Raw genomic sequence first — 56,225 nt, 5'->3', positions numbered from 1 at the left:
GACCGATGCTCATGGCAACCAGCAGCTGGTCTACAAGGCCAAGATCTCCACCATCGCCATGCACACCGGCCGTCCGCAGGTGAATATCCAGCGTGCTCGCAAGCCGCGTGTCTCCATGGCGCCGCGCCCCCACGGTGCGCCGGGTCGTTATGACGACAATCAGGGCGGCGGCAACAACGAGTAATCGTCTGCCCCGCACTCCCCGTTGGCGCGCTCTGCGTCAGCGGCTGACGGAACCCGCTCTCATTTTCATTCATGTCCCGTATGAGAGCCGGTTCCGGTTATCGCCCCTTGCAGGGCGATATTTTTTCCACACTACGCTGTTATGCCGACCGGTTGACCCTCTTTGACCATGCAGGTCTGCATACCCGCCGCCTCTCCGGCCTGTACCCCGATACCGGTATCTTCAAACACCAGACAGCCTGATGGCTCGACCCCCAGCTTGCTGGCGACCAGCAGGAAGGTGTCCGGATTGGGCTTGTGCAGCTCCACATCGTCTGCGGTGACCACCACGGAGAAGTAGCGATCCAGCCCGGTGTTGCGCAGCACCGCCTCGGCATTTATGCGCGGCGAGCCGGTGCCGATCCCCATCGGGATGACGCCGTGATAGCGCTCGACCAGCGCCAGCATGGCCGGGAACACCGTCGCCTTGTGCAGGTTGGCCACATAGTGGGCGGTCTTGCAGCGAGTCACCTCGAGCGGATCGAGGGGGAGCTGCTGCTCTTCGGCGACCAGTAGCGCGATCTTGCGGCTCGGCATGCCACCCAGTTGATAGAACCAGTCGGCATCGAAGCGAAAGCCAAACTCACGAGCGGTGTGCTCCCAGGCGGCGAGGTGCAGCGGCATGGAGTCGACCAGGGTGCCATCAAGGTCAAAGACCAGGCCTTGGAATCCGGAAAGGGTCATGGTGCGGGGTCTGTCTCTGAAAAAAGGGAGCCCATTCTAGCCAGTGGCTCCCCGGCTCGCCATCACCTAGCTGGTGAGAAACGCTTGCCCCCACATTTGTGCCTGAAAATAGACGGGAGTGAGCCTGGCTGGATCGAGCTGATATTTGGGGGCAAGCTGCTCCAGCAGCGCCCAGTTGCCCTGTTCATAGGTGCTGACCAACTGGAACAGGTGAAACAGCGGCCCTTCGTGCAGTTCGATGGCGCGCTGCACGCTCTTGGGCAGGTGGGCCATCAGCGGTTCCGATAGTATGGAGCCATCTAGCACCAGTCCGACCAGAAACGCCCAGCTCGCCTCTGCTTTACCGAGGGCGGTGAGGGCAATCAGCTCGCAGAAGCGCGCGCGGGCGATGGCCATGCGGGTGCAGGCCTCCGGCATGTGCTGGCTCACCCGGGCCAGACCGTTGATCAGCACGAACTTGCGGATCTCCTGCTCCCCCAGATAGGAGAGGGCGCGGGGTACCGAGGTGATGGGGGCGGCATGATCGAAGCCGGGGGCGTTGACGTAGGTGAGCAGCAGGCCGGGCAGCCAGGCATCCTGCTCCAGCAGGCGGGCTACCTGGGCGAAGGAGAACTCTTCGTGGCAGATGAGCTGGAGGATCTGCTGTACCAGCGCCATATCGGGCTGGTTGGCCCGCTGATTGACCAGCTCGGGACGGGCGAGAAAGCCGCCGGCAAAGAAGTCGACCCCGGCCTCCCGCAGCGGGAGAAAATCCGCCCAGGTTTCGATGTTCAGCGCCATCCGCTTGTGCTCGGTGGGCTGGCAGATCCCCTCTTCTCCCATCCAGTACACCAGCAGGCGGCTGGCGCCGAGCCAGCGTGGATCCCGGTTGGCGCCATGCACCGCCAGTCTGCGCCGGCTGTCGCGCCACTGCTCCAGCACCGGGAACGAGTTGGGCTGGCGTTCATTGGAGGCTTCAACCAGCGGGATCGTGTCCTGATCCAGCAGCATGGGACGCTGTTCATCGAGCTGTTCGTGGGTGAAGGGCACCAGATATTGACGCCCCTGCGCCAGCAGGCGGCAATGTTGCGCCAGTGAAGGCCATTCGGCCGGTGAGCTGAGCTGATAGTCGATGCCGTAGGCCACCAGAGCCAGGCGACGATTGAAGATGGGGTAGCGACGCAACAGCATGGGATCACCGATAGGCCAGAGTGCGCGCCCTCCCTTGTGACTTGGCGTGGTAGAGCGCCTGGTCAGCCTGTTCGGTCAGGGTCTGCCATGCTCCGTCCAGGGAGGGAACCAGATAGCTAAAGCCTATGCTAACCGTAATGAAATCAGCAACCCGCGAGGCGGGATGGGGCATTTTTAAGCGGGCAAGACCATCGTGGATCCGCCCGGCCAGCTGTTCGGCCTCACCGGGTTGGGGGGCGCAGAGCAGAATGACGAACTCTTCCCCGCCGTAACGGGCGACCAGATTGGTGCAGCGCCGCTCTGCATCCCGCAGCACATGGGCCACCTGTTGCAGGCAGAGATCCCCCTTGGCATGGCCGAAGTGGTCGTTGTAGGCCTTGAACTCGTCGACGTCGATCATCAATACCGCCAGCAGGTTCTGGGTGCGTCGTGCCCACTCCCACTCCCGCTGCATGGTGATGTCCCACTGGCGCCGGTTGGCGATGCCGGTGAGGGGATCTTCCAGCGACAGCAGGGAGAGGCGGTGATTGGCCTCCTCCAGCGCACGGTTGGTCTCGGCCAGTTGCATGGTGCGCTCGGCGACCCGGGCCTCCAGCTGGCGGTTGAGGGTTTCCAGCTGCTCCTGGGTGCGCTGGCGGATCAGCAGTTGCGACAGGATGGCGGCGTACTGTTTGAAGATCTCGCTCTGATAGGCTTTGAGCGGACGGTGCCAGAGCAGGTTGTCGGCGGCGATCCAGCCGATGGGGGTGGTGCCATCCCATAGCGATACCATGGCGTTCCAGCCACGGCCCACCTGCTGCTTCTCGTAGTAGAGGGGAGTATCTTCCATCACCAGTACGTAGTCCTTGCGCCTGAGCGCCTCTTGCACCGTGGGGTGATCCGGAATGGGGCTGATGAAGTTGTGTTCATCCATCAGCTCGCCTTCTTCGCTGGTGCCCCAAGTGCCGCGCATGGTCTTGCCATCGGGTTCGATCAGGAAGATGGCAACCCGATCGAACTGCAGCTCCTTGCGGGCCAGCAGCACGGCATCCCGCAGCAGATCGTTCTCGCTGCGACTGCGGGAGAGGGTAACGCTGACCATGTGCAGCGCCTGCAACATGGTGAGGAAGGAGCCCTGCAGTGCCTGACTCTGTACCAGATCGGTCTGGGTATGGAGCCGCTGGTCCCGCTCCTGATTGACCTGGCTGGAGAGCAGGTGATTGCTGAGCTCGGCAGTCAGATAGTGGATAAGGAGCTGGATGCCCTGACGCTGGTGGGAGGAGAGGCGATCGATGCGGCGGCGGGTCTCCAGATAGATGACCCCTTCCAGTTTCATGTGACGTTTGAGAGGGAAACAGGCGCGTAACTGTGGCTGGGCGGGCTCCACATTTTCGCCGGGATCCGGCGGTGGTGGGAGCTGCTCGATCACCAGTTGTCCCTTCTCCATCGCCTTGTCGATCAGGTGGTGGGGCAGGGTCAGTTGACCGAGATGGGCGAGATCAAGCGTGGTCAGCCCGTGATCGAGCTGAAAGCTGTAGAGCTGCGGTTCGGGGGCTTTTAGCCAGAGGTAGAGGCGTTCGGCATCGGTCTTTTCACGGATGGTGGCGAGGCTCACTTCGCATAACTGAGCGAAGTTGGTGAAGTGTTCCGGGTCCCATTCCTGCATACCAATATCCCTTGGATTGTACCCAAGCGAGTATAGACATATTTCTCCTTGATTAATATGTCAGAAAGGAGAGGCAGCGCACATAACGGTTGCTTTCAGCCATTCTGGTGGAGACATTCACTGTGTTCTCTGCCAATCGTGGCTAGAACTGTGTGCCATAACGGTATATATGGCAGCTTGTAAGGCGGGGTGTTGGGTAAAAAAGAGCCCGCACGATGGCGGGCTCTCGGGCAGATCAGATGATTCTGCGCGGCTTATTCTGCCTTGGGGGCAGCCTCAGCGGGCGTTTCACTGCTATCGGTTGGCGCACTCTCGGCCGCCGGGGCTTCCGGTGCCGGACCCGGTACCAGATCTACCGCCGGTTTGGCGATGAGAGAGCGGGTCTCTTCTACCGCTTCGGTCAGCTTCACCTCGATGATCTGGCCGAGCTCGTAGACCACCTCGGTCTTGTCCAGATAGACGCGGCCGTTGTCCCAGTTGCACTCCAGCCGATCCTTGTTGTCGAGAATATGGCGGGCAGGCAGGAAGACCACAGCGCCGTTCTCCTGCAGACGGAGCTTGAGGCCGGCACGCATCACGTCGATGATCTCGGCGTTGAACACCTGATCGGTGCCAGCGGCGGCTTTCAGGTAACGGACATAGAGCCAGTCGCCGATGTCGCGCTCCACCATGCGGTGCAGACGGCGGCAGGCGGTCAGATGCTCGGTGAGCTCGGTGCTCGGGCGCTCACCCGGGGTCTTGCCGGCGATAACCGCTTTGAGCAGACGATGGTTGACCATATCGCCGTATTTACGGATCGGGGAGGTCCAGGTGGCGTAGGCATCCAGACCCAGACCGTAATGGGCGCCCGGTTCGGAGGACATCAGCGCATAGCTCTGGAAGCGGCGGATCTTGCCGTCCAGCCAGCGGGTGTCGAGGTTGTCGATCCAGCGGCGCAGGGCGCAGAAGCCGGAGAGGCTGGCGATCTCATCGCGCTCGAACGGGGCTTCGGCACTCTTCAGCAGGTCGATGGCGCCGTCGAGGGACTCTTCGTCAAAGCCGGTGTGAACGTTGAAGATGCCGTAACCGACGCTCTTGCCCAGCACGCGACCGGCGCAGATGTTGGCAGCGATCATCGACTCTTCCACCATGCGGTTGGCGATGCGGCGCGGCTCGACGTGGATGGCCAGCACTTCGCCATTCTCGCCCAGCTCGAAGTCGTAGTCGGGACGATCCGGGAATACCAGCGCATGCTCGGTGCGCCACGCGATGCGTGCTTCGGTCATCGCCTTCATCAGCGGCAGCTGGGCCAGTACGCCTGCGTCGATAGACAGCTCTTTGCCATGCTCGGCCCAGTCGGAGACGTCGTCATAGTTGAGACGGGCGTGGGAGCAGATGCGGGCGGCGAAGAACTCGGTCTCCTCCAGCAGCAGACCATCTTCGGCGATGAGCAGACGGGCGCACAGAGTGTTGCGCTCCTCACCCTCTTTCAGGGAGCAAAGCTCGTCGGAGAGGGTGCGCGGGATCATCGGCACGTTGCGGCCCGGCATGTAGACGGTAAAGGCGCGCTGGGCGGCCTCTTTGTCCAGCTCGCTCCCTTCGGCCACATAGGCGGTCGGGTCGGCGATGGCGACCAGCAGCTCCCAGCCGTTATCCAGCTTGGTGATGGCCAGCGCATCGTCCATATCCTTGGTCTTGGCACCGTCGATGGTGAAGAAGGGCACCTTGGTCAGGTCACGACGGGGCAGTTCTTCCTCTTCGATCACCTTCCACTCCGGCAAATCAGCCGGCTCGACCTGGGCCAGATTGTGGCGCGCCAGCACCACCCACCAGGGCACATTGTGATCTTCCTGGGCGGCGATCTTCTGGATGATCTCGGCAGAGAAGTTGCCGTCGACCAGCGCATGGCGCTTGAGGGTAGCCACCACCCAGTCACCTTCCTTGAACTCTTTTTCGTCCAGACCCTTCTTGACGCGGGCCTTGATGGCATCCTTGATCAGCGGATGGTCGGCAACCACGTTGAGGCGGTCACGGAACATCTTGACCCGGGCCACGAAGCGGGTGACGGACTGCTCCAGCAGGGTATCCGGCTCGGCCACTTCCTTCTCTTTTTCGGTACGGATCAGGGCGGTCACCCGGTCACCGTGCATCACCTTCTTCATGTAGGGAGGCGGCACGAAATAGCTGGTCTTCTCATCGACTTCCAGAAAGCCGAAGCCCCGGTCCGAGGCGCGGATCACACCCTCTTTCTTCGGGATGTTTTCGCGGATTTGTTGCTTGAGCTGGGCCAGCAGCGGATTGTCTTGGAACATAAGTGAGGAACCTGAAGTGAAAACCTGGGTGGAGACCTGATGAAGGATCGCCCAGCACTATACGTTTTTAGCCCTGCAAAGCCAAGGTGAATGGCCTGCTCAGCGTGGTTTCAACTGCGATCTGGCATGGTCGATAAGGCGTTGGGATAGCTGCTTGTGAACCCCTTTTTCCAGTACCCAGCGGTGCCAGTAGAGGCGTTCCGTCAGGACGTGGTCGGGACTGAGGTTGAGTAGTGACCCGCCAGCCAGCTGGCCTCTTATCTGCAATTCGGGAATGAGACAGTAGGCCAGCCCCTGTTCGGCCATGGCGACGAAGGCCTCTGACGAGTGGACCGTATGGCAGGGATAACCGCCCGGCTCCAGCCCGAAGTGCTCCCTCATAAAGCTCACATGCATGTCATCGCGCTGATCGAACGCCACCGCCGGTGCCTTGGCCAGCGCCTCACGAGTCAGGCCGCGAGGGAAGTGGCGAGCTACGAAGGTGGGGCTGGCGGTAAGCAGATAGTTCATCTCACCGAGCTCGTCGACGCAGCAACCCGCCAGCGGCTGGGGATGCAGGCTGACCGCACCAAAGGCCTGACCCTCGCGGACCTTGTCGAGGGTGCGGCTCTCGTCATCGACCAGCAGGTTGAGCTCGATGGGGTGCTGTCTCAACAAGGGGGCAATGGCGGGCAGAAACCAGGTGGCCAGGCTGTCGGCGTTCACAGCGATACTGATCCTGATTGGCCCCTGCGGTTGGTTGGGGGTCAGCTCCCCCGCCAGTTCGAGCTCGAGCTGATGTACCTGCCGATAATGGGCCAGCAGCTTCTGGCCGAGTGGCGTGGCCAGCAGCGGTTGGCTGCGAATGAGCAGCGGCTCGGCAAATTGCTGCTCCAGCTGCTTGATCCGCTGGGAGATGGCCGACTGGGTGATATGGAGCGACTTGGCCGCCCGATCGAAGTTCTGCTCCTGCAGTACCGCATCCAGTGCCCGCAGCAGTTTGTAGTCCAGCTCTTTCATCTTCTCCCCCTTCCGTTGCCCAAGGGCTGACTCTACGTTACTCGGCAGGGGACAACAATGGGCGGTGGAAGGGGCGTTGCGCTGTGATTTTTGACAGTAGTGGTCAGGCCATTGAGGGAGGATACTCTCTGGTGCCGCATGGGGTAGCCCTGCGCAGATCGTAGCGACATCTTTATCCCGGGTCTGTTTTCCCGGGATTTTTTATGAGTGAACTGCCAACACCGGTGACGGTTGCTGCAGTGGATAATGGCTGGTTTGATAATGGCCCAGCAGAGGTTGGGAGACCGCCTGCGCGAAGCGCTCATCCAGATGGAAGCGGATGCCAACGCCCCTTACCGCACCCAGATCGACCGCCTGCCGATGACCGAGCCGCTCGATGGGCAGGCCAAGTCGGCGGAAGATGCGCTCCACCGGCAGGCTGACGACGGCGACCAGCTCCCGGATCCCGTGGGCATGGGCGAAGGCATAGACCTCGCGGAAGATGACGCAAGTGAGTTCGCTGACGCCATTGCTCATGCGCGGTGCGCGCTGGGCATCGATAGCCAGACGGGTGAGTTCCCAGACATCTGGGGTGCGTGGCGCGCTTTCACCGGCAAGGGCGGTGGGGAAGATGGTGGGCAGCATATAGGCATCGGCACAGTTGAGCAGACGAATACAGCCACACAGCCCTTGTTCGTCCTCGATCAGAACCCAATGGGTGTCTGGCGTGTCGAAGCTGTCACGCTCCAGGCCCCGATGAGACTCGACATCCCAGCCTAGCCGGTCGGAAAAGACGCGATTTCGAAAGCGATAGAGTTCATTCTCCACCTCGTTTCGTGGATGTTCTCTCAATTTTCCTTTAAAAACCAACATTATGGACCCTCTATCTTGCTATTCGCCGTTATAATCACATGTCTGGCCAAGGGGGCTTTCATATGAACAGAGACCAACTGCTTGAGTACCTCGAACATTTCACTTCGGTGACGGACGGCAATCGTCTGGCCGAACTGATCGGTCGCTTTACGCTCGGGATGGGCTATGACTACTATCGCTTCGCCCTGATCCTGCCGATGTCGATGCAAAGGCCCAAGGTGGTGCTGTTCAACCAGTGCCCCGATTCCTGGGTGCAGGCCTATACCGAAAACAACATGCTGGCGTGCGATCCGGTGATCCGGCTGGCACGCAAGCAGACGCTGCCCATTTACTGGAACCGCCTCGATGAGCGGGCCAGTTTTTTGCAGGAGGGAACCATGGACGTGATGGGGTTGGCAGCCGAGTTCGGGTTGCGTAACGGCATCTCCTTCCCTCTGCACGGTGCTGCCGGGGAGAACGGTATTCTCTCCTTCATCACCTCCGAGCGGGCCTCGAGCGACCTGCTGCTGGAGTCCTCGCCGATCCTCTCCTGGATGTCCAATTACATCTTCGAGGCGGCCATTCGGGTGGTGCGTTTCAGCATGATGGATAGTGCGGGTAAAGACCCCTTGACCGAGCGCGAGACCGAGTGCCTGTTCTGGGCCAGCGAAGGGAAGACCTCTAGCGAGATCGCCTGCATCCTCGGGATCACGGAGCGCACGGTCAATTACCATCTCAATCAGGTCACCCGCAAAACCGGCTCAATGAACCGCTATCAGGCCATTGCCAAAGGGGTTAGTACGGGGCTGTTGCTGCCCAATCTGGAGCAAGTTGTGGTGACCAACTTCCCCAGATTGCTGCAGTAGGCTGAGCCCACAGGCGCAACAGATTCCCTGCCGCACTCTGAGGGTCACAATTGTCAGATCCGGTAATTGACAAGGGCTGGAACAGCGGCTGGGTATGCCGGTTTTTATTAGCAAAATGAATCAATCAGTAAATCAATGAATTTCTAAGAGGGAACTACCATCGCTATAGTGCCGCTCATTCATCATTTCGAACGGTACTCTCCATGATGCTCGCAACGACACTGCAAGGCTTCACCATCGGTCTGGCCATGATCATCCCCATCGGCGCCCAGAATGCCTTTGTGCTGAGTCGGGGCATCCATCGCAATCACCATCTGCTGACGGCCACGCTCTGCAGCCTCTGCGATCTCACCCTGATTGCTATCGGCGTATTTGGCGGAGCCAATGTGCTGGCCACCAGCCCCCTCGGCATGGCACTGCTCACCTGGGGAGGCGTGCTGTTTCTCGGCTGGTTTGGTGGCCGTTCCCTGCTCAGTGCCTGGCGTGGCAAAGGGGAGGGGCTTGCCGAGACTGCTCAGCAGATGGGGGCCAAAAGCGTGCTGGCGATGACGCTGGGTGTTACGCTGCTCAATCCTCACGTCTATCTCGATACTTTGATGCTGCTCGGCTCCCTTGGCAGTCAGGTGAGCGAGTCCCTGCGTCCGGCTTTTGCTGCGGGGGCCATGCTGGCCTCGTTGGTGTGGTTCTACTCGCTGGCGCTGGGTGCAGCGGCACTGGCGCCCTGGCTGGCCCGCAGCCGGGTGCAGCAGGGGATCGACCTGCTGGTTGGCATCATCATGCTGAGCCTGGCTGTTCAACTGGCCATAGGACGTTGAGGAAGTTAAGGCGGCAGGAATGAACGATCGGTAGCAAAAGGATGCCACTCATATGAGTGGCATCTTTGCTATTGAAAGGGTTCAGACCCTGAACTGGGAGAGCAGGCGCTGCTGCAGCAGGCTGGCCTGATGGAGCGAGGAGGCGAGTTGCAGACACTCCTGCGCCTCCTGTTCGCCGGTTCTGGCTTGCAGACTGATGCCGGAGACCTTGTCAGAGGAGTGGCTCAGGGTGTGTGACAGTTGCCCGGTAGCCACGGCCACCTGCTGCACCATGTCGGCCAGCTGGTCGATGGCGCCTTCCACCTTGAACAGGATCTGCTTGGTGTTCTCGGAGTCCTGCATGCCGGACTCCACCGTCTTGAGGTTGCGCTGCATCATCAGGTAGGCGGTCTCGGTCTGCTGCTGGATGCTGCTGATCACCTGGCTAATTTCGGCGCTCGATGTTGCGGTGCGATTGGCCAGGGTGCGCACCTCGTCCGCAACCACCGCAAAGCCACGCCCCATCTCCCCCGCGCGAGCCGCTTCGATGGCCGCATTGAGGGCCAGCAGGTTGGTCTGTTCCGAGATACCGCTGATGGTGGAAATAATCTGGCCAATCTGACCTGCCTGCTCCTTGAGGGAGTTGATGGCGATGGCACACTCGCTCACCTCTTGTACCACCCGTTGCATGCCCGCGCTGGCGGAGGCGACATACTGGCTGCTCTCGGTGGTCAGCTGGCGCACCTCGTTGGCATTGTGGGCCGCCATGCTGCAGTTGTCCGAGATACCGGTGGCGACTTGCACCATCTGTTCACTGTCGTGGTGCAGGGCCAGCGCATGTTCGGCGGTCTGGCGGCTGCTCTGGCTGATTGCCTCCACCCGGTTGACCGAGGTGTGAACGTGCTCGCTGATGTGTTGGTTGTTGTCCATGGTGGAGCTGATCATCTTCTGCAGTTTCTCGATGAAACGATCCACGCTGTTTGCCAGCGAGCCTATCTCGTCATCACGTTGCAGGTTGATGCGGGCGTTGAGGTCTCCCTCGCCGGCGGCGATATCCTGCATTCGTTTGTCCACTTGCAGCAGCGGGGTCACCAGCTTGCGGGTCAGCCAGAAGCCGCAGAGGGTGACCATGATCAGGCTCAGCAACAGGCCACCCAGCAGCAGGGTTCGGATCTGGCTGATGATGCCGTTGAGCTGGGCCACCTGATCCTCGACGGTGGCATCGCCGCTCTCCTCGATGGCAACCAGCTGTTGTCGCAGCTCATCGGCACTGACCTCATAGGCGGACTGCTGGGCCTGATAGCTGCCGAGCGCATCGACCCACTGTCCCATCAGTTGCTGATGCCGGGCCAACAGGGCGCGATACTCTGCCGACAGTGTCTTGCCGGCAAATTCGCCGGTTCCCTCGATATCGAACAGCCCGGTGCCGAGCATGCTGTCGATCGCTTCGTGGTAGAAATCGGTCGCCTCTTTCAGCTCGGCCTTGATCGCCTCTGTGACTCCTTGTCTGCGCATCTTTTCCAGCGCATAGAGCTGGCGCAAAAAGCCTATGTTGGATTCCATCCCCCCGTCGGCCGCTTCCCAGCGAGTGGAGAGGCCGCTGTTCCAGCTGATGGTCTGGTCGGGGGATTGGGTCAGCGCCTCGACCGCGCCGTCGCCGATCACCTCCAGCTGGGTCGAGAGGCGGGCCATCAGATCGGCGTTGTGATGCAGGGCCTGATCCACCTCGGTATAGGCGTGATAGAGCGCCAGCAGCTTCTCTTGTTGCTGTTGATAGTCCTGCTTGTGCTGTTCCATGGTGGCAAGGGCCGCACCATCAATGAGCTGCCCCTGGCTGACCCGGGCCAGCGCATCATCGGTCGCCGCCTTGGCAGCATCGAGTTCGGCGCGATTGAGTGGGGTTCCGTTTTGCATCTTCTGAATCTGTAGCTGTTGGTTGCCCAGCTCTATGGAGCCCTCCATGGCACCGTCGGCGGTCTGCCAGGCGGCGCCCAGCACATAGGAGAGCAGATTGGCTAGCCGCTGGCTGCCATACCAGCCAACGACCCCCATGCCCAGCGTACAGCCGAGCAATATGGCAAGACCCAGATTGGAGGTGGTAACAATTTTCATGTGATGGCCTTCCTTGGTATCGACATTGGCACCAGTTTCGGTTCCGAACGGGTTTAGTGTAGTGGTTTATCCCCCGCTCGGGGACCGGTGCGGCGCTGAAACATCCCGTGCACTGGTTGCACCCGATCAAGCATGGTGGAAAATTGGATAAAAAGCCTCTCTGACTACGCGGGTGTTGCAGCCCTATGCTGGATACTTATCCAGTTATTCTTTATGCTATGAGCCAATTTACGAATAGTTGTATTGGTGAGGAGAGAGCCGTGATTGGTCGCTTGAGAGGCATTGTCATTGAAAAGCAGCCCCCCGAGGTCCTGCTGGAAGTGGGCGGGGTTGGCTATGAGGTACAGATGCCGATGAGCTGCTTCTATGATTTGCCGGAGATCGGCAAGGAAGCGACCATCCATACTCACTTCGTGGTGCGGGAAGATGCCCAGTTGCTCTATGGTTTCAACCACAAACAGGAGCGGGCACTGTTCCGCGAGCTGATCAAAACCAACGGAGTCGGCCCCAAGCTGGCGCTGGCTATTCTTTCCGGCATGACAGCTACCCAATTCGTGCTGAGTGTCGAACGTGAAGAGATAAGCTCTTTGGTCAAACTGCCGGGAGTCGGCAAGAAGACCGCCGAGCGGCTGGTGGTGGAGATGAAGGATCGCCTCAAGGGCTGGGTCAGTCACGACCTCTTCTCCCCGGCCATGGTCACCTTGCCAGCCAGTGAGCCCGAATTGCGGGCCCCTGATGTGACCGAAGAGGCGGCCAGTGCGCTGGTGGCCCTCGGTTACAAGCCGCAGCAGGCGAGTCAGATTGTCAGCAAGATCGCCAAAGAGGGGATGTCGGTGGAAGATATCATCCGTGAATCCCTGCGTAGCCTGGTATGAGGTAGTTGATGATTGAAGCAGACCGCCTCATCTCGGCCAGTGCCGCCCGTGAGGATGACATTATTGACCGGGCTATCCGCCCCAAGAAGCTGGCTGACTACACCGGTCAGGATACCGTCTGCGAACAGATGGAGATCTTTATCGAAGCGGCCCGCCAGCGGGGTGAAGCGCTCGATCACCTGTTGATCTTCGGCCCGCCGGGTCTGGGCAAGACTACCCTCGCCAACATCGTCGCCAACGAGATGGAGGTCAATATCAAGACCACCTCCGGCCCGGTGCTGGAGAAAGCGGGGGATCTGGCGGCGCTGCTCACCAACCTCGAACCGAACGATGTGCTGTTCATCGACGAGATCCATCGCCTCAGCCCGGTGGTGGAGGAGGTGCTCTATCCGGCGATGGAGGATTACCAGCTCGACATTATGATCGGGGAGGGGCCAGCGGCTCGTTCCATCAAGCTGGATCTGCCTCCCTTCACCCTGATTGGCGCCACCACCCGGGCTGGTTCACTCACCAGCCCGCTGCGGGATCGCTTCGGTATCGTCCAGCGGCTGGAGTTCTACAACGTCAAGGACCTGACCGATATCGTCTCCCGCAGTGCCCGTTGTCTGGGGCTAGACATGACGGAAGATGGTGCCATTGAGGTCGCCCGTCGCTCTCGCGGCACGCCGCGGATTGCTAACCGTTTGTTAAGGCGGGTGCGCGACTTTGCCCAGGTGAAATCCGATGGCCGGATCGACGGCCCCATTGCTGCCCGCGCCATGGACATGCTGGATGTCGATAATGAAGGCTTCGACTTCATGGACCGCAAGTTATTGTTGGCTGTGATAGACAAGTTTATGGGGGGCCCGGTGGGTCTCGATAATCTGGCCGCCGCGATCGGGGAAGAGAAAGATACTATCGAAGATGTGCTGGAGCCTTATCTGATCCAGCAAGGGTATCTGCAACGTACACCCAGAGGACGGATTGCGACCACACGAGCCTACGCTCATTTCGGTCTTCAGCGACCAGATGAGAAGTAAAAACAGTCGTTTGAACATGAAACCGCCGTCAAAGGCGGTTTTTTATTATCCGGGCAAAAAAAAGCCCACGGCGGATGCGGTGGGCAAAGACAATTCAGGATGGATGTTCACAGACAGTGAGTGCGTCTGGACACAGACCGGAAAATAAACAGGTGAGCCGTCGCGAGCTCTCAGAGTCGGTTCAGTTGATAGAGCTGAACAAAGGAAAGCTTGTAGTAACGGATGGTTTTAGCAACAAACTTTTTCATCTTCGATTCCAATAGACAGGTTCAAATTGATCGTCGAATACGTACCGTGAACCCGGATTAACCGGCCTGTATCCAAGGGTATGCCCTCACTGCGAGGCGCATTGTAGGAGTTCGAATCGACCCCGGCAAACAAGAAAAATTGCACTCTTCAAATTAGTTTATCTAATGTATTTATTGATGAAATTGGTTCGCATGAGTATGCATTCTTTGCAATTTTAAATTGAGTTTTCGAATCAGATTGCCTGACTCGGATAACATGGAAAAAGGCGCGTCATTCACGCTTTTCAAATTAAACCGAGCGGCGGGATGTTAAATTCTTAAATTGATTTAAATCAATGTTTTACGCTTTGTCGTGTTTTGTGATCTGGCTCGCGTCAATAATCGTGAAATAGATTAAAAATGCCTTTCAAAGCCATGTATGGCGGGTCCTTTTACATTGATTTCAATCAAATAAAGGTGATATAAAAACCCGGTCATCATGGGCGAGAATAAATTTAGGCTGATTGTTTTGGAATTGTTAAACATTAGCTTTATTTGTGTTCTCGTATTGCCTTGTTGTTAATGCCAGTGGTTACTGAACGCGTTTTGTTGTGACACGTCCCAATAAGGCTCATTCGATAACCTCCAACGGAAGCTTTGTGCTTAAAACTTAAAATAGCCGTGCCAATAATCGGTGAGGAAACATCATGATTGCTGAGCATGTGGTAGACCTATCGCGGTTCCAGTTCGCTGCGACGGCCCTTTATCACTTTTTGTTTGTACCCCTGACGCTGGGAATGGCCTTTCTCCTGGCGATCATGGAATCCGTCTATGTGATGACCAACAACACCATCTACCGGGACATGACCAAATTCTGGGGTAAGTTGTTTGGTATCAACTTTGCCTTGGGGGTCACCACAGGTCTGGCCATGGAGTTCCAGTTCGGGACTAACTGGGCTTACTACTCCCATTATGTCGGCGATATCTTCGGGGCCCCGCTGGCTATCGAAGGGCTGATGGCCTTCTTCCTGGAGTCCACCTTCGTCGGTATGTTCTTCTTTGGTTGGGATCGTCTGAGCAAGCATCAGCATCTGGCTGCCACCTGGTTGATGGCGCTGGGTACCAACCTCTCCGCCCTCTGGATCCTGGTCGCCAACGGCTGGATGCAGAACCCGGTCGGTGCCGAGTTCAACTTCGAATCCATGCGAATGGAGATGATGAGCTTCGCTGACGTGGTGCTCAACCCGGTTGCTCAGGTCAAGTTCGTCCACACTGTGGCGGCTGGCTATACCTGTGGCGCCATGTTTGTGCTGGGTATCTCCTCCTACTACCTGCTGAAGAATCGTGATGTGGCGTTTGCCCGTCGCTCCTTCGCCATTGCCGCTGCGTTCGGTATGGCTTCCATCGTGTCCGTTCTGATCCTCGGTGATGAATCCGGTTACGAGACAGGTGAAGTGCAGAAGGTGAAACTGGCCGCTATCGAAGCTGAGTGGGAGATGAACCTGCTCCGGCTGCCTTTACCCTGTTCGGTATTCCGAATCAGGAAGAGATGCGCACCGACTACGCCATCAAGATCCCCTATGCGCTGGGCATTATCGCGACCCGTTCTCTGGATGGTCAGGTAACCGGTCTGAAGGATCTGAAAAGCGAGCACGAACTGCGCGTTCGTAACGGTATGACCGCTTACGACCTGCTGACCAAGCTGCAATCCGGTGACAAGTCTGACGAGACCCGCGCTCGCTTCGACGAAGTGAAACAGGATCTGGGCTACGGTCTGCTGCTCAAGCGCTACACCAGCAACGTGACCGATGCTACCGACGAGCAGATCAAGGCCGCCGTGGATGACTCCATCCCGCAGGTACTGCCGCTGTTCTTCGCCTTCCGCATCATGGTTGCCGTCGGCATGCTGATGCTGGTGCTGATTGGTATGGCCTTCTATGACAGTGCCCGTCACCAGATCGGCAAGCGCAAGTGGCTGCTCAAGGGTCTGCTGTGGGGTATCCCGCTGCCGTGGATCGCTATCGAAGCTGGCTGGTTTGTTGCTGAATATGGTCGCCAACCGTGGACCATTGCAGAGGTGTTGCCGACTTCCCTCTCTGCATCCAACTTGCCTGCAGCCGAGATCTGGTTCTCTCTGATCGGTATCTGCCTGTTCTATACCGTACTTCTGGTTATCGAGATGTACCTGATGTTCAAGTATGCCCGTCTTGGCCCCAGCAGCCTGAAGACTGGCAAGTATCACTTTGAACAGATCAAGGCATAAGGAGAGCGACCATGTTTGATTACGAAACTCTGCGTGTCATCTGGTGGGCTCTGGTCGGCGTACTGCTGATCGGTTTTGCCATCACTGACGGCTTCGACATGGGGGTAGGCGCACTGCTCCCGTTCGTCGGCAAGAAAGATGTCGAGCGCCGCGTGATGCTCAACACCATGGGACCGCACTGGGAAGGTAACCAGGTTTGGCTGGTCACTGCCGGTGGTGCCTTGTTCGCCGCCTGGCCGATGGTGTATGCCGCGACCTTCTCCGGCTTCTACATCGCAATGATCCTGACGCTGATGGCGCTGTTCCTGCGTCCGGTCGGTTTCAAGTACCGCTCCCTGCGTGCTGATGCCAAATGGCGCAGCAACTGGGACTGGGCCTTGTTCGCCGGTAGCGCCGTACCGCCCATCGTCTTTGGTGTGGCCTTTGGCAACCTGCTGCAAGGCGTTCCGTTCGAGTTTAACCAGTTCATGATGTTGACCTATCACGGCAACTTCTTCGGCCTGCTTAACCCGTTCGGCATTCTTGCTGGTCTGGTGAGCCTGTTCATGCTGCTCACCCAGGGCGCAACCTGGTTGATGATGAAGACCGACGGTGAAGTGCTGGCGCGTTCCCGCACGGCTGCCATGATCTGCTCACTGCTGACTCTGGTGCTGTTTGCTGCCGCGGGTTGGTGGGTAAGCGGTATGGAAGGGTATGTCATCGTCAAGGCTGCCGCGACTGACGCAGTATCCAACCCGATGAACAAGGAAGTTGTCCTGCAGGCTGGTGCCTGGATGAACAACTACACCCTCTATCCGTGGATGGTGGCTGCCCCTGTACTGGGTCTGGCCATGAGCCTGCTGACTGCGCTGTTTGCCCGCATGAACATCGGCTGGCTGGCGTTTACCAGCTCCTCGCTGGCGATTGCCGGGGTCATCCTCACTGCCGGTTTCTCCATGTTCCCGTTCGTGATGCCCTCAAGCCTTGAGCCGTCACTGAGCCTGACCATGTGGGATGCTACCGCCTCTTTCAACACCTTGCAGGTGATGACTGTGGCCGCAGCGATCTTCGTACCGATTGTGCTGGGTTACACCATCTGGACTTACATCAAGATGTTTGGCCGGGTAACCAACAAGCACATCGAAGATAACCAACAATCTCTCTATTAAGAGGTGCGCTGACAATGTGGTATTTCACCTGGATCCTGGGGCTGTTGCTGGCCTGTGCATTTGGCATCATCAATGCGCTGTGGCTGGAACACACCGAGAACATGGATCGTCAGATCGATGAAAACAAGTGATCGACTCGCCAGGCTGGCCGCTCCACTGGAGCGGCAGCCGTGGCAGGGGTTGATGTTACTCGCGGCGGCCTTGTTGGCCGTCGCTATTTTACAGGCCCCCAATCTGATCGCGGCCAATACCAGCGAGCATGGTCTCTGGCTTGCTCCCTGGCTAATGTGGGCCGTCTGTTGTGGCGTACTTAACGGGCTTGGCTTTCATCTGAAAAGTCTGCCCGGACGTGTGCTGTTCAACCCCTGGCTCGCCTGGCCCAGTTTGTTGTATGGCCTCTGGCTGACACATTCATATTTCCTTTCATAAAAAACTGGGGGAGGCAGGATTTCCCTGTCTCCCCCTGCTTCTTTCCTATTCAGCCCTGCGCTATGATAGCCCCCCATCTGACTGTCGAATGGATCACAGATTGTTATGGGGGAAGTCTTTGAGTTTCCGGTGCGTGTCTACTACGAAGACACCGACGCCGGGGGCATCGTCTACAACGCCAATTATCTCAAGTTTATGGAACGTGCTCGCACCGAGTTTCTTCGTGCCAAAGGGGTCGAACAGGACGTCTGGCTGCAGGAGGGATATGCCTTCGTGGTGAGCCGAACTGAGATCGATTTCCGCTCGGCGGCCCGTTTTAATGAACTATTGAATGTATTAACGCAAGTGATTGAAGTGAAACGCGCATCCCTGCGCTTTTCGCAGCAGATCCTGGCGGCTGATGGACGACTGATCACCCAGGCCATGGTACAGATAGCCTGTGTCAGTCATCCGCAAATGAAACCTGTAGCTATACCTGAAAAAATCAAGGGAGTGCTGTTAAGTGCACGCTGAAATTTCGTTTATTGGCCTGTTTTGGCAAGCCAGCCTGTTGGTAAAACTGGTCATGATGACCCTGATGAGCATGTCTATTGTCTCGTGGGCGCTGATTATCCAGCGTTCAAAGGCGATCAAGGCGGCCAATCTCGCATCGGAACAGTTTGAAGATCGCTTCTGGTCAGGGGTCGATCTCAATCGGCTCTATCAGGAGTCCTCTTCCCGCCGCGATGATATCGAAGGCATGGAAGATATCTTCTACTCCGGCTTCAAGGAGTATGCCCGCTTGCTCAAGGCCGGTGCCCGTGGTCAGGATGCGGTGATGGATGGTACCTACCGCGCCATGCGTGTCTCCCTCTCCCGCGCGGTGGATGATCTGGAATCCAACTTGCCGGTGCTGGCGACCATCGGCTCCATCAGCCCCTATATCGGTCTGTTTGGTACCGTATGGGGGATCATGAACGCCTTTATCGCCCTGGGTCAGGTGCAGCAGGCCACCCTGCAAATGGTGGCACCGGGTATCGCGGAAGCGCTGATCGCCACCGCCATGGGTCTGTTTGCCGCTATCCCGGCGGTTATCTTCTACAACCGCTTCTCCAACAAGGTCGAGCGGCTGGAGAACGCCTACGCCAACTTCATGGACGAGTTCACCACCATTCTGAACCGTCAAATTGCACAGCAGCAGGGTGATCAGTAATGCAAACCTATCAGCGGATCCGGCGCAAGAAGGTGGCCGAGATCAACGTGGTTCCCTATATCGACGTCATGCTGGTGCTGCTTATCATCTTTATGGCGGTCACGCCGGTGATCACGCAAGGGGTCAAGGTGGATCTGCCACAGGCTGAGTCCGAGCAGTTGCCGGAAGATGCCAAGCCGCCCTTCATCGTCAGCGTCAATACCGAAGGCGAGTATGTCATCAAGGCTGGCGAAGCCGATGACGAGCCGGTGCCAAGCGGCACGCCAGAGGCGATGCAGCAATACATCACCGAAAAAGCCATGGGCTATCTGGCGATCAACCAGAATGCCCCCGTGGTGGTCGCGGGTGACAAGGCCGTGCGCTACGAAGAGGTGATCCTGTTGATGGTGGCCCTCAAGAATGCGGGTGTGCCTCAGGTTGGCCTGATGACAGATCCGGTGAACTAACGGAGATGGATGTGAAGCGTGGTATTTCCGGTTATCTCATCGCGTCGTTTCTGCTGCACCTGATCATCGGCATCATCCTGTTTGTCGGGCTCGATTTCAGCAAACCGAAACGACCCGAATCGAAGGGGCAGATCGTCAATGCCGTCATGCTCGATGAGAACTTCCTCAACGAACAGGCCAAGCAGATCCAGCAGCAGAAATCTCAGCCCAAGCCTCAAAAGGTAGAGAAAGAGAAGGATAAGGAAGACACGGATCTCGCCAAGCGCGAGCTGGCTCAGAAACAGGAGCAGCTTCGCATCGCCGAGACCAAGCGCAAGCAGGCCGAAGAGGCGACTCGCAAGGCCGAGGCCGAGAAGCAGAAGAAGGTTGCCGAGCAGAAGCAGGCGGAAGAGAAGGCCCAAAAAGCCGAGGAAGCCCGCAAGCTGGAAGAACAGAAGGCCAAGAAGGCTGAAGCCGAGCGTAAAGCGGCGGAAGCCGAGAGCAAGGCGTTGGCGTTGAAGAAGAAAAAGGAACAAGAGAAGAAAGAGGCCGAAGAGAAAGCCAAGGCGGCAGAAGCCAAGGCCAAGAAAGCGGAAGCTGACAAGAAGGCCAAAGCCGAAGCCGAGAAGAAAGCCAAGGCAGAAGCAGAGAAAAAAGCCAAAGCCGAGGCCGAGAAGAAGGCCAAGGAAGAGGCTGAGAAAAAGGCAAAAGCTGACGCAGAGAAGAAAGCCAAGGCAGAGGCCGAAAAGCAGGCCAAGATCGCGGCTGAGCGCAAGCGTAAAGCAGCCGAGCAGGCCAAGCTGCAAAAAGAGATGGAAGAGATGATGCAGCAGCAGCTGTCGGCTGAGGCCAATGCCCGCAGTCAGGCTGCATCGGCAGCAGCCCAGGGCGAAGTCGACAAATATGCGGCGCTCATCAAGGCCACTGTTGAGCGGTATATGATTTTGGATCCCACCATGCGGGGCAAAACATGTACTATCGGCGTACGTCTTGCGAGCAGTGGCTTTGTCATATCGGTAGATAACGGCCAGGGTGACCCGCGGTCTGTCGTTCCGGTAAGGCGGCTGTTCTGAAAGCCAATCAACTGCCTGTGCCCAAGGATCCTGCGGCATTCGAGATGTTGAAGGAATTTAACCTGAAGTTAGAACCTAGTATCTAAGCGTGATAAAACGAGGTTGCTTGCCTCCGGTTGGCAACCTCTCGCCGAGAAAGGAATTTAACCTCTCATCTATATTGGAACCGAGTATTTAAGCCATGATCAGAAAAGTATTTTTTGCTTTGGTTGGCTGTTTGTTGCTGGGCCAGAGTGCCCAGGCGGCCCTGGACATCGTCATCACCGGCGGTATTGATAGCGCACGCCCCATCGCTGTCGCCCCCTTCAAGTGGGAAGGTAACGGGCAGTTGCCGCAGGACATCGCGGAAGTGGTCTCCAACGACCTGATGCGCAGCGGCAAGTTCAAGCCGCTGGCCCGTGGCCAGATGCCGCAAACCCCGAGCAGCAGCAGCGAGATCAACTTCGCTCCCTGGGCCTCCCAAGGGGTTGAAGCCGTGGTGGTGGGTTCCATTTCGGCAGTCGGTGACGGCACCTACAAGGTCAACTTCGAGCTGGTCGATGTGCTGAAAGGCCAGCTGGCCAAGGCACAAGGTGGCGAGAGCAACGGTTACATCCTGGATAGCCGCATGGCGACCATCCCGGGTGCCCAGATGCGCCAGTTTGCCCACCGTATCTCCGACATCGTCTATGAGCGTCTGACTGGCGAGCGCGGTGCCTTCCTGACCCGTCTGGCTTACGTCTCCGTCCAGCAGGGTACCCAGTTCCCGTACCAGCTGCGTATTTCTGACTACGACGGTTACAACGAGAAGACCCTGCTGCGCTCCCGCGAACCCTTGATGTCTCCGGCCTGGTCGCCGGATGGCAGCAAGCTGGCTTACGTGAGCTTCGAGAACCAGAAGTCCGAAATCTACGTGCAGGATATCTACACCCAGCAGCGCAGCCTGATCACCAGTTTCCGCGGTATCAACGGGGCGCCGGAGTGGTCTCCGGATGGTCGTCGTCTGGCTATCGTTCTCTCCAAAGATGGTTCACCGAACCTCTATGTGGTTGATGTCGCTAGCAAGCAGCTGACCCGCGTCACAACCAGCCGTGTGATCGACACTGAACCCTCCTGGATGCCGGATGGGCAAAATTTGTTGTTCACCTCTGAACGTGGTGGCAAACCCCAGATTTATAGCGTAAATTTGGCGACTGGTATGACTCGCCGGATGACTTGGGAAGGTGAATCCAACCAGGGTGCATCCATCACTCCTGATGGCAAAATCATGGTGATGGTGACCCGTGTTCAGGGACAGTATCGTATTGCCCGTCAGGACATGGAAAACAATGCCCTGTTGGTCCTTACCCAGAGTGCTCTGGATGAGTCGCCAAGTGTGGCTCCCAATGGCAGCATGATCATTTATGCCACCATCTATCAGGGTCGTAAGAGTCTCGCGTTGGTGTCGACTGATGGTCGCTTCAAGGCTGTGCTTCCGACCAGTAGCGGTGAAATTCGTGCACCAGCTTGGTCGCCCTTCTTGAATTGATAAAAATCCAATTGTTTTTTGTTTTGTTATAAAGGTTTAAGGAAATAGCATGCAACTCAATAAACTGCTCAAGGGTTTGGCCATCGCACTGCCACTGTTCACCCTGGCCGCTTGTAGTTCTTCTTCTGATTCCGACGCCGCTGGCGCTGAATCAGGTATGACCGACGGCATGGGCGGTGTACAAACCGGCGGCGCCAACGGCATGTTGTCCCCGGAAGAGCAGATGCGTCAGAAGTTCGAAGCACTGCAGCGTGACAACGTGATCTACTTCCCGTTCGACGGTTACGATATCCAGGGTCAGTACGCTGATCTGCTGGATGCCCACGCCAGCTACCTGCGCGAGCGCCCGAGCGTTAAAGTCCTGATCGAAGGTCACGCCGATGAGCGCGGTACTCCGGAGTACAACATCGCCCTGGGCGAGCGTCGTGCCAAGGCTGTTGCCAAGTATCTGCAAACCCTGGGTGTGCAGGCCGAGCAGCTCTCTATCGTCAGCTATGGCGAAGAGAAGCCGCTGGACATGTCCCACACCGAGGATGCCTTTGCCAAAAACCGCCGCGCGGTTCTGGTTTACTAAGGTTTAAACCGAACGAAGTTCGTTTATATGCAAGCGGCCATTTCGATGGCCGTTTTATTTGCACTAAACGCCAAGGTTTGATCCGAATGAAATCTGCATATGCGAGCGACGATGGCGCTGGCCGTTTTATCTGTACTAAACGCTAAGGTTTGATCCGAATGAAATCTGTGTACAAGCAAGCTGTCGTTGCGCTGGCCGTAATGGTTGCTCTGAATGCGCAAGCTGCGGCACCGGTCAGCGATCTGGGCGGTGACTCAAGTGGTGGGGTTGTCCTTAGCGGCAACAACGGCGCCATCGTGCCCACCGGTAGCCTGGAAGATCGGGTTGCCCTGCTGGAGCGCACCCTCAATGCCCGTCTGCGACTGCAAGCTGAATTGCAGCAACAGGTCGACTCCCTGCAAGGGGAGGTCTCCGAGCTGCGTGGTCAGCTGGAGCAGCAGACCTACCAGATGGAACAGTCGCAAGAGCGCCAGCGTCAGCTCTACCAAGAGCTCGACAAGGTTGCCAGCAGCCAGCAGGCTGCTCCAGCCGCCCCGGCCCCTGCTGCTGCCACACCGGTTGCTGCCGCCAATTACTCAACCAATCAGGATGAGAACCAGGCCTACGACGCAGCGGTCAACATGGTGCTCAAAGAGAAGAACTACGACAAAGCCATTCCGGCTTTCCAGGGCTTCATTAAGCAGTACCCCAATTCGGGCTATGTTCCCAATGCACACTACTGGCTCGGCCAGTTGCTGTTCAACAAGGGTGACAGAGCCGGAGCCTCGGCCCAGTTTTCGACCGTGGCCAACAAATACAGCAAATCCCCCAAGCGAGCCGATGCGCTGCTGAAGCTGGGTATGCTGGCGCAGCTGGATGGCAAGAAGGCGGAAGCCAAATCCTTCTATGAGCAGGTGATCAAGGGTTATCCCAACACCTCGCCGGCCCAGTTGGCCAAACAGAGTCTGGCCAAGCTGTAACATTGCTGTATGTCACTGTTTTCGTAACGCTACTGTAAAAACAGCCTGCATTTGTACGCACAGTGAGCAAACGGATTTAAATTACGAATTTTCTGTTGCACCGGAAATTTAAATCCGTAATATAGGCCGCCGTCAGAGCCGAAGCAGTAATGCAGTCGGAACTGGTCGTGGTGAGGGTCGTTAGCTCAGTCGGTAGAGCAGTTGACTTTTAATCAATTGGTCGCTGGTTCGAATCCAGCACGACCCACCATTTTCTCCACTCGGTGGAGACAGAATTCCCAGGTCGTTTAGCTCAGCTGGGAGAGCACCTCCCTTACAAGGAGGGGGTCACTGGTTCGATCCCAGTAACGACCACCAGTTTGTAGAAAAAATGATTTAGATGGGTCGTTAGCTCAGTCGGTAGAGCAGTTGACTTTTAATCAATTGGTCGCTGGTTCGAATCCAGCACGACCCACCATCATTTCAGAATCCCAGGTCGTTTAGCTCAGCTGGGAGAGCACCTCCCTTACAAGGAGGGGGTCACTGGTTCGATCCCAGTAACGACCACCAGTTTGTAGAAAAAATGATTTAGATGGGTCGTTAGCTCAGTCGGTAGAGCAGTTGACTTTTAATCAATTGGTCGCTGGTTCGAATCCAGCACGACCCACCATCATTTCAAGAATCCCAGGTCGTTTAGCTCAGCTGGGAGAGCACCTCCCTTACAAGGAGGGGGTCACTGGTTCGATCCCAGTAACGACCACCAGTTTGTAGAAAAAATGATTTAGATGGGTCGTTAGCTCAGTCGGTAGAGCAGTTGACTTTTAATCAATTGGTCGCTGGTTCGAATCCAGCACGACCCACCATCATTTCAGAATCCCAGGTCGTTTAGCTCAGCTGGGAGAGCACCTCCCTTACAAGGAGGGGGTCACTGGTTCGATCCCAGTAACGACCACCAGTTTGTAGAAAAAATGATTTAGATGGGTCGTTAGCTCAGTCGGTAGAGCAGTTGACTTTTAATCAATTGGTCGCTGGTTCGAATCCAGCACGACCCACCATCATTTCAGAATCCCAGGTCGTTTAGCTCAGCTGGGAGAGCACCTCCCTTACAAGGAGGGGGTCACTGGTTCGATCCCAGTAACGACCACCATATTTGCAGTAAAAAGTTTAAAAAAATGATTTAGATGGGTCGTTAGCTCAGTCGGTAGAGCAGTTGACTTTTAATCAATTGGTCGCTGGTTCGAATCCAGCACGACCCACCATCATTTCAGAATCCCAGGTCGTTTAGCTCAGCTGGGAGAGCACCTCCCTTACAAGGAGGGGGTCACTGGTTCGATCCCAGTAACGACCACCATATTCGCAAGCGAGGCTGAGATATCAGCTTCAGTTGCAGAGAAAGTCCCCACTCAGATGGGGATTTTTTTTGCCCGCAATTCAGTACTTCAACTTCTTCTGTTGCCGGTGTGGCGAGCCGAACGCCACCTCTTATTGTGCCACTCTGCCACACCGATCCTTCTTCATCCTGCTCTTCCTAGATTGTTCGACGGCCACTGACTTCACTCCTGTCCATCGTGATGCTGCTTATATGAACGCCTGTAATAAAGTAAACGCCTGCAATAAAAAGGGCAGGCCAAGGCCTGCCCACAAAGATGCGCAAGGTGCTACATGATCCCGCGGATCAGGATACCGCTGATCAGCAGCGGCGCCACCACGCGCCAGCACCAGAGCAGCGCCAGACGCAGGGCGGGTGACAGGCCCGCAGGCAATATGGCATGACCCAGTCGCCAGCCCAGCAGCAGGGTCAGCACCAGACCAAACAGCGGCATCATCAGGTTGGAGGTGAGATAGTCGAGCAGCTCGAAGATGGTCTTGCCAAACAGGGTCAGATCACTCCAGGGGCCGAACGACAGACTCACCGGAATGCCGGAGGCCATGATGAGCAGGGTCAACACCCGGCAGGCGCCACGACGCGACCAGCCCCACTCCTCGGTGGTAAAGCGCACCAGATGCTCAAGCATGGAGATAGAGGAGGAGAGGGCAGCGACCAGCAGCAATAGGAAGAAGACCACCCCCAGCCCCTGACCGAACGGCAGATGACTGAACACGGCAGGCATGGTCATAAAGGTGAGCCCGGGCCCTGCGGTAGGGTCGATACCGGTGGAGGCCAGCGCCGGGAAGATCATCAAGCCCGCCAGCACCGAGATCAGGCTTGCCAGGGTGACGACCCAGACCCCAGAGCGCAGTACCCCTTCGCTATTGGGCAGGTAGGCGCCATAGGTCGTGTGTACCCCTAGCCCGATGGAGAGGGAGAAGAAGGCCAGTCCCAGCGCGTCCAGCACGCTCTGGCCGGTCAGCATGGAGAAGTCCGGCAGCAGCAGCTGGCGTACACCCGCCATGGAGCCCGGCATGGAGAGACCGACCCCAACCAGCAGCAACATCATGATGAAGAGCGCGGGCATCATCCAGCGCAGTGCCCGCTCAACCCCTTTCTGAATACCCCCCTGCACGAACCACCAGGTCAGGCCTGCGAAAATCAGATGGGTCAGCACCGGCCACCAGGGGTTGCTGACATAGCCGTTGAACAGGGCGGTGAGGGCACTCCCCTCGCTCAGGTTGAGCTTGCCAGCCATCGCCAGCGCGGCGTAACCCACGGTCCAGCCGCCCACCACGCTGTAGAAGCTGTAGATAAAGAAGCCGCAGGCGATCCCCATATACCCCATCCAGCGCCAGTTCGGCCCCACCAGTTTGCGAAAGGCGCCGAGCACCCCGCGCTGGCTATGGCTGCCGAGCAGGGTTTCGCCGACCTGTACCGCTACCCCCAGGGTGAAGCTAAACAGCAGAAACACCAGCAGGAAGGCGCCACCGCCATTGGTGGCGGTCACATAGGGAAACTTCCAGATGGCACCAAGGCCAATCGCTGTGCCTGCTGCGGCCAGCACATGACCGAGACGGGAAGACCACTGAACCTGGCTCATACAACCTCCGGGTAACACGACATCGAAGCAATACTCCTGAGTAGCAATAAACGACAGACCATAAAAAAGGCCGCCTGAGGCGACCTTTGCAATGAACATTCAGAAAAACTGTGCGTGCAAGGTCACCTCTCTTGCGAGCTAAAAAATCGACCAAACAGCACGAGGATGGCAGACATGAGGTGACAACCTGACTAATGAATGAGGAAACAGCCTAAACCATGGAAAGAATAATTGACACATAAAATCAAAAATTTTTTATGTGTGCCGCTGTCACCACTCTGGCTATACGTACAACTCAGTGGGGGAAAACCTCGCCGGGCCGTATCTTTTCTACCTTGTGGCTATTTACTGGGCGATAATCGACGTAGCTTCTTCTGGAACTAGTGACCGCTACATGGCACTGACGGGAACAACGATGAGACAGGATATCGTATGAGATGGATGGTGCTGCCCTGGTTACTGATCAGCCTGAGTGTGTCGGCGCAGCCCGGATTAACCCTGCTGAGTCACGACTTACCCCCCTTTACCGAATACCGCGACGGCAAGCTCGATGGCTTCGCCATTCGTTTGATTGATGAGGTGCAGGAGGAGCTTGGCACCCGTTATCCGGTGCGGATTTACCCGCTCAAGCGGGCGCTGGCCCTGGCACGGGTCGAGCCCGGCTATGGACTGTTCGTGGTACAGCGGCTCCCGGAACGGGAGTCCCATTTCAAATGGGTTGGCCCGCTCTTTATCAATCGGGTCTTTATCTATCAGGCGCCGGATAGTCGCCACCCGCTGACCTCGCTGGCGCAACTGCGGGATCTGCCCAGAGTGGGCGTAGTGCTGGGCAATGCCGATGATGTGCGGCTGACCCATGAGGGCTACACCAATCTGGTGCGCTACAAGACGGTCGGGGAGGCGATAGAGCGGCTGATGCTGGGCAAGATCGATGCCTTGCCGATGGCGGAGCTGGTGATGGAGGCCACCCTCGACAAGATGGGGTTATCCCGGCGCAGCATCGTCAGCAGTGGTGTACTGCTCCATCAGGCCGGTCTTTATATCGTCTTCTCCAAGGGAACGGATGATGCCGAGATCACCCGCTGGCAGCATGCCCTGGAGGCCGTCAGAGCCGCCCAGGGGCGGGCCGATTAGCCCACCCGCGAAGAGTAACCGTCACACCAGACCGCGAATCAAGATCCCGCCGATCAGCAAGGGGGCAATCCAGCGCCAGCAGTTCATCAGCAGGTGATGCCAGTGGCTGGCAATCCCCTGCGGCAGCGCCTTGCGTCCCAGCTTCCAACCCAGCAGCAGCGTCAGCATCAGGCCGAACAGCGGCATCATCAGGTTGGAGGTGACAAAGTCCAGCAACTCGAAAATGGTTTTGCCAAACAGGGTTGCGTGTTGCAGCGGGCCAAACGACAGGCTGACCGGAACACCGCTAACCATGACGAATCCAGTGATGGCGCTGCAGGCCGTGCGGCGTGACCAACCCCAGGTCTCGCACAGGAAGCACTGCAAATGCTCCAGCAGGGAGATAGCCGAGGAGAGCGCCGCAAAGACCAGCAGGGCGAAGAAGATCACCTCAAGCACCTGACCGAATGGCAGCAGCTGAAACACCGCCGGCATGGTCATAAAGGTGAGACCGGGGCCGGAGGCCGGGTCGATACCGGTCGAGGCCAGTACCGGGAAAATCATCAGCCCCGCCAGTACCGCCACCATGCTGGCCAGCAGCACCACCCAGAGGCTGGAGCGACCAACCCCTTCGCTGGTCGGCAGATAGGCGCCGTAGGTGGTGTGAATGCCCAGACCGATGGAGAGGGAGAAGAAGGCCAGCCCCATGGCATCGAGCACGCCGGACATCCCCAGCTTGCTGAAGTCGGGCATCAGGAAGTGACGTACTCCCGCCATCGCATTGGGCAGGGTGAGGCCAAAGGCGACCAGCATCAGGATCATCAGGAACAGGGCCGGCATCATCCAGCGCAGGGTGCGCTCCACCCCTTTCTGAATGCCTCCTTGCACCACCATCCAGGTGAGGGCGGCAAACAGCAGATGGGTGAGAATGGGCCAGAGGTCGCCGCTGACATAGTCATTGAAGCGGGCGGTGAGGGCTGCTGCATCACCATGGTTGAGATCGCCGGAGATAGCCATGCCGGTATAACCCAGGGTCCAGCCGCCCACCACGCTGTAGAAGCAGTAGATGAGCAGGGTAGAGAGCACCCCCATTACCCCAACCCAGCGCCACTGTTTGCCGAGCAGATCGGAGAAGGCACCGACTACCCCGCGGCGACTCATGCTGCCGAGCAGGGTCTCCCCCATCAGTACCGCAACCCCCAGGGTGAAGCTGAACAGCAGAAAGACCAGCAGGAAGGCGCCGCCGCCGTTGACGGCGGTGACATAGGGGAATTTCCAGATTGCGCCGATACCGACCGCGGAACCCGCTGCGGCGAGGATGTAGCCGAGTCGGGATGACCATTGGGACTGCTTCATAAGAACTCCAATCGAGCGCCCCTTTGCAGGGCAGAATGGCGCTCATGTTACGGAGGTCACTGCGCAATCACTACGACGGTTATCAGGTGTAAATGCGATTTATTGGCATGATTGGCTAATTTAATTCTGTTTTTAGCCCAATCCTGCCACCAAATAAAAAACCGGAGCGAGATTGCTCCGGTTTGGTCTCTGACAATTGCTCGTCGGCGGACTAGATCACCCCGAGCTCCCGCAGCCGCTCCATCAGGTAGCTGTGGGCAGTATGGCGCTCGGAGAGCACCACATCCGGGCGCGGGTGGAGGAACAGCGGCAGGGAGATACGCGACTTGGCGGCACTGCCACCGGTCGGGTTGATGACGCGGTGAGTGGTGGAGGGGTAGTAGCCGCGAGAGGCCTCCTGCAGCATGTCACCGATGTTGATGATGAGGGTGCCAAAGTCACACGGCACATCCATCCACTCGCCGTCGGAACCCTTCACCTGAAGCCCCGGCTCGTTGGCGGCGGGCAGAATGGTGAGCAGGTTGATATCCTCGTGGGCGGCGGCGCGGATGGCACCCGGCTCCTCGGTGCCGTTGAACGGCGGATAGTGCAGCACCCGCAGCAGGGTCTTCTGGCTCTCTTCGATCATCGAGGAGAGGGGGCAGCTGTAGTGAGCGGCGATATCGGCCGGGGTGTACTGCTCTACCCAGCCCAGTAACTCGGCGGCCAGACCGTTGGCGAGGCGGTAGTACTCCATCGCCTGCTCTTTCAGCTCTTCCGGCATCTGGCCCCAGGGGTAGATGTGGAAGTACTCCTTGATGTCTTTCTGGCTATGGCCCTTGGCCACCTCGGAGACCGAGGGCGGGAAGTAGCCATCCTGGGTCTCGCGGTTGAACAGAAAATCCTGCTTCTGCTCGCTCATGAAGAAGCGATACCAGTTTTCGTAGATGGACTGCACCAGCTCTTTCGGAATGGGGTGATTGGTCAACACGCCAAAGCCGGTGGTTCGCAGGGATTCGGTGAAGCGTTGGGCCGCATCGGGTGAGCGGTAATCGACGGTCAGGACTTTCATTGTTTTTGTTGCGCGCCAGTTAAAAGATGGCGCAGTTTACCTTGCACCTGATAACAAGGAAAGCGGGTTGGCTGCCCCGTCTGGCGTGGTCGCGAATAGTGACAAAAATATCAAATAAACCGCACCAGACCGTGCGGGGGCGCATCCCTTGTTATGGCCTTTTATCCTCTCTAGAATGCCGCTCACTATCTTTTCCGGAGTCTGTTCATGTCCCCCAAAATCCTGTTGCTGACCCTGCCGGTATTGCTGGCGGGATGCAGTGCCCTGTCAGAAGATGAGTGCCGCACCATGAGTTGGTACAACCTGGGTTATCAGGATGGATCGGAAGGCAAAACCCGTCAGGCGACCCGCGATTACGTTTCCTCTTGCAGCGAATATGGCCTCAAAGTGGATGAGGCCGAGTGGAAACGGGGCTACGACAAGGGGTTGGAGCTCTACTGCATCCCCGAGCTGGCTTACAGCAAGGGCAAGGAGGGGCAGGCCTATCTGGGGGTATGCCCCAATGACGCCAGCTTCCTCAAGCAGTATCAACGCGGCTACGAAGAGTACAAACTGGCCGCCCGCATGCGGGAGATCAGCGACGAGCTGGAGCGTACCGAGCGGGATATCGATACGCTGGAGCGCAGCATCCGCAACGAAACCAACACGGAACAGCGCGACTACTACCGCGCCAAGCGCGATCGGGCCATTCGCCACTACGAATCCCTGCGCCGGGAGTACAACCGTCTGCGCTATCCGGATCGGGTGATCCAGTTCTCCTTCGGCGGTTAATCCCTCTCTTCATGGCCAGCCCGCGTGCTGGCCATGTTGCATCTTGTCAGATCAGGGCAGTACCCAGCGCTGCAGCGCCAGTGCGATACCATCTTCGTTGTGGTCGGCCGTGACCCGATGGGCATGGCTCTGGATCTGCGGGGCCGCATTGCCCATGGCCACTGCCAGCCCCACCTGCTCGAACATGCTGATGTCGTTGTTGTTGTCCCCAAACGCCACCACCTGCTCCATCGCAATCCCTTCGCTGGCTGCCCACTGGGCAAGCCGGTTGCCCTTGCTGCAACCGGGCTGTACCAGCTCCACCGCATAGGGGGCCGCCCAGTCACGGGTAAAGGGCATCTGCTCGACCACCTCGCCCATAAAGGTGTGCAGGCGCGCCGGATCCTGATTGAACAGCTCCAGTTTCCAGACCGGATTGTCGAGCCAGCCTGCCAGCGCCTCGACCGGGTGGAGGGCGATCTTGAGGTGGTCCGGCTGATTGGCCGACCAGTGGCGGATGCGGGTGACATGCTCTTCACAGCCGATGTAGCCAATGCCCTCGCTCAGGTGGAACAGGGCGCCCATCTGCTGTGCCTCGACCGCGGCCAGCAGCTCGGTAAGCGGGGCAGCCGCCAGCGGGTCGCCGCTGATGATCCGGTTTTGCACCGGATCATAGAGATAGGCGCCATTGCTGCAGATGAGGGGGGTATCGAGGGCCAGCTCGTGGTGGAAGGGGCGTGCCGTCATGTAGTGGCGCCCCGTGACCAGCAGCACCTTGATGCCGTGGGCGCGGGCCTGCGCCAGGGCTGCCCGGGTGGCCGACGAGATCTTGTGATCCCGGGTCAGCAGGGTGCCATCCATATCGAGCGCGATGGCCTTGTACTCACTCATAGCTCCTCCAGCATCGAACAAATCCGTAAAGAGCTTTACCGTCCCAGACCCGGCGCCCCGATGCAAGTCTTGCCCGCGGCCGAAGCACCGAACTGTGATCCCTTCGTGGCTCAGGTGCAGCTGGCCAGCTGTTGACGACGGTCGGCACGGCGGCGCAGCAGATAGAAACCGGCGGCACTGGCAAGGGAGCAGAGGGTGGCGAGATAGAAGGGCCACTCGGTACCGGCCAGCAGCACCAGACTGCCGAGCAGCACTGCCAGGATCTCGCTGCCCACGGCGAGGGCGCGGTAGAGCCCCATCGCCTGCCCCTGCTGCTCCGGGTGACTGCGGTTTGAGATCGCCACCGAGGTGGCCAGCTCCCCCAGACTCATGCCTATGCCAGCCGGAACGAAGGTAAGCGCCAGCCCCCACCAGTGCACGGGCAGGATAAAGAGCAGCATGCCGCTCGCCATCACCAGATGGCCGATAATCCCGAGTGAGCTGCCGCGCCAATGGCGGGCGATGCGGGAGCCGAGCCAGGAGCCCGCCATCATGGGCAGGCTCACCAGCACCGCTGCCTGCGCCAGCTGGGCCGGATCCCAGGACAGCCTCTCCACCAGCCAGATATTGAAGTAGGTGAAATAGAGCTGCACGGCGCCATAGCTGATCAGGGTGAGCGCGAAGTAGGGCAGCAGGGCCGGTTGCAACAACAGCTGGCGGCTGGAGAGGGTCGCGGTCTGACGGGTGGCCGCCACCGGCGGACGATAGGGGATCAACCAGTACACCAGCAGCAGGTTGAGCAGGGTCATTCCTACCGCCAGCCAGGCGGCCAGACTGTAATCCCCCGAGATCACCGCGGCGTAGCCCCCGATCATCGGCCCCACTACCCAGCCCAGATTCATGCCGATGTTGATCCAGGCGAAGCTGCGGGCCTTGTGCTCCTTGCCAGCGAGATCCGCTGCCATCGCTTGCACGATGGCGATGTTGCCGTTGCATAGCCCCTCCACAATCCGGCTGAGCAGCAGCAGGGGGAGGGAGCGCCAGGCGATACCGAGTGCCATCAGGGCATAGCCTGCCAGAACCCCCGCCAGCGAGAGCAACAGCAGTGGCTTGCGGCCATAGCGGTCGGAGAGGCGACCGAGCCAGGGACTGCCCACCAGCTGGAACAGGGGATAGAGCCCCATGATGACCCCCAGCCACACCTTGCGGCTCCAGTCGGAGGCATCCGGCGTCAGCATGCCGTGGGCCGGATCCAGCAGCAAGGGTGCCAACACCGGGGAGGGGAGACTGAAACCTGCAACTGCCAGCGTGACCGTCATGACCAGCACCCAGAGGGGATTTTTGTGCCCGTGTTTCTCCATGTTGCACCCATTAAATAAAGTTATTTGTTTATTTATGCTGATTCATAGACGGGATTAAGTAAAGTGAATTGTTGATTTAATAAAGGGCGCTCCCCATAATGAGATCATGAACGCAAGCACCGACAAGATCCTGTTTCTGCTCAAGAGCCATGGCCCGCAGAGCGCCGCCGCGCTGGGGGAGCAGTTGCAGATGACCTCCATGGGCGCCCGCCAGCACCTGCTCGCACTGGAGCAGGAGGGGTGGGTCACATTCAGCGACGAGGCGCGTGGGCGCGGTCGTCCCGTGCGGCTGTGGCAGCTCACCGAGCAGGCCTGGCAGCGCTTCCCCGATAGCCATAGCGATCTGACCGTGCAGTTGATCGACAACGTGCGCGAGCTGTTTGGCGAGGAGGGGATGGAACGGCTGATCCAGCAGCGGGAGCAGCAGATGCTTGCTCGCTATCAGGAGGCGCTGGGGTCCCATGGTCTCTCTGGCCGGCTGGCGGTGCTCAGGGAGCTGCGTACTCGCGAGGGCTATATGGCGGAGATCCGCCGCGAAGAGGATGGCAGCTGGCTGCTGTGGGAGAGCCACTGTCCCATCTGTGCGGCGGCGCGTACTTGCCGCGGTTTTTGTCGCAGCGAGCTGGCGCTGTTTCGCCAGCTGCTGGCGCCAGCGACGGTGGAGCGGGAGCAATATCTGCTGGAGGGGGCACACCGCTGCCTCTATCGCATCACGCCGCCCGTGCTCTGATTTCGTCAAACGCCCAAAAACAACAAAGCAGGCGCCGGGATGCCTGCTTTGTTGCCTTCGGGGAGGGGGTTCTCTCGTTCCAGCCCGTCGTTTCCCGATAAGGTAAGACGGCTGATGGGGCTCTTGACCCGGTAAGGTCCTTCACCGCAGAGACCCGGTCAGGTATCTGCTTTGCCACCGGAAGATGTAACCATAGTATCCCTCCCGTGCCGGTGAGTGGTTGCAAAGTAACCACTTATTTCGGTTGTTTTTGCAATAGTTCACCCTTAATCTAGGAAAAGTGGATTAGTCATTGCAACGAGGAAGGGTAAATGCTGAAACTTGATCGCATAGACAGACATATTCTCGAGCTGATGCAGGAGAATGGCCGCATCAGCAATCTGGAACTGGCCGAGCTGGTCGGGCTCTCGCCGTCCCCCTGCTCCCGCCGGGTCAAGGCGCTGGAGGATGCCGGCCTCATCGACACCCACGTTACTCTGCTCAACGCCCGCCAGCTTGGCCTCACCCTCACCGCCTACATTCACATTTCCATGGACAGACACACGCCCGAGCGGTTCGAAAACTTCGATCGCGCCATCAGCGAACTGCCCGAAGTGCTCGAGTGTGATCTCATCACCGGCAATGATGCCGACTACCAACTCAAGGTGGTGGTGCGCGACATGGAGCACTATCAGCACTTCCTGCTGGACAAGCTGACCCATATTCCGGGGGTGACCGGAGTGCGCTCCAGCTTCGTGCTGCGTCGCATCAAGCACAAGACGGCACTACCGCTCAACCATCTGGGGTGAGCCCGCGCAAGCCGCTTATAGAAACAGAAAGAGGAGGCCAGTGGCCTCCTCTTTTGCTATTCGCTCTTGGTTATTCGGTAGTGGTTATCGGGTCTGGATTAGCTGTCGCGGTGACGGGGCGACTGCCGCTGTCAGACGCTGACCTGGCTGATGTCTTCCACCTGCAGCAGCCAGCCGCTCTGCTCCTGCTGCGGTTCGCCGCTGACTCGCAGCCGCTCGCCGGTCGGCACCCACTGCCCCTCGGGCAGGGAGACCAGCAGGCTCTCGCTGCCGTTGTCGAACAGCCAGCGATCTTCGCCAAGCGATTCAATCAGATAACCTTCCATCTCCACTCTGGACTCGGCTTGCCAGGATGGCGCAACGGAATCACGGCTCTCGATGAAATCCCCCTGAACACCAAAACTGGCTAGCCCCCACAGAATGGAGAGCCCGACGATGGATGTTTGCATCTTGTCTCTCCTCTTTTGGAACTGTAGGGCCAGTATGGGAACAGAAAACTGAGCGCACCATGAACAAGGTGGCAAAGTGCTGGCGAGATCGCGAAAAAATCCGGCCAACTGGCCGGCAGTGTCATTTTATGGTCCCTGGATCACACTATTTGGCGGCTTCTTCTGCCATCCGTTCAGCTCTTGGCTTATTCGTCCACATGGCTACCCCGCGATGATCCCCACAGATCCCCTCTGCCACCACGGCGCGAACCCGGGTGCCATCTTTGCAAATGGCCTGCCAGGCGTCGGCATCATCGATGGCGAGCGAGTTGGGGGGCGGCGTGGTTTGGCAAGCTGTGAGCAGCAGAGCGCACAGGGGGAGCAATTTTTTCATGGCGGACTCCTCGGGGTGATGGGGGACTGAGAGGATTGGGATGACCTCTCCATCCGAGCTTCACTCCCCAGCATCAGTGATAACCGGTTAAGGGGCAAGGGGAGACCACTGACGGTCGCAGGTGTCGTGCAGCCGGGGCTTGCCCTGTGCCCTCCTTGGGCCTAAGGTGGGGCCGTTTTACTGCCTGATTGAAGGAGCGTTTTCATGTCCACTCTCTATCCCCGCGTCGGGGTTGGCGTCATCCTGACCAACGCCCATGGCCAGGTGCTGTTTGGCAAGCGCAAAGGGAGTCATGCTCCCTACTGGTCGATCCCGGGTGGTCATCTGGAGTTGGGGGAGAGCTTCGAGTCGGCGGCGATCCGCGAGGTGGCCGAGGAGACGGGACTTAAGATCCATGGGCCCGAGGTGGTGGCGGTGACCAACAATCTGGAGACCTGGCGCGAGAGCGGGCTGCACTATATCTCGGTGACGCTGCATGCCAAGGCCGATGGCGAGCCGAAGCTGCTGGAGCCGGAGAAGTGCGAAGGTTGGGTCTGGTGCGATCCGCGCGCGTTGCCCGAGCCCCATTTCGACGCCAGCCGCCAATCCATCGCCTGCTGGCTGGCGGGACGCTGCTATCTGCCGAGTGATGTGCCAATAGTGTCAGCCTAATCAGTCTGATTGTCATAAAACGATCATCGCGCTGTCATAATATCCCCTCTCCATCGGGAGAAGAGAGATGAGGGAGAAGAGCGTGGGACAGGTATTTATTCAGTTTTTATGGCTGGGCTGCATCAGCTTTGGTGGTCCGGCCGCTCATATCGGCTATTTCCAGCGCACCTTCGTCCAGCGGCTCGGTTGGCTGACACAGGCCGAATTTGCCCGCCTGCTGGCGCTGTGCCAACTGCTGCCGGGGCCCGCCTCCAGCCAGCTTGGTTTCGCCATCGGTCGTCATCGCGCCGGTCTGGGCGGGGCGCTCTCTGCTTTTGTTGGCTTCACGCTGCCCTCATTTCTTCTGCTACTGGCGGCTGCGATCGGCATCGGCCAGCTGGGCAGCAATCTGTGGCTTGATGCGGCGCTGCACGGCCTCAAGCTGCTGGCGCTCATCGTGGTGGCCGATGCGGTGCTCACCATGAGTCGTCAGTTCTGTGCCACGGGAATGACCCAAGGGATCATGGTGGTGACCGCTGCTGCACTCTGGTGGCAGCCCGGTCTGCTGACTCAACTGTTGATGCTGGCGGGAGCGGCGCTGATCTGCGCCCGCAGCCAGCGCGGGGCGGGTAGTCGCCCAGCCTCCGCCGAGCTGCCTTCTGCCGCCAGCAGTCAGCCTCATTGGCCGACCCTTCTGCTGTTTGGCATCCTTTTTATCGGTCTGCCGCTGCTCGGTAGTCCGCTTGGTCAGCTGGTTGCCGACTTCTATCGCGCAGGTTGTCTGGTGTTTGGCGGTGGCCATGTGGTGCTGCCGCTACTGCAAGAGAGCGTGGGACACACTCTCAACGAGCAGCAGTTTCTGACCGGTTACAGCTTGGCCCAGTTGGTGCCGGGCCCCATGTTTACCCTTGCCACCTATCTTGGCGCCCAGTTGCAGCCCGAGATGCCGATGATCGGGGCCCTGTTGGCGACCCTGGCGCTCTTTGCACCCGGCTTTCTGCTGCTCTGGGCGGTGGGCCCCTGCTGGCAACAGTGGCTGGCCCGGCCCCGTCTGGCGGGGGCCGTCACCGGAATCAACGCCGCCGTGGTGGGCTTGTTGCTGGCGGCCCTCTATCAGCCGGTGTGGCAGAGCGCGGTGCTGGCGCCGACCGATCTGGCGCTGGCTGCCATCGGCTTTTATCTGCTGCGTGTGGTGAAGTTGCCGGTGCCGGCCATCGCGGCCCTGCTGGTGATGGCCGCCATCCTGCTGGCGTGAATGCGGTGAAATCCCGATAAAAAAACGGCGCCTCCATAACGGAGGCGCCGTTTTTATTGCAATGGGTAAACCGTTCAGACTTCGGGTTCGAAATCCAGACTCAGGCTGTTGACGCAGTAGCGCTGGCCGGTCTCGGTCGGTCCATCGGGGAAGACGTGACCGAGGTGAGAGCCGCACTGGCGGCAGGTGATCTCAACCCGCTTCATGCCGTGGCTGTTGTCTTCGGTGTACTCCACCGTCCCCTCGATGGCCTTGTCGAACGAGGGCCAGCCGCAGCCGGAATCAAACTTGGCACCTGAGTGAAACAGTACGCTCTTGCAGCAGACACAGAGGTAGTCGCCGCTCTTGCGATTGTGGAGCAGGGCACCGCTGTAGGGTCGCTCGGTGCCCTTCTCCCAGCAGACGTGAAACTGCTCGGCGCTTAGCTTGCTGCGCCACTGTTCCGGGTTGTTACTGCTCATACCGACTCCTTGCCATCAATCACGGGGCCCAGCATAGCGGCTACCCAAAGCTGACTCCAGTATGCCTGTTATGGTTTGCCCGCATTTGTGATCGAGGTGGCAGCCATGTCCGCACCGGACGCAGGGAGAAGCGCCTGCTGTGGTGGTTGGGCATCCTCCGCCGTGCTGGCCAGCGCCACCCGCTCCAGCAGCTTGAGGGAATGGGCGCGACCGACCGCCACCTGCCGTTTGATGTCATCGGGCAGGAACGGCAAGCCGTCGTTGGTGGCGGTGTCGATGGTCTGGATCCACTCCAGCCCTTCCCCCGGCGGCGGCAGGCGGAACTGGATGTCGTAGTCGCTGGCATTGAACAGCACGTACCAGCGCTCGCCGACACAGTTGATCATGCCGATATCCATGGCAAATGCCTGCCCCATGGGGGCGTGCCAGTCCTGATCGGTGAGCTGGTGGCCATCCGGGTGATACCAGTTGACCTGATGGCAGTTGGGCGTCGCACCGTTCCAGCTGTCATCGCTCAGTTGCAGGTTGGAGAAGACGCACGACTCCGCCCGCAGCGCCATCATCTGCTGGGTGAAGGCGAACAGCCGCTCGTCCTCCGGCCGCCACTGCCAGTTGACCCAGCTGATCTGGTTGTCCTGACAGTAGGCGTTGTTGTTGCCGAGCTGGCTGCGACCCATCTCGTCGCCGGCGAGGAAGTGGGGCGTGCCTTGGGAGAGCAGCAGGGTGGCAATCAGATTGCGCTTCTGCTGCTGGCGCAGGCTGTTGACCCGCGGATCCAGAGTCGGCCCCTCTACCCCGTGGTTATAGGAGAGGTTGTTGCCGTGGCCATCCCGATTGTCTTCACCGTTGGCCTGGTTGTGGCGCTGGTTGTAGGAGACCAGATCCTCCAGGGTGAAACCGTCGTGATAGCAGAGGTAGTTGACGCTGGTGTGGGGGGAGCGCCAGTTTTTCGGGAAGATATCCCGCGACCCCACCAGACGGGTGGCAAAGTCCCCCATCTTGCCTGCATCGCCACGCCAGAAGGCGCGCACAGTATCGCGATAGCGGTCGTTGATCTCCTGCCACTGGCTCGGGAACTGACCCAGCCGGTAGCCAAAGGGGCCGATATCCCAGGGTTCGGCGATCAGCTTGACCTGTGACAGCACAGGATCGGCCATCACCGCCTTGAAGAAGGCACCCATGGGCTCGAACTCGCCCGCTTCCCGCGCCAGTGTCACCGCCAGATCGAAACGGAAGCCGTCCACCTGCATCTCGGTGACCCAGTAGCGCAGGGCATCGAGCACCAGCCGCAGGGTGTTGGGGTGATCCAGATTGACGCTGTTGCCACAGCCGGTCACGTTGGCGTGACGGGTGTAGTCCGGGCCGTGGGGGCCCGCTTCGAACGCGTAGTAACCGGCGTTGTCAAAGCCCTTGAACGAGAGGGTGGGGCCGTCGAAGCCCGAGGCGGCAGTGTGGTTGTAGACCACATCCAGGATCACCTCGAGCCCGGCCCGGTGCAGCTCGCGCACCATGGTCTTGAACTCGGTCACCGCCTCGTCCGGCTTGGTGCTGTAGCGCGGCTCCGGGGCGAAGAAGGCGATGGGGTTGTAGCCCCAGTAGTTGGTTAGTCCCAGCTGCTCCAGTCGCGGTTCCGACATGAAGGCGGCCACCGGCATCAGCTGCACCGAGGTGATACCGAGGCTCTTCATGTGCTCGATAACCAGCGGGTGACAGATGCCAAGGTAGGTGCCCTGCAGTGTTTTGGGGATCCCCGGATGCTGCTTGGTAAAGCCCTTGACGTGGGTCTCGTAGATAATGGTGCGGGCCGGACTGATCCCGGGTTTGCCAACCCCTTGCCAGTCAAAACTGTCATCCACTACCACCGACTTGGCAATCATCCCGGCACTGTCACCCTGATAGAGGGCTTCATCCCAGTAGGTGGGACGACTGAGCGCCTTGGCGTAGGGGTCAATCAGCAGTTTTTGCGGATCGAACAGCATCCCCTCCTGCGGGGTGCCATAGACCCGATAGCCGTAGCGCTGACCGGCCTTTACACCGCGCACGTAGCCAAAGCGATACTGGCCACGGCGGCCGGGCAACTCCAGCCGCATCAGCTCCTGCTCCTGCTCGTCGTACAGGCAGATCTCCACCTTGTCCGACTGGGGGGCCCAGACGCAGAAGTGGCAACCGTTCTCGTCAAGGCGGGCCCCCAGCGGGTGGCCCACCCCTTTTTCCATTACAAGCATCAAGACTCCTGTTTGATAAACAAGGTCGCCAGCGGCGGCAGATCCAGCACTATGCTGTGTGCCATCCCCTGCCAGGGGGTCGGCTCGGCAGCGAACACCAGACCTACATCATAGTTACTGCCCCAGTAATACTCGCTGTCGGTGTTGAGCACCACCCGATAGTGGCCCGCAGCTGGGACGCCGATCCGATATTCGAGACGGGGCACCGGGGTGAAGTTGCAAGCCACCACAATAGCCTGCTTGCCCTCTTTGTCCGCCCGCAGCCAGGCAAAGATGCTGTTGTCGGCATCGTTGTGATCCAGCCAGCGGAAGCCGGTCTGCTCATAATCGGCCTGATACAAGGCAGGCTCATGACGGTAGAGGTGGTTGAGATCGTGGATCAGCCGCTGCTGACCGGCATGCTTGGGATATTGCAGCAGATGCCACGGCAGCTGGGCGTCGTGGTTCCACTCGTTGCTCTGGGCGATTTCGGTGCCCATGAAGTTGAGCTTCTTGCCCGGGTGGGCGTACATGAAGCCCATGTAGGCCCGCAGGTTGGCGGCTTGCTGCCACTCGTCGCCCGGCATCTTGTAGAGCATGGAGTGCTTGCCGTGCACCACCTCGTCGTGGGAGAGCGACAGGATGAAGTTCTCGTCATAGTGGTAAACCATGGAGAAGGTCATGTCGTTGTGGTGGTAGCGACGGTGGATCGGCTCTTTCTGCATATAGGTGAGGGTGTCGTGCATCCAGCCCATATTCCACTTGAAGCCAAAGCCGAGGCCGCCGAGGAAGGTGGGGCGGGAGACACCGGCAAAGGCGGTGGACTCTTCGGCTATGGTCATGGCGTGGGGATACTTGCCGTAGACCTCCTCGTTGGTCCACTTCAAGAGGCTGATCGCCTCGTAGTTGTGGTTGCCGCCATCGACGTTCGGTACCCACTCACCGGCGTTGCGGGAGTAGTCCAGATAGAGCATGGAGGCGACCGCATCCACCCGCAGTCCGTCGATGTGGAACTTGTCGAGCCAGAACAGCGCGCTCGCCACCAGGAACTGGCGCACTGTGTCGCGGCCGAAGTCATAGATGTAGGAGTTCCAGTCCGGGTGCCAGCCACGGCGCGGATCCTCGTACTCGTAGAGCGGGGTGCCATCGAAGCGGGCCAGGCCGTGGGCATCGGACGGGAAGTGGGCGGGTACCCAGTCCAGAATGATGCCGATACCGGCCTGGTGGCACTGGTCGACGAAGTATTTGAAATCATCGGCGGTGCCGTAGCGGCTGGTGGGGGAGAACATACCCACCGGCTGGTAGCCCCAGGAGCCGCTGAAGGGGTGCTCGGAGACCGGCAGCAGCTCGATGTGGGTGTACTCCATCTCCTTGACGTAGGCGACCAGCTCCACTGCCAGCTCGCGCCAGCTCAGGCTGTCGCCGTTGGGGTGGCGCTTCCAGGAGCCGACGTGCAGCTCATAGATGGAGAGCGGCTGCTCGCGTTTGTCGTTGTGCTGGCTGGCAATCCACTCGGCATCCTGCCACTGGTACTGGGCGTGGTCATAGACCACGGAGGCGAACGACGGATACTGCTCGCAGTAAAAGCCGACCGGATCGCTCTTGTGGGGCAGCCGGTTGCCCATGGGATCCTTGAGCTCGAACTTGTAGCGATCCCCGGCCTTGAGGCCCGGCACAAACAGCACCCAGTGACCGCAGAGGCTGCGCTGCATCGGATGGCGGCGGCCATCCCAGAAGTTGAAATCGCCGATGAGGCTCACGGCGGTGGCGCTCGGCGCATAGACCGCAAAACGCACCCCCTCCACCTGCTGGCCAAGATGCTCCACGGTTCGCAGCTGGGCGCCAAGGGTGTGATAGAGGTTTTCCGGCTGGGCGGTCAGTTCGGCCAGGCCTGCCCAGGCGGCATCCTGAAACTGATAGGGGTCGATGACCTCGGTGGTGGCATCTTGGTAGCTGGCGAGCAGCTGATAGGGGAAGGAGTTTTTGCGGCGGGTGAAAACAGTTTCAAAAAGACCCGATTCATCGGTGGGCGCCAGGGTGGCAACGACTTTGCCCGACTTGAGATCCTTGACGCGAACTTCGAGGGCATCAGGCAACCAGGCGGTCAGTTTGAGGCCGGGCCCATCCGGATTGGCCTGCAGGCCTAAGTGAGAGAAGGGATCGGAACAGCGGGCAGCAACCAAACGTTCAACGAGCATCGAGATTTCCTTTCATGACAGAGCATCCACTCCGGCCGAAGCCGGAGTGGATTTAGGTGAGAACGCTGTGAGAGACAGCGTCTCAACGACTGGCCTCATCACGGGCTTGGCTCATCTTGCCAGCCAGTGCCTTGAGTGCCTCATTGGCAAAAATATCTTCCAGATCAGCGGAGAGCTTGCGGCGCCAGTTGGGGTATTCGTAACTGGTGCCCGGTACGTTGACCGGCTTGTCCATCTCCAGCCAGTCTTCCAGCTGGGTACTGAACAGGGCGCAGCTGCCGCGGGACATGTGGATCTGCAGACCGTGGTTGAGTTCGGTGTTCATGCCGACCCAGTTCACGTCATGACTGATGTTGTCAGAGATGACCTTGTGGGCATGCAAGCTGTCGAGGATCCGCTGTTTGGCCTGGTGGCGATCAGCATACAGAGTCTTCAATACATCTTCATCCGGATACAGACCCAGTTGACGGCCGAGCGCCAGATCGTCGCAGTGCCAGAAGCCCTTGAGGGTCGGCATGTCGTGGGTGGTCAGGGCTGACATCGCCTGCTCGGTGTAGTGCGCCGGGGAGATAAAGCCGCCATCTTCCTTGGAGCGCTCGAAGAAGAACACCTTGTAGGAGTGAACGCCGTTCTCTTTCAGGGTCACGTCGATCCCCTCCGGCACGGTGCCCAGATCCTCGCCGATCAGCAGGCACTGATTGCGGTGGGATTCTAGGGCCAGAATGCCCAGCAGATCGTTGACCGGATAGTAGATGTAGGCGCCCTTGGCGGCGGACGCTCCGGGCGGTACCCACCACAGGCGCAGCAAGGCCATCACGTGGTCGATGCGCAGTGCGCCGCAGGAGCGCATGTTGGCACGGAACAAGTCCACCATCGGCTGGTAGGCCGCTTCAAACAGCTTGTTCGGGTTCATCGGGGGCAGGCCCCAGTTCTGACCGAGCGGGCCGAGGATATCGGGCGGCGCACCGACCGAGGCTTTCGGGCAGTAGAGATCCTGGTTGGCCCAGATCTCGGTGGAGCCTTCGGAGACGCCCACCGCCAGATCCCGATAGATCCCCATCACCATGCCAGCAGCCTTGGCGCGGGCATCGGCTTGCGCCAGTTGTTCGTCAGCCAGGAACTGCAGATAGAGGTAGAAGTTGACATCTTGCGGGTGCTCGGCCATCCAGGCGGCAACGGCAGGGTTGTGGTAATCGCGCAGCTCCTGCGGCCATACCGGCCAGCCCCAGGCATTTTCGCCTTTGGCATAGAAGTGGGCCTGCAGGGCATCAAATGCTGCCTGCTGTTGCAGGCTGTCGCCACCGGCGGCCACGAAGGCATCAAAGGCGGCCTGACGCTCGGCGCCAAGGCTGGCTTCGTCGAACACTTGACGCAGCATGCCGAGTTTGGTCTGGATCACGCCGGTGTAATCGACGTTCTCTTTGGCGCGCAGGTCGGCCAGATGTTGCTGGAAGGCAGGACTTGCCACTTCCGCTTTCAGGCGATCGCTCTGCTGGAATTCGGGCACCGCTTCCACATTGATATAGGCCACGTTGAGCCAGCGACGGGAAGAGGGGCTGTAGGGACTGGCGCTCTCCGGATTGGCCGGATAGAGGGCGTGGATAGGGTTGAGGCCGACGAAGTGGGCACCCCAGGCTGCGGCTTTCTCGACCAGCTGGCCCAGATCGCTGAAATCACCGATACCCCAGTTGTGGCGGCTGCGCAGGCAGTATAGCTGTACGCTCGGGCCCCATACCTTGCGGCCATTGGCAATCGGCGCCTGTTTGTAGCAGGCCTTGGGGGCGACGATGAGGCGCATGGTGGCCAGCGGCTCGTCATTGCCCTCTTCCAGCAGCACCAGCTGGTGATAACCCAGCTCAGGGGCCATCTCCAGCGTCACGCGATAGGCCTGGCACTCCATCTCTTCAAATTCGGCCACGCCGACCAGCTCACCCTCGATGGGGGTGAATTGACCGGACAACACAGCACCCTGCTCCTGCTGGAGCTGCCAGGTGAGGGCGTCGTTGACGAATTCGATGGGGAGGCGAACCTCAAGGGTAACGGCGTCGCCGGTGCGAACCACCATCACAGGATCCAGCGCCCGCAGCCAGTGCTGACGATGCTCCTCTTCCAGCTGCTGCACCAGTGCGGCCTCGTCATCGACGCGGTAGCCCATGGCGCCAAGCATGGCGGCCTTGCTCTCTTCGGATACCTGGGCCGGGTGGCCCCAGGCATCGACATACTCGCTGGCGATACCTTTTGCGGCAGCCAGCTGTTCAATCAGGGTGGTCATAGTTTGAGAATTCCCGCTGTGGATTCTATCTATACTATTTTGTTTGATTTTTATGGGGTGGTACTTGAACAGTGGCTCTTTGGCCATGCTAAACCGCACACATTTTTACATATCTCTGTGAATGGTTGTGTGACCGAGTAGGCACTATTGTTGATATCTGCGCGATGCCACGATCTGGCACTTTTTTCGTCAAAACGTGGTAATCAGTTACATAAACAGAAAATTAATTTCACAGTTTTTCATGATATAGCGCAATTTCAGACAGAATGTTGGTTGACTCACCGGAGAGTTCTAGTAAATTTACAAGCGGAATTTTCTTTGACTACTGAACAGTTAGGTAACTAAATATGACTATCAAAGTAGGTATTAACGGTTTTGGCCGTATCGGTCGTTTCGTATTCCGTCTGGCTTGCGAGCGTGCAGACATCGAAGTTGTTGGTATCAACGACCTGATCGATGTTGACTACATGGCTTACATGCTGAAGTACGATTCAACTCACGGTCGTTTCAACGGTACCGTTGAAGTTAAAGACGGCAACCTGGTTGTAAACGGCAAAACCGTACGTGTTACCGCTGAGCGTGACCCGGCCAACCTGAAGTGGGGCGAAATCGGTGTTGACGTTGTTGCTGAAGCTACCGGTCTGTTCCTGACCGACGAGACTGCTCGCAAGCACATCGCTGCTGGTGCCAAGAAAGTTGTTCTGACTGGCCCGTCCAAAGACGCTACCCCGATGTTCGTAATGGGTGTTAACGACTCTACCTACGCTGGCCAGGACATCGTTTCCAACGCTTCCTGCACCACCAACTGCCTGGCACCGATCGCCAAGGTTCTGAACGATACCTTCGGTATCGAGTCTGGCCTGATGACCACCGTTCACGCTACCACTGCTACCCAGAAGACCGTTGATGGTCCGTCTGCCAAAGACTGGCGCGGTGGCCGCGGTGCGGCTCAGAACATCATCCCGTCCTCTACCGGTGCTGCCAAAGCTGTTGGCGTAGTTATCCCGGAACTGAAAGGCCTGCTGACCGGTATGGCTTTCCGTGTTCCGACTCCGGACGTGTCTGTTGTTGACCTGACCGTTAACCTGAAGAAAGCTGCCACCTACGCAGAAATCTGCGAAGCGATGAAAGCTGCTTCCGAAGGCGCTATGAAAGGCGTTCTGGGCTACACCGAAGACGAAGTTGTATCTACCGACTTCCTGGGTGAGCGTCAGACCTCCGTATTCGACGCCAAGGCTGGTATCCAGCTGAACGACAAATTCGTTAAAGTTGTATCCTGGTACGACAACGAAATGGGCTACTCCAGCAAAGTTCTGGACCTGATCGCTCACATCTCCAAGTAATTTGGGATGCGCAATCGCGTAGCTTGAAAAAGGCGGCCATTGGCCGCCTTTTTGTTTTTCGGTTTCCCCTGATGACAGGAGTCCACATGCAATCCATTCGTCCCCTGACAGCCAATTGCAAGCTTGCCAACAATGCGGCCGGTCTGCCGGTTCTCACCATCAACAACGACTATGCCAAGGCCGAGATCAGCCTGTTTGGCGCCCATGTGCTGAGCTATCAGCGTCATGGCGAGCCGGCCTCCATCTGGCTGAGTGACAAGGCGGTGCTGGATGGCAGCAAGCCTGTTCGCGGTGGTATCCCGATCTGCTGGCCCTGGTTTGGCCCAGCGCCCGCCCGCGTCGGTAGCGGCAAGCCCTCCCACGGTTTTGCCCGTACCACCCTCTGGATGCTGGACGGGGTCTCCGATCACGCTGACGGCACGCTTGTTCATCTCTCCCTGCGCGATAGCGATGCAACCCGCGCCCTGTGGGATCACTCCTTCGAGCTGGAACTGGACGTGCTGGTGGGCAAAGAGCTCTCGCTGGTGCTGACCACCCGCAACACCGGTAGCCAGCCGTTGGTCTATAGCGGTGCGCTGCATACCTATCTGACCATCAGTGCGCCGGAGGCGGTGAGCGTGACCGGTCTGGGCGAGCCCTATGCCGACAAGCTGACCGGACAGGATGCCAAGCAGCAGGGTGCATTGACCTTGAGCGGGCCGCTGGATCGGGTCTACTGGCAGCCAGAGGCGCTGGTGAGCGTGCAGGATGGTGAGCGCGAGACCCGGGTTGTCAGTGGCAACCACGACAGCGTGGTGGTCTGGACCCCCTGGCTGGAAGGGGCTACCGCCATGGCCGACATGAGCGACGATGGCTATCGCACCATGCTCTGCGTTGAAGCGGCCATCGCCGGTGATACGGGAGTGACCGTTGCGCCGGATGAAGAGCACAGTCTCTCCACCGTGATCATCTGAGCAGGATGAGGTTCAGATAAATAAAGAGGGCTCCCGCGGGAGCCCTCTTTGCATCTCATGACGGCGGCAATCAGGCGTTGCCCTGGGTCTTGAGCTTGAGTTCGGCGGCGAAATTGAGCATGCGATCGAGGGGGATCAAGGCTTTGACCCGCAGATCTTCATCGACATGGATCTCGTGGCGCTCGGCACCGTCGGTGAGGGCCTCCTTGATCGCCACCAGACCGTTCATCGCCATCCAGGGGCAGTGGGCGCAGCTGCGGCAGGTAGCGCCATCGCCACCGGTCGGTGCTTCCACCATCTCTTTCTCCGGACAAGCCTGCTGCATCTTGTAGAAGATGCCCCGATCGGTCGCCACGATCAGCTTCTGCTGTGGCAGCTCCTTGGCTGCCTTGATCAGCTGACTGGTGGATCCCACCGCATCGGCTAGCTCGATCACCGAGGCGGGGGATTCCGGATGAACCAGCACGGCGGCGTCCGGATTCTGCTCTTTCAGCTCGCGCAGGGCGCGGGCCTTGAACTCGTCGTGGACGATGCAGTGGCCTTGCCAGCGCAGCATTTGCGCCCCGGTCTTCTTCTCGATATAGGCACCCAGATGACGATCCGGGCCCCAGATGATCTTGTGACCCTGGCTGTCGAGGTGCTCGACGATCTCGAGCGCGATGCTGGAGGTCACTACCCAGTCCGCCCGTGCTTTGACGGCGGCCGAGGTATTGGCGTAGACCACCACGGTATGGTCGGGATTGGCATCGCAGAAGGCGGAGAACTGCTCGATGGGGCAGCCCAGATCGAGGGAGCATTCGGCCTCCAGAGTCGGCATCAGCACCCGCTTGTGGGGGCTCAGGATCTTGGAGGTTTCCCCCATGAAACGTACCCCGGCGACGATCAGGGTTTGCGCCTCGTGATCGCGGCCAAAGCGGGCCATCTCCAGCGAGTCACCGACGAAACCACCGGTGGCTTCGGCCAGCGCCTGGATCTCGGGATCCGTGTAGTAGTGGGCAACCAGTACCGCTTTGCGCTCCTTGAGCAGCGCCTTGATTTCTGTGGTCAAGGTCGTTCTCTGCTCGGCACTCAGGGGAAGAGGTTTGGCCGGAAAGGGGTAGTCCATCGCGACTACCGGCGGGACACTGCTCAGTGCATTGCTCATTGCGACTGTTCCATCAACGCTCGGGAAGGCAAAAATTATAACCAGAAGCCTGCCACAAACCCATCAACAAATCGGGTGAAGCGCAAGTGGGCGAATATACTCAACTTATTCGTTGTTATTCTGCCATAAGGAGTTGTCGCATGAAGCAACGTTCCCTCAAGTTCAAGCTGTTGTGCCTTACCATGGGGCTGTTTCTGCTGACCGGGCTGGCCATGACCCTGTTGCAATCGGCCTCTTTCAGCTCTCTTCGCAACATGGTGATGACCCAGACCAGCGATGCATTGGAAGAGGAGGTCTCCCGCAGCCTGCAGTATCAGGCGGAGCGCTATGCCATTCAGATTGCCTCGCTGATGCAGAACTCCTATCAGATCCCCCTGACCGTGACCGCCCAGATTGAAGCCGGGATGGCCAAACCGGAACTGCGCTTGTCGCGGCCCCAAGTGGAGTCTCTGCTCGGTAGCAGCCTGCAGCAGGCGAGCGGGATCAGCTCCATTTATGCCCAGTTTGAACCGGATGGCTATGATGGCGAGGACGGCAACTGGCTGGGCGGAGCCAGCCACTCGGTGGCAGGCAAGGGGAGTCTGGAGGTCTATTTCACCAAGGATCAGGGAGGCGCCGTCGCCCAGCAAGCGGTGGACGCCGCCGCCAGCGAGGCCAAGTTTGATACCTCCCTCAACGAGTTCGGCATTCGCAACAGCGAGTGGTATCTCTGTGGTCGCGATACCCGCCAGCCCTGCCTGATGGAGCCCTACCTCTACGAAATCAGCCCGGGCAACAAGATGCTGATGACCAGTCTGACGGTGCCCGTGCTACGTGACGGCAAGTTTGTCGGGCTGGCCGGGGTGGATATGAACCTGCCCATCTTCCAGCAACTGGCTGAAAACCTTGGCAAGAGCCTCTATGACAACAAGGCGGATGTGACTCTGGTCAGCAAGATTGGGCTGATTGTGGGCAGCAACCGCTATGCCGACAAGCTGGGCCGTCCACTCAAGGAGGTGGGCCTGACCCTGCCTGACGGTCAGCCGGTCAGCAGCGACAGTGACTTCATTCTTCATCAGCCCATCCGGGTTGAGGTAGCCAATACCCAGTGGTGGTTGATGATCAAGGTGCCCAAGGCGCTAGCGCTCGGCAAGGCGCACGCCATCAGCAATGAACTGGGCACCCTGCTGGTGGATGCCCAGCGGCAGCAGATCATCGCCATGGGCGGGATTACCCTGTTGGTGCTGGGGCTGTTGGTCTGGTTTATCCAGACCATCACAGCGCCGCTTTCTCTTATCAGCCGCCATGTGGGCCATCTATCCAGCAACGAGGGTGACCTGACCCAGCAGATGGAGATCGACACCCATCAGGAGCTGATCGATCTGGGTTCTCAGCTCAATGCCTTCCTCGGCAAGCTGCGGGGTATGGTGCAAATGAGCAAGGGGATCGGCCAGCAGGTCTACCAGCAGGCGCGGGAGATGAAACATACCGCCGACATCATGCGCAACAGTCTGGACGAGCAGAATCTGGAGCTGGAGAGTGTGGTGAGCGCCATGCACCAGATGAGTACCACGGCAGTCAGCGTGGCAGGTTATGCCGAGCAGGCGGCGCAGGAGTCGGAAGCGGCGACCCACCACATCAATACCGCCCAGCAGACCCTCAGCAATGCCCGCAACGAGATCCATACTCTGGTCGGCGATATGCATGAGGCGGATAAAGCGGTGGCGCTGGTGGCCCAGCGCAGCACCAATATCAGCCGGATCCTCGATGTGATCCGCGCCATTGCCGAGCAGACCAATCTGCTGGCCCTCAACGCCGCCATCGAAGCGGCACGAGCGGGTGATATGGGCCGCGGCTTTGCCGTGGTGGCAGACGAGGTGCGGGCGCTGGCCAACAAGACTCGTGAATCGACCGACGAGATCGGCCAGCTGATTGGTAGCCTGCAGACCGAGGTGAGCAGCAGCCAACGTCTGATGAATACCGGCATCGAGCGCTCCACCACCACGGTGCAGGGCACCGAGCAGGCGTTCGAGGCACTCAATCGGGTGGTGGCCCAGATCCAGCAGATCCACGACCACATCAGTCAGGTGGCTACCGCCGCCGAGCAGCAGAGCGCCGTCAGTGACGATATCAACAAGAATTTGATGCGGATTGGTGATACCGCCAACGTGATTGGGCAGGAGGCCAGCTCCAGCCATCAACTGAGCGAGGCGCTGGAGCAAGCGGCCACGGCGCTGGCCAGTCAGCTCGATCGTCTGCGTACCTGAGTGGCTGCCAGAGAGACAAAAGCCCGCGAGCGATCGCGGGCTTTTTTATCACTCGATGGCAGAGTTGCGTCAGTTGCGGGGTTCAACCAGCAGGATGTGTGAGTCAGCCCCCACCACCCTGACCTTGCTGCCCGCAGGCAGCGACTCGTCGCAGCGCACCGTCCAGACCGTGTCGTCCAGATGTACCCGGCTGGTGCCTTGGGCGACATCATCGAGCAGGGTCAGCTCGCGGCCCATATAGCTCTGCATCCGCTCGTTGATGGTGCTGGCGGCATCCTGACCCGAGTTGTCACACTGGTGTTGCCAGCGCCACCAGGCCCAGGTGGTGAGCAGGGATTGCACCGCAAACAGCAGCAACTGCGCCTGCCAGCCAAAGGGCCAGATCAGCAGCAGTAGCCCCACTTCCAGCGCGGCGATGCCGGTCCAGAGCAAAAAGCCCACCGAGCCGAGCACCTCGATGGCCAGCAGAATAAAGCCGAGCCCCAGCCAGTGCCAGTGGGTCAGCCCCTCTAACAGGGCTGTCATGACTTGCTGCCCTTGCCATCTTTGTTGAACAGCTCGGCCATGCCAGCCACAGAGCCAATCAGGCTGCCTGCTTCCAGCGGCATCATGATGATCTTGCTGTTGGGGCCTTCACCGATGCGGGCCAGTGCTTCGGTATATTTCTGAGCCACGAAGTAGTTGATGGCCTGCAGGTCTCCTTCCGCAATCGCCTGGGAAACCATGTGGGTCGCCTTGGCTTCCGCCTCGGCAGCCCGCTCCCGCGCTTCGGCGGCGAGGAAGGCGGCCTGACGCTCACCTTCGGCTTTGAGGATCTGGGACTGCTTTTCGCCTTCCGCTTTCAGGATTTTGGACTGGCGCACCCCTTCGGCTTCCAGTACCTCGGCCCGTTTCTGGCGCTCGGCCTTCATCTGGGCGTTCATCGCCTCGACCAGTGCCAGCGGCGGGCGCACATCTTTAATCTCGATGCGGGTCACCTTGATGCCCCAGGGGGCGGTGGCGGCATCCATGGTGCGCAGCAGTTTCTCGTTGATGGTGTCGCGCTGGGAGAGCATCTCATCCAGCTCCATGGCGCCGAGCACGGTGCGCATATTGGTCATGGTGAGATTGCGGATGGCGCTGGTGAGGTCGTTGACCTCGTAGCCCGCTTTACGGGCATCCACCACCTGCACAAAGCTGATGGCGTCGATGGTGACGTTGGCGTTGTCGCGGGAGATCACCTCTTGTGCCGGGATGTCCAGCACCTGCTCCATCATGATGATCTTGTGGCCGACCCGATCCACGTAGGGGATCAACAGGTTGAGGCCCGGGGTCAGGGTGCGGGTGTAGCGGCCGAAGCGCTCCACCGTCCAGTTGTAGCCCTGAGGCACTATCTTGATGCCCGCGCTCAGGGTGGCGAGCACCAGGAACACGAAAATCCCTAGCACAATCAATGATTCATTCATCATTTAGCTCCTTATGAAACACAGTCCCTAGCCTATGGTCTGGCGTCAGGTACCACAAGTGACTTTGTACGCCTTTGTCATGAATTGGCTTTGCTAATTACCAAAATGCATTAAAAAGCATTTTTTATTATTTTGAGGGATAAGCTGCCCTGCCTATAGTCGCCCCATATTAGTCGTGTTCCGAGGGATGGGCCGAAATGGATTATTTACCTATGTTTGCCAAGTTGGAAGGCCGCCCGGTACTGCTGGTGGGCGGGGGCGAGGTTGCCCTGCGCAAGGCGCGCCTGCTGCTGGCGGCCGGTGCCCGGCTGACCCTGGTCTCCCCAGAGCTTGAACCGGAATTTGCGGAATTCACCGGTCGTTTCACCCATCTTGCGGAGCGTTTCACCCCGGCCCATCTGGCTGGTCAGATTTTGGTGGTGGCGGCGACCGACAACCTCGAAGTCAACGCACTGGTTTATCAGAGTGCCAACCAGCTGGGTCTGTTCGTCAACGTGGTGGATGACCCCAAGCGCTCCAGCTTTATCTTTCCCTCGATCATCGATCGCTCGCCGCTGATGGTGGCGGTCTCCAGCGGCGGCAAGGCGCCGGTGCTGGTGCGCCTGTTGCGCGAGCGGCTGGAGAGCCTGCTGCCGCGCCATCTTGGCGGGCTGACCGAGCTCTCAGGCCGGGTCCGTGACAAGGCCAAGCGGGTGCTCTCCTCGATTTCCGATCGCCGCCGCTTCTGGGAGCGCGCTTTTGCCTCCAACACCCTGGCCAGCCTGATTGAAAAAGAGGATTGGCAAGGGGCCGAGCAGTGGCTGAGCGATGGCCTTGATCAGGCGAAAAGCGAAGTGGGCGAGGTGGTGCTGGTGGGGGCGGGCCCCGGTGACCCGGGCCTGCTGACCCTCAAGGCGCTGCAACAGATTCAACAGGCTGAAGTGGTGCTCTACGACCAGCTGGTCTCGCCTGAGATCCTCGATCTGGTGCGCCGCGATGCCACTCTGGTGTCGGTCGGCAAGAAGGCGGGCGCCCACAGCGTGCCGCAGGAGGAGACCAATCGCCTGCTGGTGGAATACGCCAAGGCGGGCAACCGTGTGGTGCGGCTGAAAGGGGGCGATCCCTTTATGTTTGGTCGTGGCGGCGAAGAGCTGGAAGTGCTGGCCGATGAAGGCATCCCCTTCTCGGTGGTGCCCGGCATCACGGCCGCCGCCGGGGCCACCGCCTATGCCGGCATTCCGCTCACTCACCGTGATTACGCCCAGAGCGCCGTCTTTATCACTGGCCACTGCCAGATCGATGGCAAGGAGCCCGACTGGCAGCAGCTCGCCGCCACCAGTCAGACCCTGGTGATCTACATGGGGCTGATGCGCTCCGAGCATATCCAGCAGCAACTGGTGGATCACGGCCGAAGCCAAGCCACCCCCATCGCCATCATCGAGCGCGGCACCACATCCCGTCAGCGGGTGCTGACCGGCACGCTGGCCGACTTGGCCGAGCTGGCCAAACAGGCGGTGAGCCCGTCGCTTATCGTCATCGGCGAAGTGGTTGCCCTGCGCGATCGGCTGGCCTGGTTTGGAGAGCTGGGCGGCGAGCAGCAGCGTGCTAATCCGGATCTCGATGGCTGTGACCTCAAGCTGGTGCAGCTGGCCTGACCCGGAAAGAGATATTTGATGCGGCTGCCGGTGCGGCCGCGCACTGAACCACCCAGCGCCCCGAGCAGGCGCATAAGCAATGACCCGAGGACCAACATGGACCGTGAAAGATTGACGCACTTGCAGCAGCTGGAAGCCGAGAGCATCCATATCATCCGCGAGGTGGCTGCCGAATTTGAAAACCCGGTGATGATGTACTCCATCGGCAAGGACTCCTCCGTCATGCTGCACCTGGCCCGCAAGGCCTTCTATCCGGGCAAGATCCCGTTCCCCTTGCTTCACGTCGACACCGACTGGAAGTTCAAGGAGATGATCAAGTTCCGCGACGAGACCGCCAAAAAGTACGGGCTGGATCTGATCGTCCACAAGAACCCGGAAGGGCTCGCCATGGGCATCAACCCCTTCGTCCACGGCAGCGGCAAGCACACCGACATCATGAAGACCGAGGGGCTCAAGCAGGCGCTCAACAAATATGGCTTCGATGCAGCCTTCGGTGGCGCCCGCCGCGACGAGGAGAAGTCCCGCGCCAAGGAGCGGGTCTACTCCTTCCGTGACAAGTCTCACCGCTGGGATCCGAAGAACCAGCGCCCGGAGCTGTGGCGCGTTTACAACAGCCAGGTCAACAAGGGGGAGAGTATCCGGGTGTTCCCGCTCTCCAACTGGACCGAGCTGGATATCTGGCAATACATCTATCTGGAAAAGATCGACATAGTGCCGCTCTACTTCGCCGCTTACCGTCCGGTGGTGGAGCGCAACGGCATCAAGATCATGGTGGATGACGAGCGCATGCCGCTCACCGCCGAGGATGAGGTGAAGCAGGAGCTGGTGCGCTTCCGCACCCTCGGCTGCTACCCGCTGACCGGGGCCATCGAATCCGATGCCACCACCTTGCCGGAAATTATTGAAGAGATGCTGCTCACCACCTCGAGCGAGCGGCAAGGGCGGCTGATTGACCACGATCAGGCCGGCTCCATGGAGCAGAAGAAGCGTCAGGGATATTTCTAAGGAGTCGTCAGCATGAACAGCCATATTCAGACCGCCATCACCGAACAGGGCATCGAAGCCTATCTGCACGCCCAGCAGCACAAGAGTCTGCTGCGTTTTCTCACCTGCGGCAGCGTGGATGACGGCAAGAGCACCCTTATCGGTCGCCTGCTGCACGACTCCCAGCAGATTTATGAAGATCAGCTCAAAGCGCTGGAGTCCGACAGCCAGAAACTCGGCACCACCGGCGAGAAGCTGGACCTGGCGCTGCTGGTCGACGGCCTGCAAGCGGAGCGCGAGCAGGGCATCACCATCGACGTGGCCTACCGCTATTTCTCCACCGCCAAGCGCAAATTCATCATCTCGGATACCCCGGGCCATGAGCAGTACACCCGCAACATGGCCACCGGCGCTTCCACCTGCGATCTGGCCATCATTCTGATCGATGCCCGCAAAGGCGTGCTGGATCAGACCCGCCGCCACAGCTTTATCGCGAGCCTGCTCGGCATCAAGCAGTTCGTGGTGGCAGTCAACAAGATGGATCTGGTGGAGTTCAGTCAGGAGGTGTTCGAGCGCATCAGTGCCGATTACCGCGAGTTCGCCAAGAAGCTCAGCGTCGACACCATCCATATCGTGCCGGTCTCGGCACTGGACGGTGACAACGTAGTCAACCAGAGCGACAAGCTGGCTTGGTATCAGGGCGAAACCCTGCTTGCTCTGCTGGAGTCTGCCGAGGTTGAGCGCGAGCTGGAGCGCCATCCGGTGCGCCTGCCGGTGCAGTATGTGAACCGCCCCAATCTCGATTTTCGCGGTTTCGCGGGCACGCTTGCCTCCGGCATTCTGCGGGTGGGCGACAAGCTGGCGGTGCTGCCGTCGGGCAAAGAGAGTACCGTGACCCGCATCGTCACCTTCGACGGGGATCTGGAGTACGCCCTGCCGGGTCAGGCCATCACAGTCACCTTCGCCGACGAGATCGACATCAGCCGCGGCGACCTGCTGGTGGATGCCGCCCAACGTCCGCAAGTGACCCAGAATGTGCTGGCCCATATCGTCTGGATGGGGGAGGAGTCCCTGCAACCGGGTCGGGTCTACGACGTCAAACTGGCCACCAAGAAGAGTCGCGGTCAGGTGGAGGCCATCCGCCACCGAATCGAGATCAACAAGCTGGACGAGCTGCCCGCCAGCGAACTCAAGCTCAACGAGATCGGCCTGTGCGAGCTGAGCCTCACCGACCCGGTGGCGTTCGACCCGTATCAGGAGATCCGCGATACCGGCAGCTTTATCCTGATCGACCGGCTGACCAACGTCACCGTCGGCGCCGGCATGATAGTGGAAGGCTTGGCCGCCAAAGCGGTAAAAGGGCACTACAGCGAGTTCGAGATCGAGCTAAACGCCTTGGTGCGCAAGCACTTCCCGCACTGGCAAGCCCTTGCCATCGGTAACGACACAAGCAAGGAGTAAGCCCATGACCTGGCAACAATTCCTGGTGCTGGGTCTGCTGGCTGCTCTCGTGGCCCTGCTGATCCAGGGCAAACTCCGCCCGGCGCTGCTCTTCTCGGGCGCCGTGCTCATCACCTACCTGAGCGGGCTGGCGGATATCAATGCCGTGGTGGCGGGCTACACCAACAGTGCCCTGCTGACGTTGGTGCTGTTGCTGCTGGTGTCGCTGGCGGTGGAGAAGACCCGCATCATGAGCTGGTTCGCCAATCTGGTGGGCACGGGTTCATTCAACAAGGTGCTGGTGAAGGTGTGGTTCTCCACCGCCTTCCTGTCTGCCTTCGTCAACAACACCGCCGTGGTGGCTTCCATGCTGGGCGCGGTCAAGCGCAACCCCAACCATGCGCCGTCGCGACTGCTGCTGCCCATGTGCTTCGCGGCCACCTTTGGCGGGGTGCTGACCCTGATCGGCACCTCCACCAACCTTATCGTCAACAGCTTCCTCATCAAGATGGGGGCGCCGCCGCTCGGCATGTTCGACTTCTTTATGGTGGGGGCGGGCACCCTGCTGACCGGTCTGGTGGCCGTGCTGCTGTTTGCCCGTCACCTGCCGGAGCAGGATACCGAGATGAGCCGCGAATCCGGCTACTTTCTCGAAGCCAAGGTGGGCGCCGGTTCGCCGCTGGCGGGGCGCAGCGTCAAGGAGAACGGCCTGCGCAGCCTGAAAAGCCTCTATCTGGCGGAAATCATTCGCGGCGATCAGGTGATCTGCCCGGTGCAGCCGGAACACGAACTGCACGAAGGGGATGTGCTGCTGTTTTGCGGCGACGTGGAGAGCGTCGGCGTGTTGCAGGAGATGAAAGGGCTGGATCTCTACGGCCAGCACCGCCTCAACGGCCAGCATCTGGTGGAGGTGATCGTC

At 59.2% G+C, this 56,225-nt stretch carries 47 protein-coding genes, 12 tRNA genes and 3 pseudogenes (2 of these 62 running past the window's edge); 41 read left to right on the top strand and 21 right to left on the bottom strand.

Going from position 1 to position 56,225, the window contains the following annotated elements; genetic code table 11:
* Positions 1-184, top strand: the 3' portion of a protein-coding gene (gene hfq / locus ACTG2J_RS17840) for an RNA chaperone Hfq (RefSeq protein WP_005335772.1). Its footprint begins 176 nt before the window's first position; only the last 184 of its 360 coding nucleotides appear in the window; its start codon lies beyond the left edge, outside the window; its stop codon occupies positions 182-184.
* A gap of 131 nt (positions 185-315) precedes the next feature.
* Here the strand turns inward: hfq and ACTG2J_RS17835 are convergent, their stop codons facing one another.
* The 6 genes from ACTG2J_RS17835 to ACTG2J_RS17810 form a co-directional block, all read right to left on the bottom strand.
* On the bottom strand, positions 316-906 hold the full coding sequence (locus ACTG2J_RS17835) for an HAD family hydrolase (protein ID WP_439997737.1): 591 nt from the start codon (positions 904-906) through the stop codon (positions 316-318).
* Positions 907-972: 66 nt separating this feature from the next.
* The gene (locus ACTG2J_RS17830) at positions 973-2,076 is read right to left on the bottom strand and encodes an EAL and HDOD domain-containing protein (RefSeq protein WP_439997736.1); all 1,104 of its coding nucleotides are present in this window, start codon (positions 2,074-2,076) and stop codon (positions 973-975) included.
* Positions 2,077-2,080: 4 nt separating this feature from the next.
* Positions 2,081-3,721: a sensor domain-containing diguanylate cyclase gene (locus ACTG2J_RS17825; RefSeq protein ID WP_139733554.1), complete on the bottom strand. Its 1,641-nt coding sequence runs from the start codon at positions 3,719-3,721 to the stop codon at positions 2,081-2,083.
* A gap of 254 nt (positions 3,722-3,975) precedes the next feature.
* The gene (locus ACTG2J_RS17820; protein ID WP_429146848.1) at positions 3,976-6,012 is read right to left on the bottom strand and encodes an exoribonuclease II; all 2,037 of its coding nucleotides are present in this window, start codon (positions 6,010-6,012) and stop codon (positions 3,976-3,978) included.
* Between the two features lie 99 nt (positions 6,013-6,111).
* Positions 6,112-7,011, bottom strand: a complete 900-nt coding sequence (locus tag ACTG2J_RS17815; protein ID WP_439997735.1) for a LysR family transcriptional regulator ArgP — start codon at positions 7,009-7,011, stop codon at positions 6,112-6,114.
* Between the two features lie 201 nt (positions 7,012-7,212).
* Complete coding sequence (locus tag ACTG2J_RS17810; RefSeq protein ID WP_042081537.1) at positions 7,213-7,863, bottom strand: acyl-homoserine-lactone synthase; 651 nt, start codon at positions 7,861-7,863, stop codon at positions 7,213-7,215.
* A gap of 62 nt (positions 7,864-7,925) precedes the next feature.
* On the opposite strand from ACTG2J_RS17810, the gene ACTG2J_RS17805 reads away from it, so the two are divergent.
* Positions 7,926-8,708 (top strand): LuxR family transcriptional regulator, encoded by a 783-nt coding sequence (locus ACTG2J_RS17805; protein WP_005335753.1) that lies wholly within the window; start codon positions 7,926-7,928, stop codon positions 8,706-8,708.
* A gap of 206 nt (positions 8,709-8,914) precedes the next feature.
* Entirely contained in the window at positions 8,915-9,523 is a 609-nt protein-coding gene (lysE, locus tag ACTG2J_RS17800; protein ID WP_201990068.1) for an L-lysine exporter, read from the top strand.
* 81 nt (positions 9,524-9,604) lie between these two features.
* On the opposite strand, the gene ACTG2J_RS17795 is transcribed toward lysE, so the two are convergent.
* Positions 9,605-11,614 (bottom strand): methyl-accepting chemotaxis protein, encoded by a 2,010-nt coding sequence (locus tag ACTG2J_RS17795; RefSeq protein ID WP_201990062.1) that lies wholly within the window; start codon positions 11,612-11,614, stop codon positions 9,605-9,607.
* A 260-nt stretch (positions 11,615-11,874) separates the two neighbouring features.
* Between ACTG2J_RS17795 and ruvA the strand changes: the two genes are divergently transcribed.
* The 25 genes and pseudogenes from ruvA (at position 11,875) to ACTG2J_RS17670 (ending at position 24,635) form a co-directional block, all read left to right on the top strand.
* Entirely contained in the window at positions 11,875-12,489 is a 615-nt protein-coding gene (gene ruvA, locus ACTG2J_RS17790) for a Holliday junction branch migration protein RuvA (RefSeq protein WP_005335746.1), read from the top strand.
* A gap of 8 nt (positions 12,490-12,497) precedes the next feature.
* On the top strand, positions 12,498-13,508 hold the full coding sequence (gene ruvB / locus ACTG2J_RS17785; RefSeq protein WP_201990063.1) for a Holliday junction branch migration DNA helicase RuvB: 1,011 nt from the start codon (positions 12,498-12,500) through the stop codon (positions 13,506-13,508).
* Positions 13,509-14,442: 934 nt separating this feature from the next.
* A pseudogene (locus tag ACTG2J_RS17780) lies at positions 14,443-15,998 on the top strand (cytochrome ubiquinol oxidase subunit I).
* Between the two features lie 11 nt (positions 15,999-16,009).
* The gene (gene cydB / locus ACTG2J_RS17775) at positions 16,010-17,146 is read left to right on the top strand and encodes a cytochrome d ubiquinol oxidase subunit II (protein WP_005335741.1); all 1,137 of its coding nucleotides are present in this window, start codon (positions 16,010-16,012) and stop codon (positions 17,144-17,146) included.
* Positions 17,147-17,160: 14 nt separating this feature from the next.
* On the top strand, positions 17,161-17,277 hold the full coding sequence (cydX, locus tag ACTG2J_RS17770) for a cytochrome bd-I oxidase subunit CydX (RefSeq protein ID WP_005304933.1): 117 nt from the start codon (positions 17,161-17,163) through the stop codon (positions 17,275-17,277).
* The gene (locus tag ACTG2J_RS17765) at positions 17,264-17,575 is read left to right on the top strand and encodes a cyd operon YbgE family protein (protein WP_041202810.1); all 312 of its coding nucleotides are present in this window, start codon (positions 17,264-17,266) and stop codon (positions 17,573-17,575) included. Before cydX ends, ACTG2J_RS17765 begins: the two co-directional genes overlap by 14 nt.
* A gap of 105 nt (positions 17,576-17,680) precedes the next feature.
* Positions 17,681-18,088 (top strand): tol-pal system-associated acyl-CoA thioesterase, encoded by a 408-nt coding sequence (gene ybgC / locus ACTG2J_RS17760; protein ID WP_005335737.1) that lies wholly within the window; start codon positions 17,681-17,683, stop codon positions 18,086-18,088.
* Entirely contained in the window at positions 18,078-18,767 is a 690-nt protein-coding gene (tolQ, locus tag ACTG2J_RS17755; RefSeq protein ID WP_005335735.1) for a protein TolQ, read from the top strand. Before ybgC ends, tolQ begins: the two co-directional genes overlap by 11 nt.
* On the top strand, positions 18,767-19,213 hold the full coding sequence (gene tolR, locus ACTG2J_RS17750) for a protein TolR (RefSeq protein WP_005335733.1): 447 nt from the start codon (positions 18,767-18,769) through the stop codon (positions 19,211-19,213). Before tolQ ends, tolR begins: the two co-directional genes overlap by 1 nt.
* A gap of 5 nt (positions 19,214-19,218) precedes the next feature.
* Positions 19,219-20,351: pseudogene (tolA, locus tag ACTG2J_RS17745) on the top strand (cell envelope integrity protein TolA).
* A 95-nt stretch (positions 20,352-20,446) separates the two neighbouring features.
* Entirely contained in the window at positions 20,447-21,772 is a 1,326-nt protein-coding gene (gene tolB / locus ACTG2J_RS17740) for a Tol-Pal system beta propeller repeat protein TolB (RefSeq protein WP_005335728.1), read from the top strand.
* A gap of 49 nt (positions 21,773-21,821) precedes the next feature.
* Positions 21,822-22,346, top strand: coding sequence for a peptidoglycan-associated lipoprotein Pal (pal, locus tag ACTG2J_RS17735; RefSeq protein ID WP_005304908.1), 525 nt, complete (start codon positions 21,822-21,824; stop codon positions 22,344-22,346).
* A gap of 158 nt (positions 22,347-22,504) precedes the next feature.
* Positions 22,505-23,305, top strand: coding sequence for a tol-pal system protein YbgF (gene ybgF, locus ACTG2J_RS17730; RefSeq protein WP_252412457.1), 801 nt, complete (start codon positions 22,505-22,507; stop codon positions 23,303-23,305).
* A gap of 174 nt (positions 23,306-23,479) precedes the next feature.
* A tRNA-Lys gene (locus ACTG2J_RS17725) sits at positions 23,480-23,555 on the top strand.
* Positions 23,556-23,586: 31 nt separating this feature from the next.
* Positions 23,587-23,662 (top strand) — tRNA-Val (locus ACTG2J_RS17720).
* Positions 23,663-23,686: 24 nt separating this feature from the next.
* Positions 23,687-23,762: transfer RNA gene (locus ACTG2J_RS17715), tRNA-Lys, on the top strand.
* Positions 23,763-23,778: 16 nt separating this feature from the next.
* Positions 23,779-23,854: transfer RNA gene (locus ACTG2J_RS17710), tRNA-Val, on the top strand.
* Positions 23,855-23,878: 24 nt separating this feature from the next.
* Positions 23,879-23,954 (top strand) — tRNA-Lys (locus ACTG2J_RS17705).
* 17 nt (positions 23,955-23,971) lie between these two features.
* A tRNA-Val gene (locus ACTG2J_RS17700) sits at positions 23,972-24,047 on the top strand.
* Between the two features lie 24 nt (positions 24,048-24,071).
* A tRNA-Lys gene (locus ACTG2J_RS17695) sits at positions 24,072-24,147 on the top strand.
* 16 nt (positions 24,148-24,163) lie between these two features.
* A tRNA-Val gene (locus ACTG2J_RS17690) sits at positions 24,164-24,239 on the top strand.
* Between the two features lie 24 nt (positions 24,240-24,263).
* Positions 24,264-24,339 (top strand) — tRNA-Lys (locus ACTG2J_RS17685).
* A 16-nt stretch (positions 24,340-24,355) separates the two neighbouring features.
* Positions 24,356-24,431, top strand: a tRNA-Val gene (locus ACTG2J_RS17680).
* 36 nt (positions 24,432-24,467) lie between these two features.
* Positions 24,468-24,543: transfer RNA gene (locus tag ACTG2J_RS17675), tRNA-Lys, on the top strand.
* Positions 24,544-24,559: 16 nt separating this feature from the next.
* A tRNA-Val gene (locus ACTG2J_RS17670) sits at positions 24,560-24,635 on the top strand.
* A gap of 307 nt (positions 24,636-24,942) precedes the next feature.
* Here ACTG2J_RS17670 and ACTG2J_RS17665 read toward each other — a convergent pair.
* A complete protein-coding gene (locus ACTG2J_RS17665; RefSeq protein WP_421206853.1) occupies positions 24,943-26,256 on the bottom strand; it encodes a sodium-dependent transporter in 1,314 nt (437 codons plus the stop codon).
* 432 nt (positions 26,257-26,688) lie between these two features.
* On the opposite strand from ACTG2J_RS17665, the gene ACTG2J_RS17660 reads away from it, so the two are divergent.
* Positions 26,689-27,390, top strand: coding sequence for a substrate-binding periplasmic protein (locus ACTG2J_RS17660; protein WP_439997734.1), 702 nt, complete (start codon positions 26,689-26,691; stop codon positions 27,388-27,390).
* A 21-nt stretch (positions 27,391-27,411) separates the two neighbouring features.
* Here ACTG2J_RS17660 and ACTG2J_RS17655 read toward each other — a convergent pair whose 3' ends face one another.
* Entirely contained in the window at positions 27,412-28,725 is a 1,314-nt protein-coding gene (locus ACTG2J_RS17655) for a sodium-dependent transporter (protein WP_439997733.1), read from the bottom strand.
* A gap of 211 nt (positions 28,726-28,936) precedes the next feature.
* On the bottom strand, positions 28,937-29,776 hold the full coding sequence (locus ACTG2J_RS17650) for an isopenicillin N synthase family dioxygenase (RefSeq protein ID WP_368209593.1): 840 nt from the start codon (positions 29,774-29,776) through the stop codon (positions 28,937-28,939).
* Between the two features lie 207 nt (positions 29,777-29,983).
* Between ACTG2J_RS17650 and ACTG2J_RS17645 the strand changes: the two genes are divergently transcribed.
* Positions 29,984-30,547, top strand: a complete 564-nt coding sequence (locus ACTG2J_RS17645) for a DUF2799 domain-containing protein (RefSeq protein WP_069554893.1) — start codon at positions 29,984-29,986, stop codon at positions 30,545-30,547.
* 51 nt (positions 30,548-30,598) lie between these two features.
* Here ACTG2J_RS17645 and ACTG2J_RS17640 read toward each other — a convergent pair whose 3' ends face one another.
* Together ACTG2J_RS17640 and ACTG2J_RS17635 are read right to left on the bottom strand one after the other, a co-directional pair.
* A complete protein-coding gene (locus ACTG2J_RS17640; RefSeq protein ID WP_439997732.1) occupies positions 30,599-31,417 on the bottom strand; it encodes a Cof-type HAD-IIB family hydrolase in 819 nt (272 codons plus the stop codon).
* Between the two features lie 110 nt (positions 31,418-31,527).
* Positions 31,528-32,757, bottom strand: coding sequence for an MFS transporter (locus ACTG2J_RS17635; protein WP_113739821.1), 1,230 nt, complete (start codon positions 32,755-32,757; stop codon positions 31,528-31,530).
* 106 nt (positions 32,758-32,863) lie between these two features.
* Here ACTG2J_RS17635 and ACTG2J_RS17630 point away from each other — a divergent pair, with 106 nt between their 5' ends.
* Together ACTG2J_RS17630 and ACTG2J_RS17625 are read left to right on the top strand one after the other, a co-directional pair.
* Positions 32,864-33,487: a helix-turn-helix transcriptional regulator gene (locus ACTG2J_RS17630; RefSeq protein ID WP_107682760.1), complete on the top strand. Its 624-nt coding sequence runs from the start codon at positions 32,864-32,866 to the stop codon at positions 33,485-33,487.
* A gap of 311 nt (positions 33,488-33,798) precedes the next feature.
* Positions 33,799-34,275, top strand: coding sequence for an Lrp/AsnC family transcriptional regulator (locus ACTG2J_RS17625; protein ID WP_005304871.1), 477 nt, complete (start codon positions 33,799-33,801; stop codon positions 34,273-34,275).
* A 131-nt stretch (positions 34,276-34,406) separates the two neighbouring features.
* Here ACTG2J_RS17625 and ACTG2J_RS17620 read toward each other — a convergent pair whose 3' ends face one another.
* Together ACTG2J_RS17620 and ACTG2J_RS17615 are read right to left on the bottom strand one after the other, a co-directional pair.
* Positions 34,407-34,724: a hypothetical protein gene (locus ACTG2J_RS17620; RefSeq protein ID WP_005343224.1), complete on the bottom strand. Its 318-nt coding sequence runs from the start codon at positions 34,722-34,724 to the stop codon at positions 34,407-34,409.
* Positions 34,725-34,869: 145 nt separating this feature from the next.
* Complete coding sequence (locus ACTG2J_RS17615) at positions 34,870-35,097, bottom strand: hypothetical protein (protein WP_005335715.1); 228 nt, start codon at positions 35,095-35,097, stop codon at positions 34,870-34,872.
* Between the two features lie 204 nt (positions 35,098-35,301).
* On the opposite strand from ACTG2J_RS17615, the gene ACTG2J_RS17610 reads away from it, so the two are divergent.
* A complete protein-coding gene (locus ACTG2J_RS17610; RefSeq protein WP_439989275.1) occupies positions 35,302-35,748 on the top strand; it encodes a nucleotide triphosphate diphosphatase NUDT15 in 447 nt (148 codons plus the stop codon).
* A gap of 82 nt (positions 35,749-35,830) precedes the next feature.
* Positions 35,831-36,982 (top strand): chromate efflux transporter, encoded by a 1,152-nt coding sequence (gene chrA, locus ACTG2J_RS17605; protein ID WP_439989276.1) that lies wholly within the window; start codon positions 35,831-35,833, stop codon positions 36,980-36,982.
* A gap of 74 nt (positions 36,983-37,056) precedes the next feature.
* Here the strand turns inward: chrA and msrB are convergent, their stop codons facing one another.
* From msrB to malQ, 4 genes are all read right to left on the bottom strand, one after another.
* Positions 37,057-37,443: a peptide-methionine (R)-S-oxide reductase MsrB gene (gene msrB / locus ACTG2J_RS17600; protein WP_439989277.1), complete on the bottom strand. Its 387-nt coding sequence runs from the start codon at positions 37,441-37,443 to the stop codon at positions 37,057-37,059.
* Positions 37,444-37,511: 68 nt separating this feature from the next.
* Positions 37,512-39,668 carry a glycogen debranching protein GlgX gene (gene glgX, locus ACTG2J_RS17595; RefSeq protein ID WP_439989278.1) on the bottom strand — a complete coding sequence of 719 codons (2,157 nt, stop codon included), beginning with the start codon at positions 39,666-39,668 and terminating at the stop codon, positions 37,512-37,514.
* A complete protein-coding gene (gene glgB / locus ACTG2J_RS17590) occupies positions 39,668-41,845 on the bottom strand; it encodes a 1,4-alpha-glucan branching protein GlgB (protein ID WP_069529707.1) in 2,178 nt (725 codons plus the stop codon). Before glgB ends, glgX begins: the two co-directional genes overlap by 1 nt.
* Positions 41,846-41,927: 82 nt before the next feature.
* Positions 41,928-44,117, bottom strand: a complete 2,190-nt coding sequence (gene malQ, locus ACTG2J_RS17585; RefSeq protein WP_179214368.1) for a 4-alpha-glucanotransferase — start codon at positions 44,115-44,117, stop codon at positions 41,928-41,930.
* Positions 44,118-44,464: 347 nt separating this feature from the next.
* Between malQ and gap the strand changes: the two genes are divergently transcribed.
* On the top strand, positions 44,465-45,460 hold the full coding sequence (gap, locus tag ACTG2J_RS17580; RefSeq protein WP_005335708.1) for a type I glyceraldehyde-3-phosphate dehydrogenase: 996 nt from the start codon (positions 44,465-44,467) through the stop codon (positions 45,458-45,460).
* Positions 45,461-45,546: 86 nt separating this feature from the next.
* Complete coding sequence (locus ACTG2J_RS17575; RefSeq protein WP_043821739.1) at positions 45,547-46,413, top strand: D-hexose-6-phosphate mutarotase; 867 nt, start codon at positions 45,547-45,549, stop codon at positions 46,411-46,413.
* 70 nt (positions 46,414-46,483) lie between these two features.
* Here the strand turns inward: ACTG2J_RS17575 and nadA are convergent, their stop codons facing one another.
* Positions 46,484-47,557: a quinolinate synthase NadA gene (gene nadA, locus ACTG2J_RS17570; protein ID WP_279486537.1), complete on the bottom strand. Its 1,074-nt coding sequence runs from the start codon at positions 47,555-47,557 to the stop codon at positions 46,484-46,486.
* Between the two features lie 140 nt (positions 47,558-47,697).
* Between nadA and ACTG2J_RS17565 the strand changes: the two genes are divergently transcribed.
* Positions 47,698-49,803 (top strand): methyl-accepting chemotaxis protein, encoded by a 2,106-nt coding sequence (locus ACTG2J_RS17565; protein WP_113739814.1) that lies wholly within the window; start codon positions 47,698-47,700, stop codon positions 49,801-49,803.
* Positions 49,804-49,872: 69 nt separating this feature from the next.
* Here the strand turns inward: ACTG2J_RS17565 and ACTG2J_RS17560 are convergent, their stop codons facing one another.
* Both ACTG2J_RS17560 and ACTG2J_RS17555 read right to left on the bottom strand, forming a co-directional pair.
* Positions 49,873-50,328 (bottom strand): NfeD family protein, encoded by a 456-nt coding sequence (locus tag ACTG2J_RS17560; protein WP_113739813.1) that lies wholly within the window; start codon positions 50,326-50,328, stop codon positions 49,873-49,875.
* Complete coding sequence (locus ACTG2J_RS17555) at positions 50,325-51,248, bottom strand: SPFH domain-containing protein (protein ID WP_005335703.1); 924 nt, start codon at positions 51,246-51,248, stop codon at positions 50,325-50,327. The genes ACTG2J_RS17560 and ACTG2J_RS17555 overlap by 4 nt, the downstream gene beginning before the upstream one ends.
* A 197-nt stretch (positions 51,249-51,445) precedes the next feature.
* Here ACTG2J_RS17555 and cysG point away from each other — a divergent pair, with 197 nt between their 5' ends.
* The 4 genes and pseudogenes from cysG to ACTG2J_RS17535 form a co-directional block, all read left to right on the top strand.
* The gene (gene cysG / locus ACTG2J_RS17550) at positions 51,446-52,882 is read left to right on the top strand and encodes a siroheme synthase CysG (protein WP_439997731.1); all 1,437 of its coding nucleotides are present in this window, start codon (positions 51,446-51,448) and stop codon (positions 52,880-52,882) included.
* 72 nt (positions 52,883-52,954) lie between these two features.
* Positions 52,955-53,887 carry a sulfate adenylyltransferase subunit CysD gene (cysD, locus tag ACTG2J_RS17545; protein ID WP_332306667.1) on the top strand — a complete coding sequence of 311 codons (933 nt, stop codon included), beginning with the start codon at positions 52,955-52,957 and terminating at the stop codon, positions 53,885-53,887.
* Positions 53,888-53,899: 12 nt separating this feature from the next.
* Positions 53,900-55,327, top strand: coding sequence for a sulfate adenylyltransferase subunit CysN (gene cysN, locus ACTG2J_RS17540; protein ID WP_421314597.1), 1,428 nt, complete (start codon positions 53,900-53,902; stop codon positions 55,325-55,327).
* 4 nt (positions 55,328-55,331) lie between these two features.
* Positions 55,332-56,225, top strand: a pseudogene (locus ACTG2J_RS17535) (SLC13 family permease); it runs 838 nt beyond the window's last position.

Source organism: Aeromonas sp. 6P, assembly GCF_051919525.1.
GTDB lineage: Bacteria > Pseudomonadota > Gammaproteobacteria > Enterobacterales > Aeromonadaceae > Aeromonas > Aeromonas veronii.
The sequence above is the reverse complement of the archived record's forward strand: the minus strand, read 5'-3'. Positions and strand labels throughout refer to the sequence as shown.

Excerpts from the sequence above, each read along its gene's own strand:
- glgB (WP_069529707.1), bottom strand. The coding sequence starts at position 41,845 with ATGCTCGTTGAACGTTTGGTTGCTGCCCGCTGTTCCGATCCCTTCTCT.
- ACTG2J_RS17640 (WP_439997732.1), bottom strand. The coding sequence starts at position 31,417 with ATGAGTGAGTACAAGGCCATCGCGCTCGATATGGATGGCACCCTGCTG.
- gap (WP_005335708.1), top strand. The coding sequence starts at position 44,465 with ATGACTATCAAAGTAGGTATTAACGGTTTTGGCCGTATCGGTCGTTTC.
- lysE (WP_201990068.1), top strand. The coding sequence starts at position 8,915 with ATGCTCGCAACGACACTGCAAGGCTTCACCATCGGTCTGGCCATGATC.
- cysG (WP_439997731.1), top strand. The coding sequence starts at position 51,446 with ATGGATTATTTACCTATGTTTGCCAAGTTGGAAGGCCGCCCGGTACTG.
- ACTG2J_RS17820 (WP_429146848.1), bottom strand. The coding sequence starts at position 6,012 with ATGTTCCAAGACAATCCGCTGCTGGCCCAGCTCAAGCAACAAATCCGC.
- tolB (WP_005335728.1), top strand. The coding sequence starts at position 20,447 with ATGATCAGAAAAGTATTTTTTGCTTTGGTTGGCTGTTTGTTGCTGGGC.
- ybgF (WP_252412457.1), top strand. The coding sequence starts at position 22,505 with ATGAAATCTGTGTACAAGCAAGCTGTCGTTGCGCTGGCCGTAATGGTT.
- ACTG2J_RS17645 (WP_069554893.1), top strand. The coding sequence starts at position 29,984 with ATGTCCCCCAAAATCCTGTTGCTGACCCTGCCGGTATTGCTGGCGGGA.
- ACTG2J_RS17830 (WP_439997736.1), bottom strand. The coding sequence starts at position 2,076 with ATGCTGTTGCGTCGCTACCCCATCTTCAATCGTCGCCTGGCTCTGGTG.
- ruvB (WP_201990063.1), top strand. The coding sequence starts at position 12,498 with ATGATTGAAGCAGACCGCCTCATCTCGGCCAGTGCCGCCCGTGAGGAT.
- ACTG2J_RS17555 (WP_005335703.1), bottom strand. The coding sequence starts at position 51,248 with ATGAATGAATCATTGATTGTGCTAGGGATTTTCGTGTTCCTGGTGCTC.
- ACTG2J_RS17795 (WP_201990062.1), bottom strand. The coding sequence starts at position 11,614 with ATGAAAATTGTTACCACCTCCAATCTGGGTCTTGCCATATTGCTCGGC.
- ACTG2J_RS17815 (WP_439997735.1), bottom strand. The coding sequence starts at position 7,011 with ATGAAAGAGCTGGACTACAAACTGCTGCGGGCACTGGATGCGGTACTG.
- ACTG2J_RS17575 (WP_043821739.1), top strand. The coding sequence starts at position 45,547 with ATGCAATCCATTCGTCCCCTGACAGCCAATTGCAAGCTTGCCAACAAT.
- ACTG2J_RS17565 (WP_113739814.1), top strand. The coding sequence starts at position 47,698 with ATGAAGCAACGTTCCCTCAAGTTCAAGCTGTTGTGCCTTACCATGGGG.
- ACTG2J_RS17805 (WP_005335753.1), top strand. The coding sequence starts at position 7,926 with ATGAACAGAGACCAACTGCTTGAGTACCTCGAACATTTCACTTCGGTG.
- ACTG2J_RS17560 (WP_113739813.1), bottom strand. The coding sequence starts at position 50,328 with ATGACAGCCCTGTTAGAGGGGCTGACCCACTGGCACTGGCTGGGGCTC.
- ACTG2J_RS17630 (WP_107682760.1), top strand. The coding sequence starts at position 32,864 with ATGAACGCAAGCACCGACAAGATCCTGTTTCTGCTCAAGAGCCATGGC.
- cydX (WP_005304933.1), top strand. The coding sequence starts at position 17,161 with ATGTGGTATTTCACCTGGATCCTGGGGCTGTTGCTGGCCTGTGCATTT.
- pal (WP_005304908.1), top strand. The coding sequence starts at position 21,822 with ATGCAACTCAATAAACTGCTCAAGGGTTTGGCCATCGCACTGCCACTG.
- cysN (WP_421314597.1), top strand. The coding sequence starts at position 53,900 with ATGAACAGCCATATTCAGACCGCCATCACCGAACAGGGCATCGAAGCC.
- ACTG2J_RS17635 (WP_113739821.1), bottom strand. The coding sequence starts at position 32,757 with ATGGAGAAACACGGGCACAAAAATCCCCTCTGGGTGCTGGTCATGACG.
- ACTG2J_RS17810 (WP_042081537.1), bottom strand. The coding sequence starts at position 7,863 with ATGTTGGTTTTTAAAGGAAAATTGAGAGAACATCCACGAAACGAGGTG.
- ACTG2J_RS17835 (WP_439997737.1), bottom strand. The coding sequence starts at position 906 with ATGACCCTTTCCGGATTCCAAGGCCTGGTCTTTGACCTTGATGGCACC.
- ACTG2J_RS17650 (WP_368209593.1), bottom strand. The coding sequence starts at position 29,776 with ATGAAAGTCCTGACCGTCGATTACCGCTCACCCGATGCGGCCCAACGC.
- ACTG2J_RS17765 (WP_041202810.1), top strand. The coding sequence starts at position 17,264 with ATGAAAACAAGTGATCGACTCGCCAGGCTGGCCGCTCCACTGGAGCGG.
- ACTG2J_RS17665 (WP_421206853.1), bottom strand. The coding sequence starts at position 26,256 with ATGAGCCAGGTTCAGTGGTCTTCCCGTCTCGGTCATGTGCTGGCCGCA.
- ACTG2J_RS17655 (WP_439997733.1), bottom strand. The coding sequence starts at position 28,725 with ATGAAGCAGTCCCAATGGTCATCCCGACTCGGCTACATCCTCGCCGCA.
- cydB (WP_005335741.1), top strand. The coding sequence starts at position 16,010 with ATGTTTGATTACGAAACTCTGCGTGTCATCTGGTGGGCTCTGGTCGGC.
- ACTG2J_RS17620 (WP_005343224.1), bottom strand. The coding sequence starts at position 34,724 with ATGCAAACATCCATCGTCGGGCTCTCCATTCTGTGGGGGCTAGCCAGT.
- ACTG2J_RS17660 (WP_439997734.1), top strand. The coding sequence starts at position 26,689 with ATGAGATGGATGGTGCTGCCCTGGTTACTGATCAGCCTGAGTGTGTCG.
- tolR (WP_005335733.1), top strand. The coding sequence starts at position 18,767 with ATGCAAACCTATCAGCGGATCCGGCGCAAGAAGGTGGCCGAGATCAAC.
- ACTG2J_RS17625 (WP_005304871.1), top strand. The coding sequence starts at position 33,799 with ATGCTGAAACTTGATCGCATAGACAGACATATTCTCGAGCTGATGCAG.
- ACTG2J_RS17825 (WP_139733554.1), bottom strand. The coding sequence starts at position 3,721 with ATGCAGGAATGGGACCCGGAACACTTCACCAACTTCGCTCAGTTATGC.
- nadA (WP_279486537.1), bottom strand. The coding sequence starts at position 47,557 with ATGAGCAATGCACTGAGCAGTGTCCCGCCGGTAGTCGCGATGGACTAC.
- ACTG2J_RS17615 (WP_005335715.1), bottom strand. The coding sequence starts at position 35,097 with ATGAAAAAATTGCTCCCCCTGTGCGCTCTGCTGCTCACAGCTTGCCAA.
- ACTG2J_RS17610 (WP_439989275.1), top strand. The coding sequence starts at position 35,302 with ATGTCCACTCTCTATCCCCGCGTCGGGGTTGGCGTCATCCTGACCAAC.
- glgX (WP_439989278.1), bottom strand. The coding sequence starts at position 39,668 with ATGCTTGTAATGGAAAAAGGGGTGGGCCACCCGCTGGGGGCCCGCCTT.
- msrB (WP_439989277.1), bottom strand. The coding sequence starts at position 37,443 with ATGAGCAGTAACAACCCGGAACAGTGGCGCAGCAAGCTAAGCGCCGAG.
- malQ (WP_179214368.1), bottom strand. The coding sequence starts at position 44,117 with ATGACCACCCTGATTGAACAGCTGGCTGCCGCAAAAGGTATCGCCAGC.
- ybgC (WP_005335737.1), top strand. The coding sequence starts at position 17,681 with ATGGGGGAAGTCTTTGAGTTTCCGGTGCGTGTCTACTACGAAGACACC.